Source organism: Pseudoneobacillus rhizolycopersici, from assembly GCF_054786815.1.
In genome coordinates, this window is sequence record NZ_JBTOOE010000006.1 from 1 (window position 1) to 57,671 (window position 57,671).

Sequence of the window (57,671 nt, forward strand, 5' to 3'; positions counted from 1 at the left end):
GATCATCTCCTTAATTGGCAAGTATATCCATTTACACAAAATTTTAGACGCTCTCTGGTTTTGGCATTGAGAGTACTCCTCAACGCCAGTTTGCTGCTTACTCTTGCTGGTTTTGGCGTTGAGAGTAATCTTCAACGCCAGTTTGCTGCTTACTCTTGCTAGTTTTGGCATTGAGAACCGCACTAACCCCAAGCAATCCAGAATAAAACAAAAGAAGGTTCATCCGCTTTATTTTGACAAAGCAGATGAACCTTCTTTTATGTTACTCTTTACAACTCCACTAAATTTAAACACAATAATGCCGCCAACTATTACTAGTACCCCGATCAATTGTTGGGCGGTGAATGGGATTTTTTGCAATCCGAACCAGCCAAAGGAATCAATCAACAAGGCAGAGCCAAGTTGAGAGGCGAGCGCGATGGAAATGGCATAAGTTGGACCTAGCAGTCTGATTCCTTTTACCATAAATGTCACTACACCAATTCCTAAGAGACCACAAACCCAGTGCCATACTTTCATATTTTCCAATGAAAAAAAACTAAAACCATCAAAGATAAGTCCGCAAATTAATGATGCTAATGCCCCTAAACCAAGTACTAGAGTGGTTGTTACCCACGAATTCGTCTTTATATTGACATTGCTGTTGAAAATCGTTTGCAAACTGACTAGTAACCCTCCGACTACTGCCATTAATAAACCGATAACCAACTTTATCTCCCCTAACTACGTTTAACGTTTATTCATATATATTGTGATTGGCCAATCTATGCAAACCTGCTTGGTCTTTTACGATAATAAATCCCTTTCTTCGCTCAACTAATCCTTCACGACTGAACTGTTCAATCACTCTATTTAAGTGTCGGTAGCTAGTGCCAATAAAATTGGCGGTATCTTTAATGTTAATCAACATGGTTGCAGAATCAACACTTATATTAGAGAGAAGGTAGCTTGCTAATCGTACTTCAACAGGATGCATTAAACTTTGCGATAATGAAAGTGTTTTGGTATAGAGCTTTTCAGATAGCATATCCAAAAAGAAATGCAGTAATGGTGGATGCTCATGTCCAAATGCTCTAAGCCAACGATACGAAATGCCAATCATCGTTACCGGTGATACCGCATCGACGGTATTGATAATATCTATATGGCGAATGTACTCAATGTCACCGATTAGTTCCAGTGGTTTTTTAAATGAGAGGATTAGCGTTTTTCCATCCGCTGTGTTAGTGTAAATTTTCACTTTTCCCTTCACTAGTACGTATAAATACTCGGGTAAATCTCCTTGCGAGCAAATGATCTCCCCCTGTTCAAAGTGGTACAAGGATAAATAAGGAAATAGTTGTTCATTAAAAACGGATTCTAACCGATATTCTTGCAGATAATGCTTCAATCGTTCACTGTTATTCTCTATTTTCACATTTGCCCTCCTCCTAAGTTATAACGTTAGGATTACAACTCCTGTTACCATCATAGCAATACCCAGAACTTGAGGTAACTCCATTTTCTGCTTTTTCACTCCAAACCATCCGTTATGATCGATGATAAAAGTTAAGCCCAACTGTGCAATCAATAGGACTGCCATTGTCAAGGTTGCGCCAATTTTTTGAAAGGCAAGAACATTACTAAAGAGGACAATGGCTCCAAACGATCCAGCTGATAAATATAAGGGCTTTATTTCCTTTAACTTTTTCCATGATTGGTCTCTAAAACTCAGAACGATGATGAGCGAAACGATAAAACCAGTAAACTGAGTGATCGTTGCTGCCTGCCATGTTCCGATATCTTTACTAATTTGCGAAACCGCCACACCTTGAAGGGTGATAAATGTCCCAGCCAATAATGCAAATATACTCCCTTTCATCTAACCCTCTCCCATGTAGTATTTATTCTTTCATTTAATGATAAAAGTTGCTTTTGAAAAAGGACATATGTCCCAAATAACAAAAAATAAAAAGCCCTACTCTGCTAGTAGGGCCTATCAGTCTTTACACCGATTCAATCATAGCCATCTTAATATTGTTTATATCAGCTGAACTGCATGGGGTAACGGCATATGTCATATTACATTTTGGACAATTCATAATAACTTTTGTAAAACGAAAAACTTCCCCACACTCACATTCGATTTCGTGCTGAACTAGAGGTGGCTGGTTCTCTTTTCCTTTACTTTTCACATGGTTAATTATGTCTGAAACGGTTTGTTTATTAGAAGCGCATCCGCACATATTGAACCCTCCTGATATTCGTTATGGGTTAAGCCTACCACACTTTTACTTAAATCAATGTGTCAACTTTTCAAACAATTTACCCATGGAAAAATAATTATATTTAGTTCGACTAAAGGAGCCCCAAAGAGACGATACTATAAATTGTTTGACAATCATTCAAGATGAGAAAGGAGAATTCTTATGCCAAGAGGAGCTACTGAAACAAGTACTCTAAAACTAGGTGATCAGGCACCTGATTTCACCTTACCGGCACACGGTGACCGCAAGTTTTCCTTGAGTGAATTTCGCGGATCCAAAAACGTGTTTATTTGCTTTTATCCTTTAGATTGGACTCCAGTTTGAGGAGCGCAAATGCCTTCTTACGAGGATGATTTACCTCGTTTTGAGGAGTTTGATACCCAGGTCGTGGGTATTAGTGTAGATAGCGTTCATAGTCATGATGCGTGGGCAAGATCGATTGGTGGAATTTCTTATCCATTATGTGCTGATTTTTACCCACATGGAGAAGTAGCAGAAAAATACGGGGTTCTACGCAAGAATCCAGATGAACCGGCTTACGGTGCCTCTGAACGTGCCCTTTTTATCGTAGATAAGGAAGGCATCATTCGCTTTATCGATGTTCACCCACTCGGGCAACAGCCTGATAATGAAGAGTTATTTGATGTTTTACGTAAACTATAACTTGGTTCTATTAACAAGTAAGGAGACTGTGTATGGAACTCTCTAGAAAAGCTATCCCATATACACCTGTCAATAAACCATTGCATGAAATGACCATCATGATCGTTTCAACCTCCGGCGTCCATCTCAATAGCCAGGAGCCATATAACACAAACCCGGCTGAAGGCGATGCCACTTTTCGCATCATTCCAGGCGATGTAGATGCAAAGGACTTAACGGTTACCCATGCTGCTCCAAAGGAACATTATAATACCGATGCACCGAAGGAGGACATAAATTGCGTCTTTCCGATTGATCGGTTACGCGAAATGGTCGATGATGGCGATCTTGGTGGGGTTGCCGAAAAACACCTCACCATGATGGGCTACTCCATGCGTTTGAATAAAATCAACAATGAGACCATCCCTGCCCTTGTAAAAGAGGTTGTCCGTTCCAAGGCGGATGCCGTTCTATTAACAGCCGGCTGACCGCTCTGCCATCGCACTGTAGTTACAGTGCAGCGTGGAATTGAAGCACAAGGGATTCCAACTACATTAATCACGTTAGATGTCGAACAATCTAGCTTAATGAGGCCCCCACGTGCGATTCACCCAGTCGGATTCGAATTTGGCCATTCCCTTGGAAAACCGCATGATAAGCAAACGCAAATGCGGGTGTTACAAGCAGCCTTGGCTGAATTAATGGAAAAACAAGAGCCTGGGCACATTCATGAAACCAATTTTCCTAGTTATTAATTCCTTTTGAAAAAACAGCCATGAGCTTACTTACTCATGGCTGTTTTTTGTATTGAGTGCCTTTCTTTTTTGAGGCGGACATTGAATCCGTTATTTTACTAAAAATGGTGCTTTTAGCAACCTTTGAGGACATTGAATCCGTTATTCACTAGATTTTTGGGGAAATCGGCCTCTTTTTCATCAAATAACGGAAAGTATGTCCGTAAACCTATTAAATATGGGATCTTTTTCAAACATAGTGGAACGTATGTCCGGCAACAGTCTTGTCTTTTCAAAAATCGGCTCTACACTTCGCAATAATAGTTACTATAAAACCTTTAAACCGACTGGTGAAACATCCTCTGAGAATGTTGAATGTGATTCTGAATTTGCGAAGAAACCGATGAACTTTGCCACCTTGTCTCCTTTATTTTTGACGGTATGTGGAATGGATGGCGGTATAACGAACAACTCCCCATCGGTTACCTCATAGCAATCCTCCCCTATGACCACTTCTGCTTCCCCATTGATAACAAAAAGTACCTCCTCATGGCTCTCATAGTGCTCGCCAAGCTCACAGCCTGGCTCAAGCTCAAAATATACGACACTCGATTGATTAGTTTGGATACCAGACCATAACGGAAACTTTGGCGAAAATGGTAGATTTACTTTCCACCGCTTGTTGGTATTACTGTCATACCATAAATCTAATAGAGGTAGCTTATTGACATTCGTTTTCATATACGTATTCCCCCTTTTAAAAGTAGCCTGCGTTCCTGTTTACTCGTTTCATTATACTTTTCATATTTGATTCGTATGACACTCTTATAGGTAAATTTTCATCGTTCATTTTTCATATTTAAATGTCTAAATAAAGAAGGAGAATGACTCTATTATGTTGTATTTTGATTAAAAGGGTTTACTCGATATGGTTATTCAGTAAAGGTTACAGTATCAATTTGAAAGAAGGGATAAAGGAATGGCGCGAGTTATAGGTTTCGAACTTAGTAGTCAAGAGCCTGAAAAAGCTGCTGCATTTTATTCTAGCGTTTTTGGATGGAAAATTGCAGAACCACAATGGGGCTATTGGGCTATCACAACTGGGGATCATGATCAGCCTGGCATCAATGGTGGGATCGGAAAGGGGCCGAATGATTTCCCGCATGGAACCCGGATTCAAATAGAAGTAGACTCCATCGATGAGGCTATATCCGAAGCAAAACAGAACGGTGCCATGATTGTGAGAGACAAAATGGAGTTTGATGATTTTTATCTTGCCTATTTGGTCGATCCAACTGGGAATGGGTTCGGACTAATCCAAGTGAAAGATAAGAACTAACGGAATTGTTTCCTAATTTTGGTTAGCCTGATTCATTTTCTATGACAATTTTATTCATCCACGACCAGTTTGTCTCAGAGACGGCGTCTCTGAGACATTTTTTACAATCTCTAAAAAAACTCATACAAACCATCATTAAAGTAATGAAATTCATCCTCCGTTGTCCGATACCGACTATAGCCCTCATAAAATGCTAGAAGGTATTCAGGTTCATCGATGATATCACTAATGGCGAGTGATTCATCGTAGCGCGGATCCCCAACTGTCATTCCAGAAACATCAATGAATAGGAGTACCTCTCCATCAACCACAAGAACATTGTCGGTTGTGCAATCGCCATGAATCATTGTTTGCCGAACTGGATTTGGCTTATTGGCGTTTAATTTATCTAACAGAGTTTGGTTCCCATCCCCCTCGCCTCTACTTAAATAATACTGTGCCTTTTCTAGACGTTCCTCTAGCCAGTCCATTTCATGTTGCAGCACCTTGATTGGAGCCATTTCATGAAACTTTTGCAAAAAATGGCCAAAGCTTTTAATGAGGGAAATTTTTCCAGCTCTTGTCGTTGCATTTTTTAAAGCGGATGTTAAAGTGACGCCCTTCTCAAAAGACATAATCAGATGACTGGCTGTCTCCTCTTCGACGAATCCAAAATAAGTAGGTACCGGAATGTCCTCATTAAGTAGATTTTGAAGAGTCTGGGCTTCTGTTTTCAACCAATGACGATATCGTTCTACATACGAGCTTTTTAGTAGGAATTCTCCGTTTGAATTAGAGAGTTTCCGCACCTTCGATGTACAGCCCTGTTCTGAAAGAGATTCATCCTTATCTATTTCGCCAATGATTGGTTCGATTTTTTCTTTTAATTGCATGTCCATATGTACGCCCCTTCGTATTATTATTCCGCATATCTTTCCATGTGCTGTCTGAATAATTTCCATTCGCCCGCTTCTTTTTTGAAAACTTCCATGGCCAATACAGTTGCTACTTTTATGCCCGATAAATAGAATTCTAGGATGGACGAAATAATAAGTTCAGATGGCGTCCTTAAATTTTGGGTTAAATCGTTATATTGCCAAAATGGGTTCTTCCCCTCATAAGCTTTAAAGGTGGCGATATTGTCTTCCTTATATTCGCTACCTCTATATACTTCATAATCTCGATCCGTGTAATAGCCAAAGTACCCAATAAAATCATCAGAAACCCATTGTTTGATTTGATCAATTTTACCTGAATTGAGGACCTCTCGATATTCTTTAACTGCTAATAAGGCTTCATTTAACAAGTTTTGTACACTCCTTCACTTTTAGTTTAAAATCTCACACCCACAGGATCTGGACAATTGCCCCCTTAGCCTAATAATGCAATCTTAAAAACTCCATTATCTCATCATTCATTTCGGCTAATTGTGTATCAGATGGAAAATGCCCCATTTCATAGGCTAGAAACCCCTTCAAATTCGGGATGATTTCTTTCGTCACCCCATTCAACCTACTCTCAGGAAAAAAGATATCCTTTTTACCGGCGATGACTAGGGTTGGAGCCTTGTAATGTTCCAATTCTCTCTTCTCTGTTCGTTTCGGCATTTCCTGCTCAAGTTTTGTATGTTTGAATACGTCTCCAATGATTCTTCTATCCATCTCTTTCATGCTGTTCTCCGACATGACATTAGCTATTCTGTTAAGATGTTTCTCAGATGAGGTAAAATTAAATAAAATCATAGGCCACAAAATATCTTTGATCATCACTAACTTCGAACCTAGATTTATCCCGGCTGGTGAAACTAATACCGCGCAGTCTATCATTTTGGGCATGAAGGTTGCTAATCTTAAAATAATCCCAGCTCCATAGGATGGACCAATGAACGCACAACTTTTAATCTGAAAATATTGCAATAGCTCGCTAATCCACCTAGCAAAGCTATGATCGCTAGCAGATATTCTGTTTTCATCACTAAACCCAGGATGTCCAATCGTGTCAGGTGCATAGATTCTGTATTTGTCCAATAGAGGCATAAACCACGATAATGTCATCGGATTGATACAATTGCCACCTTGAAAAATAAATACAGGTTTACCGTTCGTTGGCCCTGCTACAAGGACATGAGTTTTACCAAAGGAGGTTTCTACATAAACCCTATCAATCTCGACCTGAAATGTTTTCAGGTACTTTTCGTAGTGATCCTGAATCACTCGTTTACCCTCTTCACTTTTATAAATACTTGCTCTTCCCATATTGCACCTCTTCTTCCGCTTTCTTCCACTACTAGAATACCAGAAATGACTCTACCATTACTAAGGCAAAGTACCTATAATGACAAACATACATTTTTCATGAAATAGTTAAATAACCAGTCCAATGTTTATCCGGGTGAATATGAATATAGGGAATAGGACATGTAGTGATACCTGTCTAGTATCTTACAAAAAAGAAAGGAGTATTTTAGTGAGTTTCACCATTGGATTTACCATATTTGTCTTCATCATGACGATGGTCGTCATTTTTTGGAGACCAGGGGGCTTAAATGAAGCTTGGCCTGCCTCAATAGGTGCAGTGATTATTTTCCTAATGGGCATAGTCTCCCGCGCCGATGTGGCAGATATTATTAGTAAAATTGGAGGTGCATCGATTACCATCATGGCAACAATTGTCATGGCGGTTATTTTGGAAAGTTTCGGATTCTTTCATTGGGCAGCCGCAAGACTCGCCGCCTTTTCGCAAAATTCTGGCTACCGGCTATACTGGTATATCCAGTTGTTATGTTTCTTAATGACCCTTTTATTTAATAATGACGGAAGCATTTTAATTACGACACCCATCTTAATCATTCTTCTGAAAAATCTTCGCCTAAAACCACATGAAATGATTCCTTATTTGCTCAGTGGTGCCTTAATCGCAACGGCATCAAGCGCCCCCATCGGGGTTAGTAACATCGTGAACTTAATCGCCTTGGAAATTGTACACATGACGCTATATATGCACACCGCGATGATGTTTGTACCAGCCACACTTGGACTATTGTTTATGTCTTGGATCATGTTCTTAGTGGTGAAGAAAAAATTACCCAAAACCTTACCGGCTTCCTTAGAGAATATTGAAGAAAACTTTTTCAGCAAACATTTTCACCCATTAAAAGGGTCGATTTCCGTGGATACGAAAAAGAAACGGACCTTATTCATGTTAAAGGTGCTCCTGTTCGTTTTTATCATGAGATGTCTGTTGTTCGTTGCATCCTTCTTCTCTATCCCGATTGAAATGGTGGCGGTACTTGGCTCGGTTGCTATCCTTATCTGGAGATGGTACCACCTAAGAACCAACCCGATCGATATTTTGAAGAAAACACCATGGCATATACTCATTTTTGCTTTTTCGATGTACGTCATCATTTACGGATTGCATAATGCTGGCTTGACACGGATTCTTGTTGAATTTTGTGAGCCGATTGTGAATCAAGGTTTGTTACAGGCAAGTTTTATGATGGGCGGATTGGTGTCAATTCTTTCGAACGTCTTTAACAACCACCCGGCTTTAATGATTGGGACGATTACCTTAACCGAAATGGGTCTAGACCCCATCACGTTAAAAACAATCTATCTCGCAAATATTATCGGCAGTGACATTGGATCATTACTTTTACCGATTGGAACACTCGCCTCGCTAATCTGGATGCATATTTTAAGACAGAACAAAATTAAAGTGAAATGGAAGGATTATTTAAGTGTCTCACTGATCGTTATTCCCATCTCAACGATTGTCACCTTGTTTCTATTATTCTACTGGGTACAGATGGTGTTCTCATAACAATATAATTGGAGGAGAAAAGATTGAACAGTCAAATGAAAAATTTAGTAGGTAAGCAAGTAAATATTAAAATGTTGGGAAAGTTCGCTGTTAACGGGATTTTAAAAGATTTAGGCGATGATATTTTAGTCGTCTACAATGGCCAGCAGTTTCTTTATATCCCTTTGGATCACGTCGATAGAATTCAAATGAATCCGAACAAGGACGAATTTGTGGAGCAACCGCCTGATGTTTCACCTGGCATCAAGATGGACGACATTTCTTTTCAAGGAACAATTAATAATGCAATTGGTATTTACACAGAGATTTCCGTCATTTGCGGCTACTCCTTTCATGGATGGATCACCGATGCTCTTGATGACTATTTCGTCTTTCATTCACCGCTTTACGGACAGATGTATGTATCCAACAAACACATGAAATGGCTCATTCCATTTACCGATGCCACAATCCCTTATTCGTTTTCTACACAGCCATTAAAATCTACTCGTGGGTCATTTCTTGCTAACTTCGGTGACCAAATGAAACGGGAAATTGGTAAATTAGTTATTTTGAACGGTGGTAAGGATACGTTGAAAATGGGCTATTTAAAAAATATAGATCAAGACACGATCGAATTAGTAGTGGCCAACGGGGATACGGTTTATTTGAATTTCCAACATGTTAAGTCCGTTCAATTACCTTAAGTGGGTGATCGCAGATGCTAAATTTATACAAAATGCGGACAAAAAAAGAGCCTTTCGTTCGGGCCGAAAGACTCCAGGGGAATGATGTTGTAAATCAGGTAACGCCTACTATTAGCATATTAAACTAACAAAATAAATGTACCATTTTATTGAAAAATTATGCATTTCTTAGGAAGATGGCGGGGAGACAGGAGCTCTGCGCCATTTCTCGCCTAATTATTATTCATTTTGGTTTAGAGACGAGCTCTCTGTACCATTTCTCACCAATTTATTGCTCATTTTGGTTTAGAGACGAGCTCTCTATACACTTTCTCGCCTATTTATTGTTCATTTTGGTTTAGAGACGAGCTCTCTATACCATTTCTCACCTTAATTATTGTTCATTTTGGTATAGAGACGAGCTCTCTATACACTTTCTCGCCCATTTATTGGTCATTTTGGTTTAGAGACCATTTTTTCCTACCTATCTTGCATGGTCAATGTGATAATATCATTATTAGAGGAGGGACTGCATGAATAGTAAAAAGAAAGTCATCGATCACCTTGGCCGTACTGTTGAGTTTCCATTCCCACCCAGTCGTATCATTTCATTAGCACCTGGAATGACAGATACCCTTTATTCACTACAGCTAGCGAATGAAATCGTCGGAAGAACCCGCTATTGCACTCACCCTAAAGACAAGGTTCAGCAAGCTGAAGCCATCGGAGGAACGAAACAAATTCATCTTGATAAAATTAGAGCCCTGCGGCCAGATCTCATTTTGGCTGAAAAAGAAGAAAACACAAAGGAAATGGTTGAGGTTTTAGAAAAAGAGTTTCCTGTTTACGTTGCAGAAGTTCAATCGGTGCAAGATGCCTATAAAATGATTAGCGACCTAGGTGAACTAACTAACCGTCAAACTGAATCTAAACGGTTACTTGCAGACATACAAGCTGCCTTTCAATCACTCCCAAAAGCCCATGGAAAAAAAGTTGCCTATGTCATTTGGAAGAAACCTTATATGGTTGTCGGGAGTAACACTTACATTCATTCCCTTCTAGAGATGTTAGGGTTTGAAAATGCCTTTTCTTCGTTTGAAGGAAGATATCCTACTGTTACAGAAGTGGATATTAAAAAGGCAAAACTTGATTATTTATTTTTAGCTACCGAGCCATTTCCATTTAAGGATGAACATGTGGTCGAGTTCTCGGACATGATGCCTGATGTAAAAACCATGATCCTTGACGGTGAAATGTTTTGGTATGGGCCGAGAATGATGGAGGCTGTGGGTTATTTTAAAAGTATTTTCATAAATGACCCGAAATAATTAAGATGTTCATATCTTGATTCCACGGTCACGATTTTCTATATCGTGACCGCTCTTAGGTTTCTACGCATCATTTAAGTTTACTAAGCTAAAATTTTTAATGTTCTCATTCGCTACACCCGTTTCGATATAGCTCCTTACCAATTGCCATCTGTCATCGGCAGATTTAGTAAATGTTTGGAAAAAAAGATGTGAAGTGTCTAGGTCTTTACCATCAATTGTCATGGTCGCCGATAAAATAACTAAACACTCATCTGATCGAAGTGGTACAACAGAATGTTCATTTAGAATCCATTGAGCATCATTCTCTCTCACAAACGTAAATCCTTGCTCCCACCCTTGAATGGATTCTTCATACCCAAAGTCCTCTATTTCTCCATTTCTAATTTCTCTGGCTTGGTAATCCCTAGAAATGATTTCCCTTAGTTGGTCGATAGATGACATTCTCCAAATCTCTAAATAGGAATCAAGAAAATTTCGAAATGATTTTGCCATTAAGGTTCCCTCCAAAATTGATAGAAAATGAGATATAACGATCTCGCTTATTATAAAGTACCCTTGAATTTTTCAGGTTTTTTCACATATCCCTCGATAATATATCCACACTCGGTACAAATGAGATATTCTATATCAGAACCAAAGCTCATTTTATTAACCGGGGACATGACAGCGTAACTTCTATGCTGCCCTCTTCCCAATTCTTTTGACCCACACTTTGGACATTCGGTTGCTCTCGCTGTATGGCGCATTTTAATATCCACCTTCCTTATTAAAAAATATTTTCTACATTGTTTTCACAAAGTCCCTTATATGTTATTTCTTCCGATAAATTATATAATCATATTCCTTCCACTCTTCCTTTAAATCATCCCAGGCAACTATTTTCCATGGGTTAAAGAAGGTTTGCCCATTTTTGTTAAAGAAAAGATGATCGCTAATATGGTAAGCAGCATGTTGAATGATCCCATCTGCGTTCTCCCATGTGACCACATCACCAGCAACTAATTCATCATACTCGGTTTTATGATAATGTCTATTCATTAGCCCCTGCTTAAAGGTCTGCGGATGAACCCATTCATTTACCATCCACTCTTGCTCCGATATGGCAAATAACGTCGCAGCTAAACAATTACTGCCGGATTCCGTTGGAAATGTATTCGCATATTTTTTCAAATGTAAAGGCGTGTGTTCAGGCGTCTTGATACCTGTCCAATTATCCCATTGAGAGGCATAATTTATGATGAAAGATTCCTTTATATCAAAGGGTAGTTTCCGCCACATCTCACTTTGAAGAACGAAGTGTTTCTCTTCCACCAAATAATCTTCAGGGACCGAATTCGGTGATATGGAATCAGGCACTGGTAAAATAAGTCCTCTCCCCATCTTGAATTGAATCTCGTTAAGCACCTTTTTCAAATTGGCCGGGAGACTAGTAAACCAATCCGAGCTTGCCACAAGTACATATAAGGCTTCTTTTGATAGATTCCAATATTCAAAACTATTCACTAGTTGAATTTGTGAATAAGATGGATGTTGAAAAAATTCACCTCGTGGGATGATAAGTACATAATTAAAATACTTTTCAAAGGTTTGTAAATCCTTCTCTCCAAGGAAAAAATAGTCCTTCTTAGGTACATAGTTCTTGATCCATTTTTCGATTTGTTCTTTTGAAGGTTGAATTTCCATTTATATCACCACTTCCGTAATAACCACTTATTTGAAATTTTTAAGAATGGTATAAAGGCTGAAACAAAAAAATGATAATCCTACCATCAACATGATAGCACCTAATATGATGTTAGATTGGATGTAGCCTTCAGTCATAAGTAGGAATTCATCCGTATTCATACTTCCACCCATCTTTGCCCCAAGAAATTCATTTGCAGAGGCTTTCCCATTTTCAACACTATTCAAAAGTTTTGAAAAGCCAGCTACTGAAAGAACTAGTGTTAAAAAGACAAAACCATACATCAATTTATTTTTCATGGCAAACCCTCACTCCAAACAACGATTTTATTTTAAGCCATAGTTTTCTTGATATTAAAAGTTATATATCTTGAAATTTCCAGTATTTGATGAAAATCTTAATATTTTCCCGTCCTTTGGAATCCCTTCAAAGAAGGCCCCGATACAACCAGTAGTACATCTATGCCCAGAAATGAAAATGTTTACCTCATCATAAGAGTATTTCGTCTCTAGTTCCTTCATAAAATCAAAAACTCGATTAATGAATGAATAGGGATCTTCCACACTTTTATAAACATTGGAATCTGGGGTCATTCCAGCCATTTTAACTTCGTTTATTTTTAGTCGATCAGCTTCCCCTAAATGGAATACATCAAGCCTTGGATCGACCAACACTTTTTGACCTGTTACGATTTCAGCTGTTTGAATAGCTCTTTCTTGTGGTGAAGAATAGACATAGTCAAACTTGATCCCTTTAAGTCGAGTTCTAAGATCTTGCGCTTGTTCCATTCCACCTTCATTTAGAGGAAGCCCCCATCGCCCTTGCATTCTTCTCTCCTTATTTAAGTCTGTTTGCCCATGCCTTATAACATAAATCATTGAATCGCTTCCTTTATTTTTTCAATAACTGTTTTATAATAGGAAATTTCATGTTGTACAAATTCATCCCGTGTAGCAATACGAGCAATGACTTCCTTTTGGCCATTTTGATTGATTTTAAAACCTTGGATCGTAATCGTTTTTCTTTCACCTAACCAAAGTTCAGCAAATTCATCAAAAACCATTTTTACAATGCCAGACACTTCTTCCTCTTGTAGAGTAAAGTCACCAAGGTGATTGTTACTTTTAAATAAAAATACATTTGCAAATTCCTTATCTATGAAGTTGTCTTTTTCAATTTCATAGGAAATGATCCCAAGGGAAACTAATTCTTCAAATTGAACATCAATCCCTATTTCCTCTTTAATCTCCCTCACACCGTCAAGAACCGTTTCATGAGCTAAAAGGTGCCCAGCAGCGGTTATATCTAATAGATTGGGATAGTCTTTTTTTAGATGACTTCTGAGTTGCAAATAAATAAAGTTGGCTTCCTCTTCCTTCCTGACAAACCAACAATGGAAAGCCTCGTGCCAAAAACCCCTCTTATGTACTTCTTCACGGGTAGCCGTTCCAACCGGATTTCGGTTCTCATCAAAAATCTTTAAAAGTTCTGTGTCCATTCTTATTTCCTCCGCTGGCCGATAATTTGTATTGATTGATGATCTTTGTCCTCCAATCCCGAAAAATAAGGTATCATGAATAAAGTCAATTATTTCTATGCATATCTAATTGAGATTTGCTATTTACCCATAGTGATATATACTTAATTTTACAATAATGGAAATGATATGTCTCATTAACCGCCCCATGAATTGCCATAAATAGAAAAATCCAAGCTATGCAAAGATAAATCTTGCATATATTGGATCTTTAACTATTTATTAAAATCAAATCTGTTCACTCATTAACCAGTCCTTAATCAGTTCTTGAACCATTTCCCTTTTTTCAATTTGAAGCATATGACCCGCCTGATTTAATACCACAAACGAGGCATTCGAAAATTTCTCAAAAAGTGAAAGATGGTCTTTATAACCGCATATTGAGTCTTGTTTTCCTGTTAAAATTAATGCAGGATGCTGTAGATTTTCTGTATCCTTGAGTGGCTCTTCACTAAGGAAATAGCCTTTTTCTCTCCAATTTGAAGCAAGAAAGTTTCGATTGGCTAATATTCTTCCAGGTTGAATTTCTTTTAAAAAGTATTCTAGGTTCTCTTTCGTTTGATAGGTCATCAGCGTCTCAAAGGCTGTTAGGAGATCAGGATCTAATTCTTTCAATTCTTCTTCCTTTTTAATGACAACTTTGACAGGAAGATTCCTATCCTTCTTATGAAGAGCCGTTGCCAGTAAACATATCCCTTTTACGTTGTTAAGTCGTTTATGCATGATTCCTTGTGCTAAATAACCGCCGTAGGAAAAGCCAATCAAAGAAAAGTCTTGGTTTGGAATGATTTGATCAATAAAGTCTAATATATTCATTAGCGCATCATCTGAAGAACTGAAAGTTTTGTCAATCAAACTTTGCCCATGAGCAGGTAAATCAATGTATATTCTTTGAAAACCTTCAAGGCTCGTAAATACTGGTTCAAGCCAAGCCTTCATGGAACGGTGATCGGTCCCCATTGAGTGTAAAATTAGTAGTGGAAAACCACTGCCTTCCACTTCATACGCAATACCACCTTTAGCAACTAAGCATTTCATTCGTTCTTAACTCCTTACTATATTGATACTTTGATAGGAATTCCTTTCAGCTAATGTTTCTAAGGATTGCTTGTAAAGTGGAATTTTAATATGGGTTTCCTTCCGTTTTTCGTTCATTACCCCGTTTGAAATTTCCAGTTATCTTTGCCATTACTAATTGTTCTTCTGTTGTATTTTCAGCAACTTTCATTCTCTTTAAAAATTTCTCTGCTTCTGTTCCTTTTAAAACTTTTACCTGTCTACCATTATAATCCAAAAAGACTGTATTATCTTTTGTCACTCGAAAATGAAAAGGCTCGTCACCTAAACGATTTCTTTTATCGATATTATTCATTATTCTATTATCATCCTTCCCCACATTAAGCATTGGTTACTTCCCTAAAGTAATAGGTTATTTTTTGTTCAATTTATTTATTTTCACTACTAGATAAATATTGAATATGAGTGAACTTATTAAAAAGGAAGTAAGTACATGTTGACCTTGATCTATATATACAAAAAGAACCGGCACTAGAAATACAAGAATGGCATATAAAATTCCATTAAACATATTCATTCCCCCATACATTCCTATCGTTTGGTTAACTCCCACTGCGTAGTAACGCATCCCATAACTATTTGCCTTCATTACTTTTTTATTAATCATACTTCAAATACGAATGGTTATGGAAAAAGTTTCAAATTCCTCCTAACCTAACCTGCCCTTTACCTGATTCAGCACCAAAAAGCCGAGAAAAACAAGTTTTAATGAATAAAAACTCGTATTCTCGGCTTTCTTATTAACCAGCTTAAGCTACAAACGCCTCCATTAGCTTATCTCAACTGTTTCACATTCCATAGAATGAATTTTTAAAAGATTTTATCAATTATTTGATGCAACCTCTTGAAGAATTGAATTCGGCGAAAGAATTTTGAAATCCTACTAATGGTAGATTACTTTTTATTCGATCCACAATCTTTACTGCACAATCAATCATAGAATCGGTATATGTGTTAACTTCCATATCATAAATTTCTTGCTGATGTACAAACTCGAGTTGAGAAACTGCTTGCCCAATTCGGCGATCTCCTCTTGAATGTTCTCTACGGTTAAGCTCCTCCACAGGGCAATGAACTCCCACAAAAAGAATGGGATATGAGTTCAGGGATTCATAAAAATTTTTTAATGTTAAGGGGTCATGTAAAATCTGGTCAAGTATCAAGTTAACACCACGATCTGAGAACATACCCACATTTTTATAATAAAAATACTCTGTTTCAACGGGTATTAGCCGTTGGTTTTCTCTATCTTCCATTTTCTCGATAACTAAATCATAATCATCTATACTAAAAGAAAAATAGTCAGGAAGTAACTTTTCAATTTCTTTTGCTAGCGTTGATTTTCCTGAACTAGATACGCCATTAAGAACAATAATCATTCCTTTTTCCACAAACAACCACTCCAATATATAGCGTAATAAAACCACAATTTATAAGTGTTCAACACCTATCAATAGATTTTCTCCTAACGAAAGTAACCTGCTTTGATAGTTTCAAAATTAACATTAAGAAAAAATGAATAAATATTAGCATATACATTTTACTTCGTTATAAGCTTTGTAAAAATTCCTCAAAATATAATCTCGTTAAAGATTGATCATCCTTTTGTAGCTGACTTTTCACAACGGCCACGATTTTTAATTTTGGAACAATGAAAATGTATTGTCCGTATAATCCACTAGCACAGAAATAATTAATTGGATTTTCAGCCTGAGAGCCCTCGTACGTCCAAAGCTGATAGCCATATCCGTATGAGCCGTTAGCTGTGGATTCAACATGTTTATAAGGGCTACTCGCCTCTATTACCCATTCCGCAGATACTATTGGTTTAGACAAATATTTTCCTTTATTTTGCAGGAGGATTCCCATTTTCATCATATCCTCTAAATTTAATGAAATACTGAATCCACCACCGTGAATTCCTTGAGGGTCAGCTACCCATATAGTTTTATTGATTCCCAAAGGACTAAATAGATACTCTTCGGCAAAAGTGGCAGTTGGCATTCCGGAGACTTTTTTAATAATTGCACTTAACAGGTGGGAATCACCTGAATTATATTGAAAAGTCGAACCCGGTTCATATATGCTCGGTTGTTCTAAAATCGTTTTAACCCAATTTTTAGTTCCTTGAAACTCTATCACTTTTAAACCAGAAGTCATCGTAAGCAAGTGAAAGATCGAAATATCCCTTTTCCATCGTTCATTAGAGTTTAATAATTCGGGAAAGTAGTCGGAAATCGGACTGTGGATATTTTTTATCAACCCTTTATCAACCAATATTCCGATTAGAATGGAAACGATACTTTTCGTTATCGAATAAACCTTGGTTGGCTTTACTTGGACCTTTTTATTCTTCACATACTCAAAAATTCTTTTATTCCCTTGTTCAATAATAAACCCTTCTACTTTTATTCCTCTAAGCTTCTTTTCTAACTTTCCTAAAACATCTACCGTCAAAATTTCCATACCCCTTTTATCATTTCTTTTTTAACAAGTCAAAAACTTAAACCATCCCTCGATTTTTACAAATTCTATTCGTTACTCTTTAAAAGTATCAGCTACTAGATTACTAAATTCCCTTAAGTAGTATAAGTAATGATCCCCACCGTAGTTGTAACGTTTATTATACATTTTTACTACAACTAAGTTATATTCAGGAATGACGAGTAGTGTTGGCCCCGTTACCCCTAAAATTTGATAGGATCCTTTTGGTACCCTTTCTCCAATCTCGCTTAAACCGACAGGTGTTCCTTGCACATACCAAAATATCCCATTTTGTGGTAGTTGGGGATTTTGATAATGAGGGCATTGAACACGGGTAGCTATTTCAATGACTTCCTTTGGAACAATTTGTTTCCCGTTGATGTTTCCTTTATTCAAGTGAAGATTTCCCCATTGGGCAAACTCCCTTGCTGATACATGAAGGTTATTAGATTCGTCTTCAGAACAACCCAAATGATAGGTACCCTCGGTATCTGCATGTATAATTTCAGTTACTAATGCATCATGACCAATGGTTGGCCAAGTTGTTTCCTTGAACCCCAGAGGGGAAAAAATCCTTTCGTGAAGCAACTCAGGGTAGCTTTTATGAAAAAGCCGATTAACTAATCGAGTCATCATTAAAACATTAATGTCCCTATATGCCCATCCTTGTCCTGGTTCAAACTCTCTGAAAATGGCACCATCTGCATTTTCATTTAAGCCATGTGAATGAGTGACTAGATGACGTATCGTAGTATTTCCTAGTAATTGTTCATCCAAATCATCAAAATAATGAATGGCTAGGTCATCGAGACTTTTGATTTTCCCTTCATATAAAGCATACGCCACGGATAAACCAAGATAACTCTTTTCTGCTGAAGCAACATAGAACTGTGAGGACGGCTGGATAGGCGCTGCATCGGCAGAATTCGAATGATGTCCACTATAATGTTCAACCATCACTCTATTATCTTTCATTATGTATAAAGCAGAAGCGCTGCTGTTATTTTTTTCTTTAATATCCTCGACCCAAGTAATTAACCTATCAATTTTGCTCATTTTCTACTCCCTTCTTGACCTAACCTGAATACTCTTGGCTGTTGACATTTAATCATTTTTTAGGTTACCATCATTCTATTTCTAGAATCGCAATTCGTCAATTAATGGAATAATAGGTTAGAAAACCCATATTTTCATTGTAATACCTTTTATTGAATAACAATGTTAAAATATATACCTAAAATATTTTTTACATTCTTTAACATAAGTGGTGATGGCAATTGGACCAGATAAAATTATTACAACAGGTAATTGATTATATAGAGGAACATATTAAAGAAGATATCGAACCTGAAATGCTTGCAAAAATGGTTGGTTACTCCCCTTTCCATTTTTATCGAGTTTTTCAAAAGACGATTGGCTATACCTTAATGGATTATGTTTTAAAAAGAAAACTGCAGTATGCCTTGTATGAATTGGTGAATGGCCGAAAAATACTCGAAATCGCTATGGATTATGGATTTGAAACGCATGCTGGTTTTACCAAAGCTTTTAAAAGATGCTTCGGTAGCCCGCCAAGTCTATATAAAAGGCATTGTCCTACATCACTACCACAAAAACTAGATTTATGGAGCATCCAGCAAAAAAAGGTCGGTGGTATCGTGATGCAACCAATGATTGTGAACCGACCTTCTTTTTGGGTGGCGGGGAAGACGTTTGCTATGGACATGAAAAATGTTTCTTACACAAGGGATGCACCGGCTTTTTGGGATGAGGAAGGATTGGCAGATGGTTCGATAGAAAAGATGCTCTACTCGGTCTTATCCCCTAAAAAGCATGGGGAGTATTGCATCAATATAAGCGTCACAGAAGAACGGTTCACCTATCTATTTGCAGTAGAAGATGATGAAGTTACGCCAATTCCAGCTGACTTAACGAGGTTCCAAATTCCTTCGGCTACTTATGGGATCTTTCGTACACCTCCTGTTGAGGTTGAAAAATTTGCTTCTGCCATTAAAGGTACTTGGAGGTACATTCTTGAGGACTGGTTTCCGGAGTCCTCCTATGAAGTGGATGAAGACGCTAATGATTTTGAGTACTATGACGAACATTGTCACTACTGGGACTTTGATAAAATTTATATGGAAATTTATGTACCCATTAAAGAAAAACAAAGAGGGTGAACGAATCACCCTCTAAAATTAAACACTCACCTTTTCTTTCACAATCTTCTTCTTTAACCAAGGCTGGGATAACCAACGTCGCCATGCGAAAATCCCACGCACCCACTCATCGAATCCTTGTGCCAGCCAAATTCCCAACAGGCCTAATCCAAATAATATTCCGAAAAAATAACTAAATAATACGGCTACTCCCCACATACAAATGATTCCGATGACAACCGGGAATCGCACATCGCCAGTTGATTTTAATGAACCCATTAATACGATATTCATGGCACGACCAGATTCGATAAACACAATCGCCCATAAAACGGGAAGCCCGATTGCGATAATCGCTGGATCGGTCGTAAAGAGATTTAAGATCCGTTCTCCGGTCAATGCAAAGAAAAGTGAAATCACCGTTGAGACAATCATGGATATCTTTAATGTTTTTAAACCTAGCTTAAGTGCGCTGTCATATTGCCTTGCACCGATATAGCGTGCAATTAATATCTGTGCCCCTTGAGCTATGGCCACTGTAAACAGGAAGCAAAGCATCGAGATATTTAAAATATACACCCTTGCGGCTAATGCTGCATCACCGATTAAGGCAACAAAACTCGTAATGACCACCTGTGATAACTGATATGAAATGTTTTCTCCTGCAGAAGGAACTCCTATGGAAAGAAGCCCCTTCACATCACTTTTATTGATAATAAAGATATCTTTAATAGAGAATTTCAATGCAAGTTGTTTATAAACAAAGTAAAATAACGCCACAACGATAAACATGCGAGCCACGATAATGGAATAGGAAACTCCGGCAACTCCTGTTACAGGAATCCCAAACCAGCCCTTAATGGCGATTAGATAACCAATCAAGCTAATGATATTCATCATAAACGTTACAACCATCGTTTCCCTTGTATGACCGTAACTCCGCAACACGGCACTTAGGGCTAACGATATCGATTCTAGGAACAATGACAACCCAGTGATGGTTAAAAAGGTATGGGCAAAATCATAAACCTCTCCGCTCAGTCCATAAAACTTTAGAAACACACCACCAAAAGCAAACAAGACAAAACTCATCACGATTCCAACCCAAAAGTTCACTCCGAAAGCAGAAATACCAAGGCGGCGGGCCTTATCCAATCGGTTGGCACCAAGGTTTTGACCGATTAAAATCGTCGCCCCAATAGCCGTGACGTTAAACACTAAAATGAAAATATTGATAATTTGGTTAGCAATTCCAACCCCCGCAACTGCATTATCCGAGTATCCGCTTAAAATTAACGTCGCCATAATTCCCATACTCATATGTAGCGATATCTCGATAAATAGCGGCCAAGTAATGCTAAACAGAGATTGGTCTTGATATTTATTATTATTTGTACTCAATGTCCTTCTCCTACTTTTGAAAAAATGAATATACCTATTCTAACCCCATTTGATGGAAATTGGTATCATAAAGTTTTTTCAGAAAAAAACGACAAGTGACTGGCACTTGTCATACTGTTTGATAAAATAAATATCTACATAGCGGAACGGTCTACCTTTTTAGTAGAGGAATAGCCCCTATTTCTTAAAATCAAGTTATATAAAAATAACACTGGTGTTAACAGAATCGCACTAACCAAAATAGCTACCTTTAATGTAAATTCTATAGCGACAAAGCCTATGAGCGGACCACCGCCTATTTGCCCAATGGCATCGACCTGCCCTTTTACCGAAAAGAATGTCGCACGCGTTGAGGAATCAGGAATGATTTTGTTGAGCCAGACATTTTCTAAGGGATTCATAATCAAACGTGCTAATTGAATGACAACATAGAAACTTATTAACGTAATGACAGAAGATGATACCGCGAAACCAACCAAAGAAATAATAATAAGACTACTGCCAATCAGTAACGCTACATAAATGGATCTTAGCTGCTGATGAACCGTACTTTTACCTACATAATGAAGAACCGTAAAGGAAGCTAAAACAATGATAAATTGAATGCCTCCTGTTATCATGACTACCGTTCCGTCAGAAGAATCGGGTAATTTAACTTCATTAATAAAGTGGGAAAGCCATAGCCGGTCAAAGCCTTCACTATAAAAACCAAAAAACAAAGCAATCAAGAATAGCAACCTCATGAGGCGATTGATTTTAGCATAATAAACGACCTGTCCTAGATTCTCCTTCATACTCTTCCACGTCGAAATCCTATCTGATTTATTAGCCGGCTTAAAATTCTCCTCCTTCATAAAGAGGATGAGTAAAACGGAGAGTCCCACCATACAGATTCCGCCGATAATAATCGGCAGATTAATCATGAAGTATCCCGTTATAATGCTTAAAGGAATGGCAAAAACCTTTCCAAGATTACCAGCTTTAGAACCATTGATAAAGGCAAAAGACGCCCTTTCTTCCCCAATTTCATCGGCAATCCAAGCTTGATGAGCACCACTGGTAAATGTGTAGCCAATCCCCCACAAGATTTGCGAAAGGATCACAGCTACAAAAAACGGAAACAAACCCTCTATTAAAAAACCTGCTCCGATTAAAAAGAAACCAATGATCACAGATAATTTTCGACTTTTCAAGTCCGACACAATCCCCGTTGGAATTTCAAACAGAAATACGGCGGCTTCTAGAACGGTGCCCACCAAAACTAATTGAAGTGGATCAAGTTTTACCACCTGCACGTGATATAACAAATTCACGGTAAATACGAACGTAAAAAATAATTGCGATAAAAAACATGTGTAAATATAAACCTGATACGGATCCTTTTTCTTTATTAACTCCATCTATTTCCCCCCTCATTATGATTATAAAGAGAGAAATTTCAAGTTTCTTTTCCAAATTTGCGATTGTTGGTGAGATTTATCCACTATGACACCATCTTTTTGACTGATAACAAAACACTCCTCATTAGGAGGAGTGTTTCTGTTAAGCCCCTTTATATTTTTTTCTTACAGGTGTGATGGCAAGGATATTGGAAAGCTTAAACATACGGTATTTTTTTCTCAACAAACAGTAAGCCACAATTTGATCATCTTGGATCTCCTTTAAGCGAATGAATCGTTGTGAAATCGAGCCATCCTTTGAGATGTAAATCAATTCCAAGGGTGTTTGACATTCCAATGCCCTTAGCAAAATACCACGCATTCCGCTCCCTCCTTTATTTATATTATAGAACGTTTGTTTGTATAATATTCATAAAGAAGAGAATTGTTTTTTCACCTTAACCCTCTGTTTAATTGACTGCTTCTAGCTTCGTTTTAATAAGAGCAAAAGCAGCTTTAATGGACTCTTGCGGAACCGTCTCGTACTTGTCACCAAGACTAATTTCCCCATAACAAGATTCCGTATCAATTTCTTTAAGACCACTGATTAACCCGACTCCAGATTCTTTATAAACTTCGATTAGAATTTCTTCCAACGTCTCTTTCGGAATCCCAAAATGAACATGGAACATATTTGTCACTGGCTTTAATGGGACTGTTTTTATCAATGGATGGCACTGATTGTAATAGTCGGCCAGTTCTTTAGCATTTTTGTAATACTGATCCATTTTTGAAATTCGTTGATCAAAATAATAATCAGCGGTCAAAATATATGGATAAAGACTAATCAAGTCCCCACCATGGCGTCTTTTCCAAACCTTAGATTGATCAATAAAATCCCTTTCGCCTGCCAAAATCGCCCCGGCAATCCCACCAATTCCTTTGTAAAAAGAAAGATAGACACTATCGAAAAGAGAGCAAATTTCTGCTGCAGATTTTTGATAGAAAGGTAATGTTTCATATAAACGAGCACCATCTAGATGTAGCTTTATCCCTTTTTCACGGCAAAACTTCGAAATTTCCACAATCGTCTCGTAATGGGGTAATTGGCCACCAATTTCCCGTTGCGGTAGCTCCAACAGCAAACAAGAGACTTCTTGATTGATGGCCAGCACATCCTCTAATTGAATTAAGCGATCTTTTTCTGCCAGTAAGATCGGTTCAATATGGTGTAATTCCTTTAATCCATCCTCTTCATGGATTTCCAGGTGACACAATGGGTGGTAAGCCACCTTCTTAATTCCTTTTCCATCACACCAAATTCTTAAGGCAATTTGCTGGGCCATCGTTCCACTTGGGAAAAATACAGCCGCTTCTTTACCCAAATAATCTGCCATCTTCTGTTCGAAGTCATTTATAATGGTTCCATTTCCATAAAGATCAGCATTGAGATTTCCATCTACATTTTCTAATGCCTCTTTTAAGATTCCTACCTCTCTAACTCCATGGCCAATTACCATGTACCTGGATTGTTTGTAGGCTTCAGCCAAAGTTTGTGGTTCTTTCATGTTAAACTCCCTTTCTTTGTTTCGAATTAATCTACCTCCTTAATTCGCTTCTTCTATTTCAAAATCCTGTTTGCTTTTTATTAGAGTCCACATAAAAAAATCTCTACAAAAGAGCACCTTGTAAATACTTTTATGTTCTAACGGGGCAATTGTGATTCACCGCAGTACTATATCCGTTAATTCTCAGCAACTAAGCTAGAACCATCACTCCCCACAACAAAAAGCACAACTACTTCTCTAGTTGTGCTTTAGTGTATTCATATAAAACCTTTGACCGGTTTATCCCCAAGACACCCAGTCACCACTCTGCTTCATAAAGTTCCTAATCAGTAAAGCGAAGGTTTCAGGTATTTCCAAAGGCAAGTGGTGATAGGCACCTTCCATCTCGTATAGCGGCCCATCAGTTATTTCCGCAAGATCCCTTGCCCCTTCAATTGGCATTACTTGACTTTCTTTTGCTCTCACAAACCATATTGGGCAGCTAATTTGACTAGCCAATTCCCTTGATTCAACATTTTCAATTGCCAACGTTCGTCGATCAAACCTTTCCACCCAGCGACCATCCTCTTGTTCAAGGAAACACTCTTCCGCAACCTGCACCACTCGTTCCATTGGGGCGCTGTGTTGTGGTGGAAGTAACCTATATTTGGCCACTGCTTCCTGTAATGTTTCAAAAATTCGCCCATTCCTCCCAGCAGCTTTATGTAATCCCGCCAATTCCTCTTCTGGGGAATCAATTTTCATATCGGCCACTAATAAAGAAAAAGGAGGTCGAACCCCACGACTCGCCACTTTCAGACCCACATAACCACCCATCGAATGACCAACGATCGCATACGGGCGATCGAACTTACTGGCAAGTTGTTCGATATCCTTTGCGTAATCATCGTAACCGTAAGTACCTCCCCATGGGCTTCTACCATGCCCCCGTAAATCAGGGGCGACCAAATAGTAATCTGTTTCCAAATAAGGTGCTACCCACTCCCACCAGCCGCTGTGGCTAGCTAGCGCATGTAAAAAGATGACCATTGGCTTTTGTGGATCTCCCCAAGTTCGTACGTGCATTTCCATTCTCTTAACCTCCCTATCGTTCTTTTCAAGCACACCTAAAACCCCCATATTTGCCTCCAGTCCACCAAACTAATCCTCCCATCAAGAGAAGTCATATTTCAAGAATATGTTTAGCCCATCATTTCTTTCCTAAAGATTTTCAATATATGAGCAGTAAAAAAAGCTGAAAAATAAACGGTTTAAAACTCGTTTACTTCCAGCTATTGTTTTCTTAAGTAATCGTCTTCGTCTAACAGGATGTTTTCTGGAATGGTTTGAAAAAAATATTGTGTTCCACACATGCAAAAACGAAACGGATCCATTCTTAGCCAATGGTTTTTAGAATCCGATAATGCCCCTTACCAGGAAGATACCCAAGACTTCTATTAATATGCTGCATAGGAGCATTATTTGCTTCTGAATCTGTCGTCATGGTATGGGCCCCTTCTTTTATCGCTGCATTGATAGATATTATTTTTAATGCCTTTGCAATTCCTCTCCCACGATATTCTTTTCGGACACCTGTATAGTTGGTATAAAGCAATCCAGCATTTTCAGTACTAAACAATTGTGTTACTCCTACAAAACGATCACCGTCAACAGCAAGAAAAACCCAATCATATCGGGAAACACCTTCAGGGAAAAACTCTTTTCGCCACTCTCCAAACGGCGGTAGATTACCGTATTGACCGGGATTATCCTGAATTGTTTCGACACATAATTCGTATAGTTTTTGTTCGGATACTTCACCCTGCAATTGGGATAACGGTACAAACCGAATACCTGATTGAGTAACCTGGTCTACAACATTGGCATATTTAGCAGGATCAAATTGAGTCACATTCAATTGTAATTCAAAAATATGTGCGTCTACCGAAAAATGACGATTTTGTACAAAAGGAAGGGATTCATCTATCCAATCAAATACGATAGATGATAAGACAGAAGCTCTATGTTCATTTGCCCATTTTTCTAAAAGGGAAAGAATTTCAGCGCCTACCCCTTGTCCGCGAAAATCAGGATGAACGCAGAATACACTTCCAACCTGACCAGGCTCCACCCAAGGAGCGCGGTAACAAGCACCATACCCAATGATTTGGCCATCTTCTGTTTCAGCGATCACTCGTGTTCTACCAAACCCAACCAAAAGTCCATTTTCATTTATATTTAGATTTGATGTGGTTGGAATTTGCTGATCCTCTGCTTCAAGGGTTTGAGCAGTTGTCGAACCTGGCTCAATCATGTTTAATAAATTGGCAAGTTGTTCATAATCATCTGGAACTTTTATTGTTCGTAGTTTTGCAATATTTGGAGATTCATTAGATTTATGTAATAACATTTGATTATTCCCCCACGATTTATAAAAGATTTTAAAACCTATACAATCAGTCTTTAATTCTACAAAAATAGGAAAATTCCTTTTTTGACCTATTATTTATTAATATAAATCCATTTGTCCAAAGTATGTAATACTAGTAACCCCCTAATTTAACAATTAGAATAACTTGGGTAAAAGATTTTTAATTGAAGATAGACTGAAAAAGTCTCATTATTGCCAGCTTTTTTTCATAATATAATTTGGGGGTGAAAAAAATGCCAAGAATAAATTACCGAAGCTCAGACATTGACTTAATGGCAAGGATGATGAGAGCAGAAGCTGAAGGTGAAGGAAAACAGGGTATGTTGTATGTTGGTAATGTTATTGTTAATCGTGTAAAAGCAGATTGTTCAGATTTTAAAAGTGTTAGAACGGTTAATCAGGTTATCTTTCAAGTACAAGGAGGAAATTACTCCTTTGAAGCTGTTCAAAAAGGGAATATGTTTTATCAACGAGCAAGAGGCGTTGAAAAAAGATTAGCGAAACAGAATTTGGATTATTGGCGACAACATCCAGCAAAATTTGCCCTTTGGTATTTTAACCCATATGCTCCATGCCCTCCAACCTGGTACGATCAACCTTTTTCTGGTCAATTTAAGAATCATTGTTATTATGAACCAGCACCTGGTACTTGTGATAGTGTCTATATCGGACCATAAGCTTACTCATTGAGTAAGCTTTTTTTGCATTCCATCATACCAATAATCCTTTTTAGATCTATTTCTAAGGATAATCATGTTGCTTATTGATACATACTAAAGAGAATTAAAATAAGAATGGAGGAGTTTTATGGAAAAGAATCAACAAGCTACTATGAATACAGGCTCTGTTATGAGGCCAGATTTTGCTGGAACGGATGTTCAAAAAGTAAAGCAAGAAATTCAAAAAGATGTTAGCCAGGGACAAGGTTCCATGACTTCCCGAGAAGCCGGGGCCATGCGTGATTAATTCCGTTGAGTTGAAAGAGTAGCTCCCCAAATTGCAAAACTGTCCAGTTAAACTATTAACTGGACAGAACCCTACCACTTTATCATAATAAACGGGACTTTTTCCCTTTTACTTGCTTTAATGTGGCTACAATCAGAAAACTGACAATGACTAATAACAGCCAAGAACTCACCTTTCCTAGATGGACGAGACTCCATGCTTCCGCTTGGTTTGGATATTGCCAAGCACCAAAGAACGTGGCGATATTTTCAGCAATCCAGATAAAAAATCCAATCAGCACAAAAGAAAGGGCAAGTGGCATTCGATAATGGGTTCCAGCAACTTTGTAGGAGACCCATGATTGCCAAAAGACGATGATAACCAGTCCAGAAAGCCACCAACGGATGTCAATCCAATAATGGTGGGTAAAAAAATTCAAATAAATCGCTGCGGCCAGAGGAACGACCGCCCAAAAAGGTGGCCATTTAACTAACTCAACTTTCAACCTTCGCCAAGCTTGGCATAGATAACTTGCCACACTTGCATACATAAATCCACTATACAAAGGCACTCCAAAAATCTTTGAATATCCTTCCTCCGGATAAGACCAAGAGCCCATGTGCACCTTAAAAAGTTCAAGAGCAAGCCCAATAAGGTGGAACACGGTAATAACCTTCAGTTCATCCCGTGATTCAAGACCAGAGCGCACCATCCACCATTGCATTAAAAGGCAAATGATCAGCAGCCAGTCATATCTTGGTAGAAAGGGAAGGGAAATGAATTTTGTCATAGCCAACGACGCAAAAATAACAACAGGAAACACACATGATAATGCCTGCTCCCAACCAAAGAGAACAAGTTTTTTTAGTGCTCTCATGATTTGCCCCTCTGAATTTTGTCTCCATTTTTGAATGGTTACATTCATAAATACTCCCCTTTTACTCGATTATTCTCCTTGGATATCATCGCTACGGTATTCTAAAATATCACCAGGTTGACAGTCTAAAGCCTTACAAATCGCCTCTAGAGTGGATAACCGAATCGCCTTTGCTTTACCATTTTTTAAAATAGAAAGGTTGGCCATTGTAATTCCAACCCGTTCTGAAAGCTCCGTAACACTCATTTTCCGTTTAGCCAACATCACATCAATATTGATAATAATCGCCATTTAATTCACCTCAGACCGTTAAATCGTTTTCAGATTTAATATCAATTGCCTCTTTTAATAGCCTCTGAAGAACAGCTGCAAAAAAAGCAATCACCATGGAGGCGAAAATCAAGACCAATCCAATTATGATAATACCAGGTGCATCGTCTCTCTCAGCTACGAGATAAAATAGTGGCATCCCTATCGCATAGATGGTACTGATTGTGATTGCACAATATTTTATTTTCTTTAAGGCAATGACAGAAATTTGCGAGAAAGCATTGTTTTTGTCAATATAGCTTAAAAGTTTAAATGCTTGAAACAGGGCAAAGTAAAACGGAATGGCTGCCACATACATATTAATGAAAACGAGATATTGAATAAATGCCATTTCGGGGTACAACTCTGCAGCATATTCCCCTATCTTTGGCACTAAAAAAATACATAAAGCAAGAACAGGGATTCCCATAAGAATAACCGCTAATTTTAAAAAGAGTGTCGATCCTCTCTCCATAAAAAGCACCTCACTAAGTTAAATAATATATTGAATTTAACATAATATTTATCGTTTTTCAATAAATAATTATTTTTTCACTAATTTTCTTCTTGTTATATTTGCCTTGATTTTACTAAAAAGAAAGAGCATTCCTAGATAGGAATGCTCAATGAGATACTAAACTTTAGGTTTCTTTGGCTAGACAAAAGATAAATAGATCATTTGGATTCCAGACGTGCAGGTGATAATCAGCACGGTATCCGCGCAACCACAACACACCGTTAATTTTTCTTAGATAAAAGCCTTTGGGGAAATCTTCATCATCCGTTAAGATCTCCGATGCTATAGTAATAGAGCCTGAAGGAGCTTGGTGTTGGGCAGGATTTCCCGAATGACCTTCTGGCTGATCCAGATACTCCAGCCTTAAGTGAGGTCCCAACTCAAGTGGACACAATTCCAAACCAAGTTCGCTCGCTCTCTGATAAATCTGAACCATTGTTGCTCCTTCTGGAAAGCCAAGGTTGCCCACCGTTAGTTCAACGGTATCCAAACTGTACTTTTTCTCAGAAGTGCTAAATTGTTCATTAGCAAACAGTTTCTCTCCATACTCATTCATCATGATAGAGTATTGTTGCAATTTTTGAATAAGCTGCGATTTCGTAAGTCCGCCAACTTCCACTATTCTCGTAACGATAGGACAATTCGGGTAAACTTTTTCATTATGCATTCGTAGTCACTCCTTACAATATTCGAATAAAAGGTGGTAGTTTACTATTCTACGATCCCCCATCGATTTCCTTGGCTTACAAACGAAAGAAGAGTCGCTTTCATTTGCAGCAACGCTTGTCAAATATCACCAAAAACCTACGGTACTCCCCTTACCTCGGAGATAGATCCTTACGAATCGCTTTTACTCGAACATCCGAAATCAAGAACACACTTCCTAAGATGACTAAAAGGCCAACTAACATCCCGACTGTAATATGTTCTTTTAAAAATAAACTTGCCCAAATCATCCCAAAGACAGGGATTAAAAAAGTGACGCTTAAGGTTTTGGTCGGTCCAACCTTTTCAATTAAATAGAAATATAGTAGATAGGCAATCGCGGTACAAAATATAGCTAACGCGATAACAGCCAAAACGGCGACAGTTGTTATTTTATTCGTTGAATCTGGTAGTTGCGTAAGCGTAAAGGGCAACAGCAAAATGGCTGCACCCATTTGCTGGCCAAATGCCAAGGATAGTGCTGGAACACCTGCAAACGTCTTTTTCGCATAAACACCGGCAATACCATATAAAATCGTCGAAATAATTGCAAGAACCACCGCTAGAATGACCTTATCAGTAAATGGAATCGTACTCCAGCCCACCAAAACAACAACCCCAATAACCCCGATAACCGTTCCAATCCATTTTCGCAAGCTTAAATTCTCTTTCATCCAGACCCACAAAACCAATGCCGTGAATAGTGGTGTTAAAGAATTAAGAATTGCACTCATCGAGGCTGGTAAATAAAGGGCAGCTGTCGCAATTAGTGTGAAAGGAATGGCCGCATTCAGCGCTCCAATCATTAAATACTGTTTCCATTTTTCTCTTAAGTACAATGGAGCTTTTGATATTTGTAGGAAAAACAATAATGCAACTGCGGCGATGGTTACCCGTATCTGAATGGTCAAAAATGGTCCAAAACTGGGAGCGGCCATCCGTATAAACAAAAAGGAGGCCCCCCAAAGTGCCGCAAGCCCAAAAAGAGCTATGATTTCTTTTATTTTCATGATATCCCTCGCTTCTTCCCAAAAAAACCTTACATTTTTACTCTATTATAACAAATCTCGTTATCTTTTATTCTAGTGATGGAAATATAAAATGGCCAAGACAATAATCATTATCTTGACCTTTTTAAACGAACTTTATCTAGAATTTAAACGTTTCTTTTATAAGAGTCGCGACATCCTCTAGTGAGCGATTCGTATTATTAATTTTCATATAGTTTTCTTTCGTGATTTCGCCTTCATTGGAACTTAGACGATATTTATCCATTGAGGCTATCAGGTCCCTTTCAGACCATTCTAGGTTTCGTTTGGTTGGTTTGTGCTCCAAGCGATGTGGACTTTTATTTCGTTCAAGACGTTCTTCCACGTCTGCTTCAAGTTCAACATAGTACACCGTTGCACCGTGCGCCTCAAATAAGGATGCTACTTTTTCAATATAATCCCAATCAGACTTCAAATTGAAAGCCCAAACATAAGTGAAGATTAATCCGGGTAAGTCACTTTTCGCTACTTCTTCGAATATTTCTTGACGAAATAAACCTACTAATCTCTTTCCTTGTGGTGTTCCATAGTCAAAAAATTGGCTAACCAAATCGATGGTCATATGATTGTGGAATAGTTTTAATCCAGTTTGTTTTGCTAGTTCTTGTCCTACAGTCATTTTTCCAACCGCTTGTGGTCCAAATATTAAGACGAACTTCATGTGTTTTCCCCGTTTCTGTTATTGGTTGTCTGTAGAAATTCGTTATGGGGAGTGTAAAATCCTGCCTCTATACGAAACCTATGTCCTAAAAAAAGAAACTTCAACCTTCAAGTAAATCCTATTCCCAGGCACGCTGCTCTAAAAATAATTTCAGCCATTGGGCTGGTCTTTGTTTGGTTAATTGTTTATCCTTCAAATGCGGATTGATGTAATAATGCCAGCCAATGGCTCGATAAACACAGGCCAATTGATCCGTAAGGTTTAACAGTTTTTCTAAATCTGATAATGGGGCAAATTGGGTCCACGGTTCTAAGTAATATGGGCGGAATTCCTTAACCGTTTCATACCATAAAGAATCGGAATCGATTAAATCATAAAGAGCGTTCCAAAATATCCGTGTACTAAAAAAAGGATGACTAACTGCCGCATCTCCCCAGTCAAAAAATACAGCATGATTGTTAACCCATTGAATATTTGCTGCATGTAGGTCCCCATGGTCCAAAGTGTAAGGAACCAACCCTTCCACCAGGTCACATAATTGTATTAATTCTGATTGAAGTGCTAAAATTTTTGCAGTCTCATTTTCATTTAAGCCGGTTACACACATATCGGTAAGATGGTTTTGTATTTCCTTTTTCAATACATTCATTTGGCGGTTAGGTACACCGGTTTCTAGCATGCTATCAACCTGATTTGCTAAGTTTATTTGAAAATCGGCATATTCTTGAAGAGTTTGCTTCCATAACCTTTTATCCCTGATTTGTCTTAGTGGTACTCCTTTTAGTTCTCTCATGATATACCATGGTTCGGTTGGATGAGTCGCCAAAATCTCCACTGTTTTGTCTGGAAATGTTGTATAAAGTAGCTGCGCTAGTTTGCTCTCAAACCTCGAGGCTCCTGCTGTTTGTTTGAAATAGAAATTACCTTGATTTGTGTAGATTTTTTGCACTAAGGATAAATCAGCAACCTTTACTCCTTCGAATGAATCTATTCGTTCAAGATTATTTTTTGAAATGACCTCTTTAATCCAAGTCTGAGCTTGCTTATCAAAATGCATATTCTTCACTCCATTATTTTCGTCCATAAGGTATTCGGCAAAAGCTACTTGAAATTCCTCTTTTATGGTCAATCTTTGGAAAGTGAAGCAATATTGGATAGTAAAGGACATTTTTTGGAAAAGTGCTGGCTAAAATGTCCTTCACAAGCAATCTTCATTAAAACGTCCTATCATCAAATTGCTCTACCCAACGATCAACGTATTCTATAATATTCTTCAGGCTCCCCTCTTCAAACGGCGATTGTAATCGAGCCCTCTCCACAATTTCGACAAGTGATTCGCTGCCACCAACCCGAGAGATGTTTAAAAAATCTTGCCAAGCTTCTTCGCGGTTTTCATTCGAACGTATCCAAAGTTGTACTGCACAATTATGAGCCAAATCATAATCTATAAAGTAAAATGGTGTTTCAAACAAATGAGCGATTTGATAAAAACTTCCACCCATTTCATAAAACTCATTTCCATCGTAGTCCTTTTCCGGCATATAGATTCTCTCAATCTCCCGCCATTTTGCTTTTCGCTCTTCTGGTGTAGCTGAAATATTTTCATAGAGATAGTGCTGGAATTCATCAATGGCATTGACCCAAGGCATGAGAATAAACGCCTCCGTCAAATGACTAAACTTGTATTTTTCAGCATCCTCCCCAAAGAAACTTTCCATCCAAGGCCAGGCAAACCTTTCCATTGAAAACGAGAAGATTTCCGTGGCATCAAAGGTCGGGGCAATGTATTCCGGAATCGGTGTATTTCGGCTCATATAAAATTGAAAAGCATGGCCGGCTTCATGGGTGAGCACTCGAACATCATTCGGAGCCCCGACAAAATTAGCGAAAATAAACGGAGCTTTCTCGGTACCAATAAACGTAGCAAACGCTCCACCCCTTTTTCCCTTTTTACTCAATAAATCCATGTTTTCAAGTCGGAGCATATATTCGAAAAATTCCTTTGTTTCCGGCGAAAGTTCTGAAAACATCGTTGTGGCCTGGGTGATAATCTCATTCTCATCCCCCACGAGCCTTGGTGCACCTGTTTTAAAATGAAAACGCTCATCATAAAACTTCAGTTTATCGACCCCAATTCTTTGCCGTTGCTTTTCGCGCAGTTTTGAGATAAATGGAACACCGAATTGCTTTACCTGTTCCCGATAAACCGCTACTTCTTTCGCAGAATAATTTGTTCGGCTTAATCGATCATAACCGAGTTGGGTGAATGTCTTATAGCCTAGTTTTTTGGCAATCTCGGTTCTTACCTTAATCAATTTGTCAAAAATATCAGCTATTTCCCCCTCATGAGCAGCATAAAAAGAAACCATTTTTTCGAATGCTTGTTTACGTTCATGCCGGTCGCTTGAAATGGTAAAACGATTTAACCCAAATAAGGGGACTTTAGAACCATGGAACTCGATTTCAGCAGATCCTAGCAAGTGAAAGTAACGTCCGATTAATTCTTTTTCCAGTTTTAGTTCTTCAGAAATCTCTTCTGAGAAAGTTTTCACTTTTAACTCGGCAATTTTAAAAATCTGGGATCCCCAACAAGTTTCAAGTTGGTTCCGATAAGTAGCCGTTATCATTTCCTGGTAAAATTCCTTCTCCAATCCTTTATAGATTGGGCTAATTTTTCCAAAAAAATCTTGTTCTTCTTTATACAGTTCATTATTTAAATCAATCATATGGCGTACATATACTAGTTGCTCAGCACCCTGAAATTCCATTCTTAATTGATTGATCGCAAGAAAAGTCTCATTTTGAACCTCAAAGCTTTCAGCGTTTTGGAATTTTCTTAATAAACCTTCGAACTTTTGTTTGAATTCCTCCATGTTTGGTCTAACATAATCTAATTGATTTGCTAATTTCATTTTACATCTCTCTCCTTTTATTACTTTTAAGAGTAACTTCTTTACTCTTAAATGTATATTAATTACTTTAAATAGTAATATAAATTACTTTTAAACACAATACCTAATTTAGAAAAACTTTCCTTTCTTTTTTATGTAAGTGGTGATGTAAGTTTTTCATCTGTCACTGCATTTAACTTACTGAAATTTTGCATCTTCGGTAAGCTTTTCAACTTCTTCAGTAAAACCCACCGAACCTCCCCCTAAAGCCATCTCATTAAGCCCCTTAAAATACAAAAAAGGACATCCCATTGTAACTGGATGCGCTCGTGATTTAATTATTTAGAACTACCACTTCAAACTCCTTTATGAATGGAATTTCAGTCATTACCTTCAATATGGTATATTTTTATTAAAAAGGAGCTAATCAAATGGGTATTCAATATACTGCAATCCATCCCGAAAATTTTAGGCAAGTGCTTCATTTATATGAATCGCTAAATTGGAATTCACTTGGGCTTACGATTGACGATTTAGAACGGATGTGCAAACAAAGTTGGTTTGTTATTTACGCCTACGATGAGGATCGATTAGTCGGAATGGGCCGAATTGTTTCCGATGGTATTATCACCGGAGTTCTTTGTGGGGTGGGCGTAGATCCAAGCTATCAATCTAGAGGAATTGGTAAAGAAATAGTCATTAGACTCGCAGATCATTGTGAAAAAAACAAGGTCATACCACAATTGATGTGTGTAGAAACCCTTGAGCCCTACTACCAAAAGTTAGGTTTCGAGAAATTTACTATTGGGATGGTGAAAAGAATCAATCGATAAAAGGAAAAGGTCACGAATAGCTTCTACTCGTGACCGCTACCACCATTTACAATCATTCCCCTACAAACTCATCGCCGTAATTAAAATCGAGTGATTTTATCATGGCGGCGGTTAATCCAGCTAGTGCCCTATGGGCATAACTGCCACTCGAAACATCGTCTGTTAAAAGGCTATCAATAATAATCGGGTTCGTTGTACCGAGACCATACACCACGGCTAAATGCTTTTCGATCGTATTAATCGTTGCCTGATCGCCACACCAAGCAAGTTCATACAGAAAAATGGTTTTATCCCCAGCTAAACTACCACCGTTTGTATTTGCACCATTACCATTAAAATCTCTAAACTTGTCGGGCATATAGCCTTTTCGAGAAAGCACCGTAAGTAACCCTTGCTTTATCAAGTTCGCTTCTTTCAGAAACATCGAATTGGGGTTCACTAATTCAAAGGTAGTCCCGGTCGCCATTTGTGCCAACCCCCTTGCTACCCAAGAGGCATATCCAGTGGAAATTAATCCGCCATCTTCTCTTGCGCCACCAATGTTATTCAAATGGCCAATTTTGGAATTGCCACTTTCGCTCATCTCGATCGCTAATTTTCCTAATGTAACAATTTTTGCACGATGTTCATATTGGTTAGGATTCACCTCTGATAACAAAGCACCATATAATCCTAAGGCACCACCAATGATGCTATAGACATTTAACGAATTAGCGAAACGCTTGATTCCATTGGATGCTAAAATATGCCTCTTGTCTTTCGCAAGCTGTTCATAGGTCAAGGTTCCACTTCCTGGACCGAATAGATTGGCGCTCCAAGTTGTTATGCCATTCTGATAGGATTCCACCACGCTATTTAATAAAGCGGGTAAATAACGATTCACTGTTGATGCGGAACCAAGGTATCCATTACTTTCCAAAGCTACCATGTTAAATTTTTGGACAAAAATAAAGGCAATTAAATATTGGGCTGTAAATGGAGCGAACATTTTCCTGTAAAATGTTTCTTGACTAAGCTGTTCTTCTATTTGTAAGAGTGCTGTATTAAGATTTTCTAATACCATATCGGCAAAATAAGCCTCACCTTTAAGCCTTGCTTGATTTTCTAAAATTGATAGAAATTGAATATCAGTGGCTAAGCGCCAAGCCGTATCTTTTTCTTCTACTGTCGCAGATAATGTTGTATTATGACTAGGATTTCTTATTTGAGTAACGATGTGACTACGACTGACAAAAACTTCAGTAAAGGCCAGCTTTGCCGCTTCATACGATGAAATTGTTGTCATCTTGATCACCTAAATTCTTTTTAGGTTAGTATATGTGTAAAAGTTGGACTTCGTTTCCTATGAATATTCTTTTTTGTGTCTTATCCGAATATAAAGACTTATAGAAAGGAGAATGTGCAATGGTTTTTAATGAGATGGAGCTATTGAACACAAGAAATAGATTAAAAGAGGAAATATCTACCTTATCTTTCGAGGAATTTAACTGGAAACCTGGACAAGATACATGGAGTATCGCCCAAGTGTGCCATCATCTTTTTCTTGTTGAATCCGTTTTTTCTGATGCAATCGCTTATAGTCTTAAGCGAAACAATAGCTCAAAATCAGAGCAAAAAAAGATGACGAATATACTAGACCGATCGAAGAAAATTGTGGCTCCTGAGATTGTTCATCCTAAAAGTGAGTCGTTTACAGTTCAACAAATAGATGACCTATTAACCCAATCACGAAACAAGCTCCTAACAATCATCCATACTCTTAAAGACCCAACGGTCCTACTTGAGCATTCGGCCAAACATCCGTTATATGGACCCTTACCATTAAATCAATGGATTGACCTCATTTCTTTACATGAACAAAGACATATCGAACAAATGGAGGAAATCAAAACCCGATTTGGGAATCAATAACAAAAATAGACCTGTCCCATTAAGACAGGTCTTGTTCTATATTCATAAAACAGACTCAATTTGCAGCATAGCGGATAACACGTAGATGAAGGCATCGCCCATGGGAGAGGATTTTAAGTGTTTGTCAAAATAGTAATGTAAATGATTCGCGATATCTTGCATCGCCTTTAAATCAAAATGATAAAGATCGACAGCAGGGAAAAACAATCCACCTCCAAGGGGAATAAGTGTTCCAAAAGCAATACCACCTTTTTCAACTGAGCTTCCCATTGGTTGGCATACCATTACCTCCACGGTTTCTTCTGCTAAAATATCAATAGCGATGAAGTATTTATCACTGTATTTATAGCCAATATAATAAAATTTTGGGGTGATTTTTTCACATTCTCTAAGCCAAGAAATATATAACGGCGTCTTGCTCAGACTATGTGCGTTTTCGGCAATAAAATTTTCAAAAGCGCTCTTTTCACTTTGATGAGATTCATAGAATACACGCCACCAAAATAAGTTAGAAATTAGACTCTGCCATTTTTCTTTTCTTACCCCATGGTCTGAAGCAAATTCCTCCGAAACTGAAAGTGTTTCATGAAAATAAAGATCCCATACATACTTAGCGAAATCATTAAAAACTTCATTGACCATTTCATGTCTTAATTCATCTGAAACTAGGTAATCAAGTCGAAACATTTTGGCACTTGAGGAGGATTGGATTAACTCTACTACTTTTTCATCCGTTTCTCTCATCAACAAAATCAGTCCCTTCGCTCATATAGACTCCCTTTTACGGTATCATATTTCGTTTAGGGAAAGAGATGGTTTACATGGCACTTTCTTACGATATTGTTACAATTTGGTACAAGGATAGTTGTAAGTACTTACCTTGTTGACCAGTTTACTGCTTTCGACCTAAAATCGATCGACAAGAACTTGTCTTGGAGACCAGTTTACTGCTTCCGACCTAAAATCGGTCGACAAGAACCTGTTTTGAAGACCGATTTGCTGCTCCTAACCTAAAATCGGTCTCCAAGAACTTGTCCTGGAGCCCAGTTTACTGCTTTCGACCTAAAATCGGTCGACAAGAACCTGTTTTGAAGACCGATTTGCTGCTCCTAACCTAAAATCGGTCTCCAAGAACTTGTCCTGGAGCCCAGTTTACTGCTTTCGACCTAAAATCGGTCGACAAGAACCTGTTTTGAAGACCGATTTGTTGCTCCTAACCTAAAATCGGCCTCCAACATCTTCTATGAATAGACATATCAGTACTTTTTGATCGAGCTTCCAATGTAATCACCATCTTGTAGTAATTTTTATAATATTTATAATTAATTACGGGAACCTTTTTCCATTATTTCCGTATTAAAGGGTATATTTCCAATTATGAACGCGAGGTGTAAATAATGTTTAGTGTCCTTCCAGCCGTCATGGCCTTATCTATTCCAATTATTGCCATTTTAACAACCCATTTCCAAAAACAAGCAAAGTTGAGACAGAAATTCCTTGCCGATGAAATAGAATTGGAAAAATTAAAATACCAAAACTACTTAATCGAAACGGAAAAAATGAAATTAGAGCTCGAAAAGATGAAAGAAGAAGTTCCGAAAATCGATATTAAACCATAAAATAAACTCCCAATAGACCATTGGGAGTTTCGCATTTTAAACGGCTGGAGCCTCTTCGGAAAATTGACTATTATACAATTCGGCGTAAAATCCATTTTGAGCCAATAACTCTTGGTGAGTTCCCTGTTCGATAACGGAGCCGTGATTCATCACTAATATAAGGTCGGCATGTTTTATCGTTGAAAGTCGATGGGCGATCACAAAGCTCGTTCGCCCCTTCATTAGTGTGCTCATCGCCTTTTGAATATACACTTCCGTCCGCGTATCAACACTACTTGTTGCTTCATCTAAAATTAATATAGCCGGATTTGCTAGAATTGCTCTGGCAATCGTTAATAATTGACGTTGTCCCTGGGAGATGTTCGATGCCTCTTCGTTTAAAATCGTATCGTATCCTTCTGGCAAAGTGCGAATAAAGTGATCGGCATTAGCCGCTTTTGCTGCTTCGATAATGTCTTCTTCTGTTGCACCTAGACGTCCATATTCTATATTATCTCGAATGGTTCCATTAAACAGCCATGTATCCTGTAAAACCATGCCAAAGGTTTCCCTTAAGGCAGAGCGCGGCATCTCTCGAGTGTCGACTCCATCAATTTTAATCGCCCCATCACGTATCTCATAAAATCGCATCAGTAGATTAATTAGAGTTGTTTTTCCGGCTCCAGTTGGCCCAACGATAGCGACCGTTTGCCCCGGTTTTACATCAATATTCATATCCTCAATTAATAGAGAATCCTCTTTATAGCCAAAATCTACGTGTTCAAAGGTAACATGACCCTTCACCGTCGGTAAAACTTTCACATTCTCTACTTCCGGTACTTCCTCCGGTTCATCTAACAGTTCAAAAACACGTTCAGCTGCAGCAATCGTTGCCTGGACAATATTGGCAATATTGGCTGTTTGCGCGATTGGTTGGGAAAACTGGCGTGAATATTGAATGAAGGCTTGAATGTCACCAATTTTAATATAGCCTTTTGTTACAAAAATCCCGCCGACGATACAGATGAGTACATAGCCTAGGTTGCTTACGAATGACATTAGCGGCATTATGGTCCCGGAAATAAACTGTGCTCGCCAACCGGCATCATATAGCTTTTCGTTGACCTCATCAAATTCTTGCATTGCCTTTTGTTCGTGTCCGAACGCCTTAATCACTTGATGCCCGGTGTACATTTCTTCGATGTGACCGTTGAGTTCACCAAGTGATTTCTGCTGACTGGCAAAATGTTTTTGCGATTTTTTCATGATGGGACCTAAAACAAAAACCGATAATCCAGTTGCGGCTACCGTGATGATGGTAAGCGTTGGACTGATCGTAAGCATCATAATAATAATCCCGATAATCGTCACAATCGATGTTATAAATTGAGTGATGCTTTGCTGTAAGGTATTCCCAATCGTATCGATATCATTGGTCACCCTACTTAACGTGTCACCATGTGGTTGTTCATCGTAATATTTCAATGGTAATCTTGCTAACTTTTGGTTTACCTGGGTGCGCAAATCGTAAACCATTTTTTGGGATACATCGGCCATGATGTATTGCTGTAAGTAGCTGAACAAAGAACTTAACAGATAAAGACCGATTAACAGGAGAACGGTTCTAGAAACATAATCAAAATCAATTCCTGCCCCCGGAACGCCTTGAATTTTCATCATGATACCTTCGAAAACCTTTGTCGTAATATTCCCCATTAATTTTGGTCCGAGAATCATGAAAACTGTACTAAGAATGGCAGTTAAAAACACGGCTAAAAGATGATATTTTCTTGGCCGCAAATAAGTAAGTAATCTGCGAAGAGTACCTTTAAAATCCTTCGCCTTGACACCGTGAACCATCATTCCAGGAGGTCCGAATCCTGGCCCATGTCCCATACCTCCGCCCTTTGGTGGTTGCCGTTTCTTCTCACTCATGCAATTTCCTCCTCTGACAATTGCGAATGGACAATTTCTTGATAAACCTCGCATGTTTCCATTAGTTGATTATGGGTGCCGATGCCAACAATTTTTCCTTCATCAAGAACAATGATTTGATCAGCATCGAGAACCGTACTTACGCGTTGGGCGACAATCAGTACTGTGGCATCTAACGTCTCTGTTTTCAAGGCTGCTCGGAGCATGGCGTCTGTCTTATAATCTAGCGCCGAAAAGCTATCATCAAACATATAAATATCCGGTTTGCGAACTAAAGCACGCGCAATAGCTAAACGTTGCTTCTGTCCACCTGATAAATTCGTCCCCCCTTGTGAAATCTCTGAATGGTATCTTTCCTCCATTTTTTCGATATAATCTGACGCCTGGGCAATCTGGGCTGCTTGGACCACCTCTTCATCGGTAGCGTCCTCTTTACCAAAACGAATGTTTTCTTTGATTGTTCCCGAGAAAAGTACTGATTTCTGTGGAACAAGGCCAATTTTTGAACGTAATTCCTGCTGTGTCATTTGCTGGATATCAACACCATTGACGCGGATAACGCCAGAATCGATATCGTAAAAACGCGGGATTAAATTGACGAGCGTCGTTTTCCCGGAACCAGTACCGCCGATGATAGCCGTTACTTGCCCTGGGACGGCTTTAAAGCTGATGTCCATTAATGCAGGCATTTCTGCACCTGGATAGCTAAATGTGACATGATCAAATTCAACGTATCCCTTCGTGCTGGATACTTCAGTTGTTTCAAAAGAATCAACAATACTAGGCTCCATATCAAGTACTTCATTAATTCTTGTTGCCGATGCTGCCGCACGAGGAACCATTACAAACATCATTGTCGCCATAATAAGGGCAAACATGATTTGCGTTACATACTGAATGAAGGCCATCAAATCTCCCACCTGCATGCTACCTTCATTAATCCGAAGCGATCCAAACCAGATAATCGCAATACTTGTCAAGTTGAACAACAGCATCATGATGGGCATCATTAACGCCATTATTTTATTCACCTTAATCGAAACATCCATTAAATCGTAATTGGCCCGTTCAAACCGTTGTTGTTCGTAGGTATCCCGATTGAATGCACGAACGACCCGAACCCCGATTAAGCTCTCACGAAGAACTAGGTTTAACTTGTCGATCTTTTTTTGAATCGATTTAAATAGAGGTAATGCTTTTTTCATAACGATAAAAATGGTCAGTATTAATATCGGTGTAATCGTGACAATAACTAAGGATAATTTAGCATCCTTAGAAACAGCCATGATCGTGCCCCCAATGAACATGATCGGTGCGCTTAACACCATTCTTAAAAGCATCATGACAACTTGCTGAACTTGGGTAATATCGTTCGTTGTCCGTGTGATTAAGGAAGCAGTCCCTAATTTATCAAATTCAGGCAGTGAAAACTTCTCTACTCTTGAAAATACTCGTTTTCGTATGTCACGTCCAAATCCCATGGACGCTTTTGCCGAGAAATAGCTGGCAAAAATGGAACATACTGCGCCTATGGCAGAAATGAGTAACATCAAGGCACCAATTTTCAAAATATAATGGGTATCCCCTTGAATTACTCCAATGTCAATAATGTCCGACATTAAGGTTGGCAAGTATAAATCTGACATGGATTGTATAAAAACGAAAGCAAGCACAGCCAGGATTAATACATTGAATGGTTTCAAATAGCGAAATAGTTTTAGCATTAGATTCCCCTCAAACTTTCTTCTGACATTAGATCTAATAGCTGTTGATGAATTTCAATTAGGTTTGCGATAGATTCTTCCGGCATTTTGTTTAAAATATGACTCATTTTCTGGTAAATTCCGTCCGGGTCATCATGGATGTCCTTTACTTTTTGTTCCCCCTCTTTTGTGAGTTGCAATAGTACTTCTCGCCGGTTTTCTTCAGGGATGACCCTGTCTAAAAATCCAGCAGTAACAAGCCCATCGACATTCGTACTTAACGTACTTTTCGGTAATTGGATTCTTTCACCAATTTGTTTTTGGGCAATCATTGGGTTGTGACTAACCATTTGCAAAATCCAAAATTGGGGCATATTCATTTTATTTTTGGCTAAACTGGTCTGTATCCACTTACCAAACTGGCCTTGAATTTTTCGAAACGACCGAAGAACCTGGGTTGCTTGGTCTCCTGATGGATGATTCAATTTTTTCACCTCGATTGGGCTCAATTCTGATTAGTCCCCTTTTGAACTGTTCAAAATTGAACAATTTATAATCAAATTTTATACAGGTTAAGTTAAGGAGTCAAGTACGGAATTAATGATAGATTTTTTTCTTATAAAACCTACAAACACTTTGAGCCAACTTCGGTATGTTTTTTCATATTTTTCTAGAAAATCTTCCGAACTTTATCATCTTCGGTATGTTTTTCCTCTTTTCTCTTGAAAACCTACCGAACTTCGTCATCTTCGGTAAGTTTTTCCTCTTTTCCCTCTAAAACCTACCGAACTTCGTCATCTTCGGTATGTTTTTCCTCTTTTCCCTCTAAAACCTACCGAACTTCGTCATCTTCGGTATGTTTTTCCTCTTTTCTCTTGAAAACCTACCGAACTTCGTCATCTTCGGTAAGTTTTTCTTCTTTTCTTTCTAAAACCTACCGAACTTCGCAATCTTCGGTATGTTTTTCCTCTTTTCCCTTTAAAACCTACCGAACTTCGTCATCTTCGGTAAGTCATTCCCCATCCTATAAAAAACTACTGCATCAGTTTTTAACCCAAAGAAAAAGAGCCTCTCTGATATAGAAGCTCGTTAATTTTTAGATAAGCAATCCTAATTATAGAATTCCAAATTTATAGATGCTTTTCCTACTATACTCTTGATTCTGTTCTAAAATGTATGAGGGAAAATGGGGATAATGAATCGCATCCGGAAGGCTTTGGGTTTCTAAGCAAATACCGAGATGTTTTCGGAAATGACCATTGGAATTCAATTGATTCCCAGAATAGACCACCACACCCACTTCATTTGTTTCAATGGTTAGTGTGCGTCCGCTTTCACCATCCTTTAAAACGATCTCATTATTCTTTCGATTACTCAACAAGAATGGATGGTCATACCCTCCACCTACCAATTTTAATTGGGGGTGATCCGACTCTATACCTGTTCGAATTAGGCGTTCTGTTGAAAAATCAAACGGAGTGCCACTGACATTCAACATTTCACCAGTAGGAAGAAACTCATTACTTAACTCCAAAAACGTTTCACTGTCTATTTTTAATGAATGGTTCAGGATATCTCTTTTTAGGTTTCCACTTAAATTTAAATAAGAATGATTTGTCATGGATAATATTGTTTTTTTATCTGATCTCCCAGCGTATCGAATCGACAATTCATTTTGATTGTTTAGCGAATAGGTAACGGTAATGGCTAAATTACCCGGATAGCCTTCTTCCCCATCTTTGCTTAAATAGGAAAAACTAACGCCGACTTCCTGATCATTTTCAAAGGTCTTCGCATTCCAAATCACTTTGTTAAACCCCCTATCACCACCATGAAGATGATGCTTACCATTTTTCACTAGATGATAGGATTTGCCGTCAAGGTCAAACCTTCCATCCTTAATCCTGCCTGCCACACGTCCAATAATAGCCCCCAAGTAATAAGGATCTTTAGCATATTCTTCCAAAGTGTCATAACCAAGGACAATATTTTCATAGATTCCATCACGATCTGGGGCTAAGATTTTGGTAATGATACAACCGTAATTGGAACAGTGGATTTCTATTCCTTTATCATTCAGTAGTGAATAGGAGTAGATTGTCTTGTGATTGAGTTTACCATATTCATCCTTTAACACTTTCATTTTTGTTCTGCCTCCCCTTACAAAAAGGAGGGGCTGTTTTTAGTCTCTCCTCGTTGCACTTTCTCTCTCAATTAAGTTGGTACTAATGGTCACTTTTTTACAGACCTTTCGCTTCGTGTCGATTTTTTCCAGTAGTAAATCAACCGCTGTTTCTCCCATGATTTCCGTGTAAAGCTTAATCGTCGTTAAAGGCGGTACCATGTACTGTGCCGAGCTTACGTCATTAAAGCCTACAATACTTAATTCATCGGGTATTGTCATTCCGAGTTCATGGGCAGCTTTATAACAGCCGATGGCAATCGAATCATTTCCAACAAATATTGCCGTCGGGCGATTTTCACTAGAGCTTAACATTTCCTTTAGAAGGACATAGCCGTCCTTTGGGTTATAGCCCCCAATTTTAACAAATTCCTCGTGAAAAATTCCCTTTTCTTGCAAACATTCCTCAAAAACTTCTTGTCTTAAATCTTTTAGTCGATTTCCATGCAAATCTGTCTCAATGCCGCCAATAAACCCGATTTTTTGATGTCCTAAATCGATTAGATAATTAAGTGCTTTTTTAGTGGCTGATGTAAAATCAATGACAACCGAATCAAAGTAAGAATCATCCGGGTTCGAATCAATAAATACACAAGGTTTGTTATACCCTTTGATTAATTCAATATCATCCTTTTTAAACGATCCTAAACAAATGATCCCATTTATCTTTTCCAACGTTTTTTTGGGTTCATCTCTCGTTAATTTCAGTGCTTCAATCCCATTTTCCTTGAGCTTTTTTTCTAGTGCCACACGGATTGAAAGGTAATAGGTATCGACTAATTCTTCCTCTAGTGAATAGGAGTAGTACAAGCCGATCCTCATCTTTGTTTTTAATTTTTTTTTGGCCGTGAAGACGTATTCCAATTCCTCCGCCGCTTCAAATATCCGCTGCCTTGTTTCAGGAGTGACATTCAAGGTTTCGTCATGATTTAATACTCTCGATACCGTTGTCATCGAGACGTTCGCTAACTCTGCAATATCTTTAATCGTTGCCATTGTTTCAACCTACTTACCCAGTTTTTATGTGATGTGATTTTTTAAAGGCTTTTTCGCTAAAAAAGATAATTTTGTTTCCGAAGTCATGATCGCTACTAAGATTAGACATGCACCAACAACCATTTTCACTGTCAATGGTTCGTCTAAAAGAATGACTGAGAACACCATTCCCCAAAACGCTTCGGTCGAAAGAATAATCGCTGCATTCGTTTCGGTCGTAAATTTTTGGGAAACCGTTTGCAGTAAAAAGGCGATTGTAGTGGAGAAAACGCCTAAATAAAGTAATGCGTTCGTTCCTTCCATTTCCATGGAAAAATTACCTTCTCCTCTAAATAATACCACAATAAAACCTAAAACAGTTGCCGTAATCATTTGAATTAACGTTAATAAAACCGGGTCCTCATCCTTAACAAATTTCGCTGTATAAAAAACATGAAAGGCAAAGGCAATCGCACAAAATAATGTCAATAGATCGCCGAAATTCATATATCCTGACAATTTTAACGAAATAATCCCAACTCCAGTAATCGCTAGAATTGCTCCTAAACACTCAAACCGGTCGACCTTCTTTTTATAAACAAAAAAAGCAATGAAAGGTACAATGACTACATTTACCGCCGTCAGGAATGCATTTTTCGAAGGGGTCGTAAATTGTAGACCCACCGTCTGCAGCGCAAAGGCAATGTAGAGAAACAGTCCGACAATCGCACCTTTGATGATGACACTTTTATTGATTTTTGAAAGCTTTTTATGAAAAAAGATACTTAACAGGATGACTCCGATTAAAAATCTCCCTGCCAATATTTGATAAGGTGTGTAATGATTCAAAGATATCGCGCTTGCGACAAATCCACTTCCCCAAATAATGGCTGTAATAATTAAACCCATTTCACCACGAAATTTTTTCATTTAAGGCTCTAACCTCTTATCTTCATGGAGTAATAAAAATACGCTGGAGGTCCAAGTAAAGGAGGTGTCAACCAACCCTTTTCCGGTTAAAGGATCAAAGTTTTCCGCCATCCCGCCCACAAGAGTTAACTCAAGGAACTTATCTCTTAATCTTTTGGCGGATTCCCTAAAACCATAGGTACTTAATGCGTCAATAAACAGATACGTGACGGGTGCCCAGATTGGACCGAGCCAATAACCGTTTTCCTTATAATATTGACTCGTTAAACTTTCTGTTGCAAGGCCATATCTCGTCTCAAAGCCTGATTCTAAATCCGATACTAGGTTCACCATCACTTTTGGCTCTAAGCGATATCCGATGATAACGGGCAAACGCAGAATAAGGCTTGTACGGGTTTCGATTTTTTCCGCCCTTTTCCCGACCCGACCAAAGAAACCTTTTTCATCGTAGAGTCGATCCATTAATTGAAGAAATAGCGCATCCCCTTTCTCTTTAAAAATAATCGCTTCCTGCGCTTCCCCAAGTTCTGTAGCGAAGTTCGATAAAATATCACAGGTTCGAATTAAAAAGCTGGCCAAATCAGGTGACTCTACTGGCATCCCGAAATGAAATAACGAAGCATTATCCCAGCCGGAATCATTTCCATGCTTATAATGTGGTAACCGCTCCGGATAGGTTCGGTAATTTTCAAAGTATTGAAGTACATGTTTAGTTGATTCGTAAACCTTTCTTAGCCTTGATGGCTCTCTAAAATACTCATGCTGCTCCATCAATTTTTCGTAGATAAGCGAAAATATCGGTGGTTTGATACAATTAAACGATGTAAACTTATCGTTAACAAAGTCAGGATAAGCCCCTGATTCATCCTGTGCATCGATAAAAACCTCTAATTGAGCATAGGCAAGTTCCGGGTAATGTTTCCCTAAGTTCAAAGCATTAAAGCAATTATCCCAAGACCAAATATTGTACATCCATAGTTTCGACATATACATCGCATACTGTTTTAATATACCGAAAGGATGAACAACACTGGACCATGTAATGTAGGAGGCACGTTCAACGGATGGAAGATAGGCATCATGTTCATGGTGAAATTTCGCCAACCATTCTGCATACACTCGTTCGATTTGTTTTTTTCCGTCAAGAAATGCTAGATAGTTCTTTTTCCGATAAACCGTTCGATAGCTTTCCATAACGAAATGACCGTTATTCATTCTTATATCGATATAATCATTGCCAATGATCTTCCATGGGGCATCAACCCTCATTTCCCCTTCAAGTTGGATAATCATGAGCTTTAATTCCTTTGGATAAATGTGATATTCATACATCCCATCTTCGATTTCCATAATCGAATCGTATTTGACCTTCTTATCTGTTAACCTTAGTTCAAGACCTCTTACTTCGATATGAAGTTCATCTTCTTCAGGTAAAATAAACTCTACATATTCAGAAGGATTATCTTTGATGAGAAAAGTCAATGATGTCTCCGTTGCATGAACCTCTACATCTTGACTTTGACCATCCTTAAGAAATTCCAGCTTGAATAGCTGCGACGGTGCTTCATCACCGCCATGGACATCGCGAATATAAACATCATTAGAGTCCTTCTCCATCGATAGACAAAAGTAGGAACCAAACCTTGAAAACGGTATTTCTCGTATATCTAAGTTCATCACCATTTCCCCTTCTATAAAACTTAAGCAAAAAGCAGGGATGTCCCTGCCCTTGCTGAACTTATCTCAGTCTAAAAATTTTACTTTCCTCTATAAGCTGCTCTCTGCTTATTTTCCTGATTTCAAATTGGATTTCAAAATCTTCCACCGTAACACGATAAGGCGGTAGCTGTTCCTCCCCACAACTGTTACTGCCAACTCCACTTTGGCGGTAGTCTATCTTCAAGACATGGTATGGTGATTTTTTAATTTTACCGCGATGCTTCGCCTTTTCAAGGTCACTAGATTCATAGTCATGGATTGTAAAATCTCTGCTCTCTTTAAAATTGATAAGAAACGTATCGTCGCCATTTGAAACGGACAAGAATGAGGTATCGCATCTAGAGCCATTTTCCTGTGGATACACATAATCCGTATGCATTTCTTCCACATTCTTTCGGTACAACCCCATTAGTTGGCTCCTTTTACTATCAGGATAGCTTTCTGATGGCCCACGGCCATACCAAGTGACTTCATTAAATTCCTTGTTCAGATGCATGTGGATTCCGATTCTAGGTAGTAGCTTTGGAATTTCTTTTCCTCTCAAAACTTTTTTTCCAGTCAGCCGAAGATTTAAAATCCCATCGCAGGAAACTCGATAGCTGTAAACGAGATGAAATCCCCACCCCTGATTGAGAGATGAAAAATATTTTTCGATCTCAACATCAATAAAATCATCCTCCATTTGATAATGGAAAGAGATTAGCTGCTCATTGCCATTTTTTAAGAAATATTTATTAATCCAATCGTCCTTTTTATACATATCGTTATCGATAATCGCTCGCCAAAGCGTAAGTTCGGGACCATTTTGAATGAATTCTTCTCCAGCGACTCTGTGGGACAACAAACGTCCTTTGATTTTCGAAAAGACGGTTTTAAAATTCTGGTTTTCCAGTACGAGCTGGAATGAATCTTCGCGAACCTCCATACCTAATGGACATCTCACCCTGTCGACCTGCTTTTCACGCTTTGTTCCTTCAAGGAGAAACCCTTCACTCGTAATCTCGAGGCCTTTCTCCCCATAACTGGTCTCGTTCGGCTCTTGATAGCGAATATATAAATGTACATCATCATAATTTGACACTTTTTCCATATTTACCGGTAAGTCCATGACAAGTTCCTCCTGGGCATGAACAGATGGTAACTCGAGAGTTTGTTCTTCTATTAAACGGTCATAAGAAACAAGCTTAATGGTTAACAAAATTCCTTCGAGATTTCGAAAATCATAGCGGTTTTTCACTAGAATCCGCAACTGATCGCCTTCAACTAACTCTGTAACAATTGGCTCTATGACCTTTTTATACTCTATCAACCCTGGTGATGGCGTGCGATCCGGATAAACAAGTCCGTCGATACAGAAATTACCGTTCGTCGGGAAGTCACCAAAATCACCGCCATATAAATAGCGAACATTTCCGTCCTCATCAGTATGCTCAATCCCATGATCACACCATTCCCAAATAAAACCGCCTTGTAAACGTGAATACTTCCTCATCACTTCTTGATACTCTGATAAGCCACCAGGGCCATTTCCCATCGCATGACCGTATTCACAAAGAATATGCGGTTTCTTCCCTTCCGCATCTTTCCCGATTTCCTCGAGAGCTAGTAATCGAGTGTACATGGTTGAAAAGACATCACTGAACGAGGCAGTTCGATCTCCTTCATAATGCACGATTCTTGTGGAATCAAGCTCTTTTATCGCCTGATACATGGCCCCAAAATTTCTACCAGCCCCTGATTCATTTCCTAATGACCACATAATCACGGATGGATGATTACGGTCTCGTTTGACCATTCGAACCGCACGGTCAACATATTGCTTTTCCCAAAGCTCGTTATCACTAATCCAATTATAATTGCCGGTGTTTTCAAAGCCATGGCATTCCAAATCTGCCTCGTCTATCACATAAAGTCCATACTCATCACATAAATCATAAAACACATCATTATTCGGGTAATGGGCTGTTCTCACGGCATTAATATTATGTTTTTTCATTAATTTAATGTCTTCCAGCATGTCATCATAAGTCACAGTTCGACCGGTTTTTGGATGGGAATCATGGCGATTAACCCCGTTAAAGAAAATTCTTCGCCCATTCACTCTAATCTCGTTGTCGATTATTTCTACCGAACGGAACCCAAATCGGATTGGAACGATTTCTGTTTGGCCATTTGAAAGACTATATTCCAGGGCTAATACATAAAGATTAGGAGCCTCAGCCGTCCATAGCAAAGGATTTTTTATTTTCCTTGTTAACCTGAACTTTCCATCAACAACTTCTATGTGAAAGCTTTCCACTTCTTTCCCTATGTGAAGAAGCTTTGCACTGATGTCCTTTGTTTTATTAGTAAAAAAATGACCCGCAATTTTTAAATCAAAATGTTGATAATTTTCATCAGGTTCAGTTTCAATATAGATATCTTGAAGAGTGTCTTTTTGGACTCGGTATAATTCAACAGAACGAAAAATTCCAGAAAGCCACCACATATCCTGATCTTCTAAATAGGTACCATCGGAAAATTGGTAGACCCGAACAGTAATTCGGTTGACCCCACTTTTAACAAACGCTGTAATATCAAATTCAGAAGGCAACCTTGAAATTTTACTAAATCCTGCATGCTGGCCATTTACATATAAATCATAGGCTGAATCAACGCCATTAAATTTGATCATCACCATTTCATCCGGACTAACTTCGTCAAGATGCAAATCCTTGAAATAAATCCCAGTAGGATTCTCATCAGGTACAAACGGTGGATTAATGGCAAATGGATAAAGTACATCGGTATAATGCATGTTCCCATATCCTTGCAACTGCCAACAGGATGGCACTTTAATGGTTTCCAAACGGCTAATTTCAAAATCCGCTTGTTGAAAACCTTCTGGTGAATACTCTGGAGCATCAAGGAATAGGAATTTCCATGCTCCATCCAGTAATAAATTTCCGCTGCTTTGATTTTTGTTTAATGATAGCGCCGTCGCTAATTCACGATAGCGGTAGAAATCCGTATGGGCTTCTAGTCTATTAATTCCAGTTAGATGGATATCTTCCCATCTTTTCATTTCTCGTTGCATGATATTTTCCTCCGAATTACTTAATTGAACCACTGATTCCTTCTACGATGTACTTTTGCGCAAGGGCAAAAACAATGAATAAAAAATTAAATTTCGTTACACCAACTTTTCCCTCACCTCGAAATCCTTTGGTACATTCTAAAAAAATTGTCTGCGCCTAAATCAAGTTCACCTCAATTTTATTAATATTTTTAGTAAAAGTGTACAAATTTTTATAAACTTTTACTAAATTTTAATCAACTCAACTTGAGGGTTTTATATAGTTTCAGCTTCTATTTACATACCTAATGTTCTATTTTTAGTAAAATAAAAAAAATCAAGCAGTACTCGGGAATTTCTACCCTTTACTGCTTGACATGATTACTCATTTAACGTATCTATAAATCTCTTAAATGCATTCATTCCTACTTTATTTCTTTTAAATACACCTGCATCCCCTAGCACCTTTAAAAACTTTTGACCAACCTCTTGACGAACAATGTGCTCAACATTCTCAGCACTTACAAGTCCATCATATTGCTTAGCTAACTTTACTGCCCATTGTAAATGATAATCGGCGACTTGATGGGGTTGGTTGAGTAAAAACTTTTCAACTTCTTGTAACTCATGTTTTAACCGGGCAGGAAGTACCGCTAACCCCATTGCTTCAATTAATCCGATGTTCTCCTTTTTAATATGTTGCACATCCTGATGTGGATGAAAGATTCCTAAAGGATGCGTCGCATCAGTTCGATTATTTCTTAATACTAAATCTAATTCATAGAGTTCATTTCGTCTTCTGGCAATCGGTGTAATGGTGTTATGGGGGATACGATTTGAGAAAGCCAAAATTTGAACGGAAGAGTCATGGTAATGTCTCCATTTTTCTAAAATATGTGAGGATGCCTCCATTAATCGTTCCTTTTCTCGATGTTTGATCCGGATCACAGACATTGGCCATTTTAGGATGGTTGCCTCGATGTCAGGAAACGCTCGTAAAGTAACTTGAAATTCCTCCTCAGCCTTAGCCATAGCAAACTCATAATTTCCCGCTTGGTAATGGTCATGGGAAAGAATCGAACCCCCAACAATCGGAAGGTCAGCATTGGAACCGATAAAATAATGGGGGAATTTTTCAACAAACGCCAACAGGTTGGCAAAGGTTTGCTGGTCGATTCTCATTCTCCGATGCTCTTCCGATAATAGAATACTATGCTCAGGATAATAGAGATAAGGAGAAAATTGAAATAGCCAATTCCCCCCATTGATATCCATACGAATCATTCGGTGATTGGAACGAGCTGGGTGCTCTGGTCTCCCTTGATAGCCTTCATTCTCTATACACAGCAAGCACTTAGGGTAGTTTAAGCTTTTCATTGCCCTCTCTTTTTCTATCTGTTTAGGATCCTTTTCGGGTTTGGCAAGATTGATGGTAATATCTAACGCACCATATTCGGTATGCACCTGATATTGAATATTTTTGCTTAATGCCTTTGTCTGGATATAATTGCTGTTTTGGCTCAGCAGGTAAAAAAAGTCTGTCGCCATTTTAGGACTTTGCTGATATTTTTCATAAAACGTTTTATTCACTTCGCTCGGTTTAGAAAGAAAGCAATTCATGATTTTACTCACAAAGATTTCTTTTAAATAGGATTCATCTGGAATAATATTATTTTTAGCCGCATAGGTGACGATTTCCTCTAAAATATCAGGAATCGTCCTGTTTGCCATGTTCTCTTGATTAGTAGCTGGATAATCCTCCAAATCCAAGAGCGATAAAACCTGATTCCGTGCATATATTTCATCGTCTTTTTCGATTAAGTTAACATCAATAGCTTTATTAAGCAGCTGCCCGACCATTCCAAAAATCATCATTTTGCCACATCCTAACATTTTTTTGCCCCATCACCAATACTTGCTATATACATCGTTGTTTCATAACCAATTTTCCCCTTGTATTGGGCTCCAACATTTTTAATAAACTGATCCACTTTGTCATTTTCAACAATAGCAATCGCACAGCCACCAAATCCTGCACCCGTCATTCTCGCTCCAATAACCCCTTCCTGTTGCCAGGCAGCCTCTACTAAGGTATCCAATTCATGACCCGTCACTTCGTAATCATCTCTTAGTGAAATGTGAGATTGATTCATTAATTGACCAAATTGTTTGAGGTCTCCCGCTTCCAAAGACTTTAGAGCTGCTAAAGTTCGACGGTTTTCATAGACGGCATGCTTGGCCCGTTTTTTAATCGTTTCACTTGATAGGACATCTTGATATTTTAGAAATGCGTTTTCTGTTAAATTCCCTAATGATTGAATGGCAACCATTTTTTGCAGTTCCGAAAGGGCTTGTTCGCATTCTCGTCTTCGTTCATTATATTTAGAATCGGCTAGTTCACGCCGTTTATTTGAATTCATGATAATAATCTTGTGATTCATTAAATTTATAGGCGCATATTGGTACTCTAGCGTCTGACAATCTAACAAAATACCATATCCAGCCTTCCCCATCCCAATTGCAAATTGATCCATTATCCCAGAGTTAACACCAATAAATTCATTTTCCACCTTTTTACCAAGTTTTACGAGGGTAAGGCGGTCGATTCCTAATTTAAAAAGGTCCTCAAGCATTACACCTGTCACTAGCTCAATCGACGCTGATGAAGATAACCCTGCTCCATTTGGAATATTTCCGTAGAATAAAACATCAACACCAGATTCGATATCGTAACCAGCTTCAATCAGAAATTTAAGCATACCTTTCGGGTAATTGGCCCAGTCATGTTCCTTTTGGTAAGAAAGGTCATCAAGACGAAATTTAATCATCCCTTTTTCAGGAAAATTCATCGAATATACTCGAATGAGACGGTCAAGTCGTTTATGCGCCAAGGCATAGGTTCCAAAGGTAATCGCACAAGGAAACACATGCCCACCATTGTAATCTGTATGTTCTCCAATTAAATTAATCCTCCCTGGTGCAAAAAAAGTTTCAAAAACCGGCTGTTGAAACTGTTTTTTAAATTCAACTTCTAAAAAAGATACCATAGTAGCCTCCGAAGGGTAGTATTTTAGTAAATCAACTAAATAATCCTGCAATAATTTTAGTAAAATATGACTCTATTTTACTAAAAAATTCACAAAAAAAATAGACCAAGGAATTACTCCTTAGCCTATTTAAAATTATAACTCAAACTTCGCCAGTTGCTCTCCCCACGGAGCAACCTCTGTTTCAATAAATCCTGCCTTTTTATACGCATACTTGGCCCCTAAATTCTCAGGTTGATAGCCAATCATAATGCATGGGATATTTGTGTCGTTCATCTTTTTAATATCTTCAATCACCAGTTGAATACCCTCTGTACCAAATCCCTTACCTTGATGCTCTTGATCAATCATGCAGCGATAAATCCAGTAGTTATTGTCATCGGGGTCAATCCCATACATCGCAAAACCTACCATTTGATCATCAGAGTAAATTCCTTTTGCATAAAAATTATCAAGAAACTGTACTTCTGCGATGGAATATAAATTAGAGGCCATAAACGATCTTTGCTCTTCTTTGACGCTAAGATCAATCGCATCCTCCCAGTTATATTTATCAATTGGTTTAAGGGTTAATCTATTCAAATGAACCAGCTCCATTTCACAAAAAATAACTTCACAAATAAAATTCGACAAAATATCCATTTTTCCTTCATTTCACATAGCAATAAAAAACGTCTTAAAAAATACTTAAAATATTCACAATTGGTGGTTTTTAAAAGTGTAGAATGGGGATGAATCTAATTTTGTAAGGATGTGTTTGGGATGATTGAGCTTAAGGCACGAACAGAATCGGATGAATTACTTTTTCTAAGGTACTCTAATTCGCGAACTCAGCTGACCGCTGATGAGGTAAGTTACTTACACCACCTGGAAAAAGGGTTCGCAGGAGAAAAAAGGTTTGACGAATTAGCGAAAGGATTGACTAAGGAATGGCTGTTTGTCAATGATTTATTAATGAATAGTTCAAAATCTACATTCCAAACTGATGCGATTGGCATCCCCAATGACAGAATTCATGTGTTTGAGGTGAAAAATAACGAGGATGACTATTATTACGATAATGGCGAAATGCGAACGATAAAGAATGATATCCTCATTAATAACCCTTTTGATCAAGTGAAAAGGATTGATTCCTTACTACGACGATTACTCCACGACCTAGGGTTGAATTACTCAGTAGAAACTCACCTAATTTTTGTTAACCCAGAATTCACGTTACTTCAAGCCCCAAAGGACCTTTCGATTATCTATCCAACTCAGATACCGAGATTTTTTAGAATGCTGAACTCCTTGTCATGTAAGACAAAGGACAAGCACTACCATCTAGCTGAAAAATTAATGTCACTTCATATCGAGCATTCACCCTATGTACGTCGATTTGATTATCCTTATCATGCGTATATGTAGGGAGTGGTTTGTTGGCGCTGCAGAGAACTGCATACTAGAATCAAGGTTGAAAGAACCATAATTTGCGATAACTGTGGATATGAAGAGGCAGTTGTATCGGCGGTGTTAAGAATGATTGCCGAGTTTCATTTTCTGTTTCCGGAACGGAAGATTACAACTGCGGAGATTTATGAGTGGTGTGCGATTATTTCGCGGAAAACGATTTTGGGGGTGCTACGGAGGAATTTTGAGTTGAAGGGAAAAGCAAATAATTCATATTATGAATATATTAAAAAATAAATTGGTCATTCCCAAACTCCCATTGCACGTATGAGTTTGGGAATCACTTTACCGAAGTCATTCCCAAATCCCTCTTTAGCGTCCAGGTTTGGGAATCTCTTTACCGAAGTCATTCCCAATTTCCTCTTAAGCGACCAGGTTTGGGTATCACTTTACCGAAGTCATTCCCAAATCCCTCTTTAGTGTCCAGGTTTGGGAATCACTTTACCAATGTCATTTCCAAATTCCTCTTAAGAGCGCAGGTTTGGGAATCTCTTTACCGAAGTCATTCCCAAATCCCTCTTAAGAGCGCAGGTTTGGGAATCACTTTACCGAAGTCATTCCTAACCTCTTCTTAAGATTCCCTGTTTGGGAATGACTTTACCACAAAGTCCTCCCCAAACCACAAACCCAAAAACTCCACCCAAACCACAAGACCAAGTATTATTCACCTATAATAAAACACCCACTATCCGCCCGATCCAACAAAAAGTCTTCTGGTGACCGTCCATACAGATACAGCCGATGCATTGGTCTCGTCATCGCCACATACAGCAGCTTAACATCTAACTCCTCATCCGAAAATGGCTCCTCCAACGCGACAACCAAAACAGCATCAAACTCCAGCCCTTTCGATAAATACGAAGGTAAGACGACCACATTTCCCTTTTTCATGTCCTCTTTTTCCGCTAAATACTGTAATGGAAGCTTGCTATTTTCAAGCACATTTAGAATACGTTGGCATTCGCGATCAGTTCTACCGATAATGGCAATTGAATTCAGCCCCTGCTCCTGAAGCGACAAGATGTCCGCCTCAAGGGCCTCCTGAACTGCCACCAACTCACCAGGGTCAATACCGACAAAACGAGGCTTTTCCCCGTGTCGAATTACCGGTTCCACCTTAGGAAGATCCTTTCCCATCACAGCCAAAATCTCGTTTGCGAGATTCATTATTTCAACTGTTGTCCGATAGCTTTTCTGCAACGCTTTATAATTGGCTGACGGAAAAACTTCGCTTACCAACGGCTCCCAACTATCTAACCCCCGATAGGAATGGATTCCTTGTGCTAAATCGCCGACAATTGTAAATAGATCTGTTTCGAATCCAGCTTTCAAAGCGGCAAATTGGAAGTAGCTGTAATCTTGTGCCTCATCAATAAAGACACTTCTCATTTTATGCTCTTCCTCAATCCCTTCAAGCCTTGCTTTTAAATAGAACAGCGCCGCTAAATCCTCCAGTTCGTAGACGCCTTTTGCAAAAATCTTCCCGCAATACCTGCTCAACACCTTACAATCCTTCTCCGAAAGGCCAAGTCCATATTTTCTTAAAAGCTCTTCCGAGGTCATCAACGCCTTGTATAATGTAAAAATATCCTTTTTCACAAATGGCTTCATATAATTTTTAACGGCCACTTTTGACTCTTGTTGGATATTTTTCATTCGTTCTTCCTTTAGATCCATAATGGAGACAACTCGTTGCTTTCGCTTATCTTCCTCCATTTTCGTAGTGAACAAGGCCTTGTCTAAAGCCGCTTCATATTTGGTAGCAATTTTCGAAAGCATGATCTTCTTTTTAATTCGTAAATCATTCATCAACAGGTTTTTGATTTTGTCGATTCGTTTATAGATTGGTAAGTATGTATATTCGGTTAAAAAGAGTTTCCTAAGCTTTTTGCCCTTCAACAGTAGCGATTTTTCAACGATAAA

General features: G+C 38.4%; 61 protein-coding genes (1 of these 61 running past the window's edge). 14 read left to right on the forward strand and 47 right to left on the reverse strand.

All coding sequences use genetic code 11. The features are described 5' to 3' along the window. Positions 1 to 228: 228 nt before the first annotated feature. The 4 genes from ACX9YW_RS08235 to ACX9YW_RS08250 form a co-directional block, all read right to left on the reverse strand. Positions 229 to 708 (reverse strand): DMT family transporter, encoded by a 480-nt coding sequence (locus ACX9YW_RS08235; RefSeq protein WP_460344662.1) that lies wholly within the window; start codon positions 706 to 708, stop codon positions 229 to 231. 28 nt (positions 709 to 736) lie between these two features. Continuing rightward, entirely contained in the window at positions 737 to 1,417 is a 681-nt protein-coding gene (locus ACX9YW_RS08240; RefSeq protein WP_460344665.1) for a Crp/Fnr family transcriptional regulator, read from the reverse strand. A gap of 18 nt (positions 1,418 to 1,435) precedes the next feature. Continuing rightward, a complete protein-coding gene (locus tag ACX9YW_RS08245) occupies positions 1,436 to 1,861 on the reverse strand; it encodes a DMT family transporter (RefSeq protein ID WP_460344668.1) in 426 nt (141 codons plus the stop codon). Between the two features lie 124 nt (positions 1,862 to 1,985). Beyond that, the gene (locus ACX9YW_RS08250; RefSeq protein ID WP_460344671.1) at positions 1,986 to 2,225 is read right to left on the reverse strand and encodes a hypothetical protein; all 240 of its coding nucleotides are present in this window, start codon (positions 2,223 to 2,225) and stop codon (positions 1,986 to 1,988) included. A 183-nt stretch (positions 2,226 to 2,408) separates the two neighbouring features. Between ACX9YW_RS08250 and ACX9YW_RS08255 the strand changes: the two genes are divergently transcribed. From ACX9YW_RS08255 to ACX9YW_RS08265, 3 genes are read left to right on the forward strand one after another with little or no spacing between them, the layout of a single operon-like run. Next, on the forward strand, positions 2,409 to 2,909 hold the full coding sequence (locus ACX9YW_RS08255) for a redoxin domain-containing protein (protein WP_460344674.1): 501 nt from the start codon (positions 2,409 to 2,411) through the stop codon (positions 2,907 to 2,909). A 32-nt stretch (positions 2,910 to 2,941) separates the two neighbouring features. Next, positions 2,942 to 3,376: a glycine/sarcosine/betaine reductase selenoprotein B family protein gene (locus tag ACX9YW_RS08260; RefSeq protein ID WP_460344677.1), complete on the forward strand. Its 435-nt coding sequence runs from the start codon at positions 2,942 to 2,944 to the stop codon at positions 3,374 to 3,376. Positions 3,377 to 3,403: 27 nt separating this feature from the next. Continuing rightward, the gene (locus tag ACX9YW_RS08265; protein WP_460344680.1) at positions 3,404 to 3,643 is read left to right on the forward strand and encodes a hypothetical protein; all 240 of its coding nucleotides are present in this window, start codon (positions 3,404 to 3,406) and stop codon (positions 3,641 to 3,643) included. Positions 3,644 to 3,949: 306 nt separating this feature from the next. Here ACX9YW_RS08265 and ACX9YW_RS08270 read toward each other — a convergent pair whose 3' ends face one another. Next, positions 3,950 to 4,363, reverse strand: coding sequence for a cupin domain-containing protein (locus ACX9YW_RS08270; RefSeq protein WP_460344683.1), 414 nt, complete (start codon positions 4,361 to 4,363; stop codon positions 3,950 to 3,952). 238 nt (positions 4,364 to 4,601) lie between these two features. Between ACX9YW_RS08270 and ACX9YW_RS08275 the strand changes: the two genes are divergently transcribed. Continuing rightward, on the forward strand, positions 4,602 to 4,961 hold the full coding sequence (locus ACX9YW_RS08275) for a VOC family protein (RefSeq protein WP_460344685.1): 360 nt from the start codon (positions 4,602 to 4,604) through the stop codon (positions 4,959 to 4,961). Positions 4,962 to 5,071: 110 nt separating this feature from the next. On the opposite strand, the gene ACX9YW_RS08280 is transcribed toward ACX9YW_RS08275, so the two are convergent. From ACX9YW_RS08280 to ACX9YW_RS08290, 3 genes are all read right to left on the reverse strand, one after another. Further along, entirely contained in the window at positions 5,072 to 5,839 is a 768-nt protein-coding gene (locus ACX9YW_RS08280) for a phosphotransferase family protein (protein WP_460344687.1), read from the reverse strand. Between the two features lie 20 nt (positions 5,840 to 5,859). Then, positions 5,860 to 6,246 carry a DUF4440 domain-containing protein gene (locus tag ACX9YW_RS08285; protein WP_460344690.1) on the reverse strand — a complete coding sequence of 129 codons (387 nt, stop codon included), beginning with the start codon at positions 6,244 to 6,246 and terminating at the stop codon, positions 5,860 to 5,862. A 70-nt stretch (positions 6,247 to 6,316) separates the two neighbouring features. Then, the gene (locus ACX9YW_RS08290; protein WP_460344693.1) at positions 6,317 to 7,195 is read right to left on the reverse strand and encodes an alpha/beta fold hydrolase; all 879 of its coding nucleotides are present in this window, start codon (positions 7,193 to 7,195) and stop codon (positions 6,317 to 6,319) included. A 211-nt stretch (positions 7,196 to 7,406) separates the two neighbouring features. Here ACX9YW_RS08290 and ACX9YW_RS08295 point away from each other — a divergent pair, with 211 nt between their 5' ends. From ACX9YW_RS08295 to ACX9YW_RS08305, 3 genes are all read left to right on the forward strand, one after another. Next, positions 7,407 to 8,762, forward strand: coding sequence for an arsenic transporter (locus tag ACX9YW_RS08295; protein WP_460344696.1), 1,356 nt, complete (start codon positions 7,407 to 7,409; stop codon positions 8,760 to 8,762). 23 nt (positions 8,763 to 8,785) lie between these two features. After that, on the forward strand, positions 8,786 to 9,448 hold the full coding sequence (locus ACX9YW_RS08300) for a YwrJ family protein (protein ID WP_460344699.1): 663 nt from the start codon (positions 8,786 to 8,788) through the stop codon (positions 9,446 to 9,448). A 512-nt stretch (positions 9,449 to 9,960) separates the two neighbouring features. Next, complete coding sequence (locus tag ACX9YW_RS08305; protein WP_460344702.1) at positions 9,961 to 10,755, forward strand: ABC transporter substrate-binding protein; 795 nt, start codon at positions 9,961 to 9,963, stop codon at positions 10,753 to 10,755. 63 nt (positions 10,756 to 10,818) lie between these two features. On the opposite strand, the gene ACX9YW_RS08310 is transcribed toward ACX9YW_RS08305, so the two are convergent. The 11 genes from ACX9YW_RS08310 to ACX9YW_RS08360 form a co-directional block, all read right to left on the reverse strand. Further along, positions 10,819 to 11,250 (reverse strand): flavoprotein, encoded by a 432-nt coding sequence (locus ACX9YW_RS08310; protein WP_460344705.1) that lies wholly within the window; start codon positions 11,248 to 11,250, stop codon positions 10,819 to 10,821. A gap of 50 nt (positions 11,251 to 11,300) precedes the next feature. After that, the gene (locus tag ACX9YW_RS08315) at positions 11,301 to 11,504 is read right to left on the reverse strand and encodes a transcription initiation factor TFIIIB (RefSeq protein ID WP_460344708.1); all 204 of its coding nucleotides are present in this window, start codon (positions 11,502 to 11,504) and stop codon (positions 11,301 to 11,303) included. Between the two features lie 64 nt (positions 11,505 to 11,568). After that, complete coding sequence (locus ACX9YW_RS08320) at positions 11,569 to 12,441, reverse strand: hypothetical protein (protein ID WP_460344711.1); 873 nt, start codon at positions 12,439 to 12,441, stop codon at positions 11,569 to 11,571. A 27-nt stretch (positions 12,442 to 12,468) separates the two neighbouring features. Next, complete coding sequence (locus tag ACX9YW_RS08325; protein ID WP_460344714.1) at positions 12,469 to 12,741, reverse strand: hypothetical protein; 273 nt, start codon at positions 12,739 to 12,741, stop codon at positions 12,469 to 12,471. A 54-nt stretch (positions 12,742 to 12,795) separates the two neighbouring features. Then, positions 12,796 to 13,320, reverse strand: a complete 525-nt coding sequence (locus ACX9YW_RS08330) for a histidine phosphatase family protein (RefSeq protein ID WP_460344717.1) — start codon at positions 13,318 to 13,320, stop codon at positions 12,796 to 12,798. Continuing rightward, on the reverse strand, positions 13,317 to 13,940 hold the full coding sequence (locus ACX9YW_RS08335) for an NUDIX hydrolase (RefSeq protein WP_460344720.1): 624 nt from the start codon (positions 13,938 to 13,940) through the stop codon (positions 13,317 to 13,319). Before ACX9YW_RS08335 ends, ACX9YW_RS08330 begins: the two co-directional genes overlap by 4 nt. Positions 13,941 to 14,207: 267 nt before the next feature. Further along, on the reverse strand, positions 14,208 to 15,017 hold the full coding sequence (locus ACX9YW_RS08340) for an alpha/beta fold hydrolase (RefSeq protein WP_460344723.1): 810 nt from the start codon (positions 15,015 to 15,017) through the stop codon (positions 14,208 to 14,210). Between the two features lie 85 nt (positions 15,018 to 15,102). Then, on the reverse strand, positions 15,103 to 15,351 hold the full coding sequence (locus tag ACX9YW_RS08345) for a hypothetical protein (protein ID WP_460344726.1): 249 nt from the start codon (positions 15,349 to 15,351) through the stop codon (positions 15,103 to 15,105). A gap of 532 nt (positions 15,352 to 15,883) precedes the next feature. Next, positions 15,884 to 16,447 carry a chloramphenicol phosphotransferase CPT family protein gene (locus ACX9YW_RS08350; RefSeq protein WP_460344729.1) on the reverse strand — a complete coding sequence of 188 codons (564 nt, stop codon included), beginning with the start codon at positions 16,445 to 16,447 and terminating at the stop codon, positions 15,884 to 15,886. A 157-nt stretch (positions 16,448 to 16,604) separates the two neighbouring features. Further along, a complete protein-coding gene (locus tag ACX9YW_RS08355; RefSeq protein ID WP_460344732.1) occupies positions 16,605 to 17,513 on the reverse strand; it encodes a serine hydrolase domain-containing protein in 909 nt (302 codons plus the stop codon). A gap of 81 nt (positions 17,514 to 17,594) precedes the next feature. Next, positions 17,595 to 18,596: a serine hydrolase domain-containing protein gene (locus ACX9YW_RS08360; protein ID WP_460344735.1), complete on the reverse strand. Its 1,002-nt coding sequence runs from the start codon at positions 18,594 to 18,596 to the stop codon at positions 17,595 to 17,597. 221 nt (positions 18,597 to 18,817) lie between these two features. Between ACX9YW_RS08360 and ACX9YW_RS08365 the strand changes: the two genes are divergently transcribed. Continuing rightward, positions 18,818 to 19,720, forward strand: a complete 903-nt coding sequence (locus ACX9YW_RS08365) for an AraC family transcriptional regulator (protein ID WP_460344738.1) — start codon at positions 18,818 to 18,820, stop codon at positions 19,718 to 19,720. Between the two features lie 18 nt (positions 19,721 to 19,738). Here the strand turns inward: ACX9YW_RS08365 and ACX9YW_RS08370 are convergent, their stop codons facing one another. The 6 genes from ACX9YW_RS08370 to ACX9YW_RS08395 all read right to left on the reverse strand — a co-directional run bounded on the left by ACX9YW_RS08370 (position 19,739) and on the right by ACX9YW_RS08395 (position 26,436). Next, positions 19,739 to 21,100, reverse strand: a complete 1,362-nt coding sequence (locus ACX9YW_RS08370) for an MATE family efflux transporter (RefSeq protein ID WP_460344741.1) — start codon at positions 21,098 to 21,100, stop codon at positions 19,739 to 19,741. A gap of 134 nt (positions 21,101 to 21,234) precedes the next feature. Next, complete coding sequence (locus ACX9YW_RS08375) at positions 21,235 to 22,500, reverse strand: MFS transporter (RefSeq protein WP_460344744.1); 1,266 nt, start codon at positions 22,498 to 22,500, stop codon at positions 21,235 to 21,237. A 142-nt stretch (positions 22,501 to 22,642) separates the two neighbouring features. Then, entirely contained in the window at positions 22,643 to 22,861 is a 219-nt protein-coding gene (locus ACX9YW_RS08380; RefSeq protein ID WP_460344747.1) for a hypothetical protein, read from the reverse strand. Between the two features lie 88 nt (positions 22,862 to 22,949). After that, the gene (locus tag ACX9YW_RS08385; protein WP_460344750.1) at positions 22,950 to 24,047 is read right to left on the reverse strand and encodes a threonine aldolase family protein; all 1,098 of its coding nucleotides are present in this window, start codon (positions 24,045 to 24,047) and stop codon (positions 22,950 to 22,952) included. Between the two features lie 279 nt (positions 24,048 to 24,326). After that, positions 24,327 to 25,118 carry an alpha/beta fold hydrolase gene (locus tag ACX9YW_RS08390; protein WP_460344753.1) on the reverse strand — a complete coding sequence of 264 codons (792 nt, stop codon included), beginning with the start codon at positions 25,116 to 25,118 and terminating at the stop codon, positions 24,327 to 24,329. Between the two features lie 304 nt (positions 25,119 to 25,422). Beyond that, positions 25,423 to 26,436 carry a GNAT family N-acetyltransferase gene (locus ACX9YW_RS08395; protein WP_460344756.1) on the reverse strand — a complete coding sequence of 338 codons (1,014 nt, stop codon included), beginning with the start codon at positions 26,434 to 26,436 and terminating at the stop codon, positions 25,423 to 25,425. Between the two features lie 254 nt (positions 26,437 to 26,690). Here ACX9YW_RS08395 and ACX9YW_RS08400 point away from each other — a divergent pair, with 254 nt between their 5' ends. Together ACX9YW_RS08400 and ACX9YW_RS08405 are read left to right on the forward strand one after the other, a co-directional pair. Beyond that, positions 26,691 to 27,134 carry a cell wall hydrolase gene (locus tag ACX9YW_RS08400; RefSeq protein ID WP_460344759.1) on the forward strand — a complete coding sequence of 148 codons (444 nt, stop codon included), beginning with the start codon at positions 26,691 to 26,693 and terminating at the stop codon, positions 27,132 to 27,134. 130 nt (positions 27,135 to 27,264) lie between these two features. Further along, entirely contained in the window at positions 27,265 to 27,423 is a 159-nt protein-coding gene (locus ACX9YW_RS08405) for a hypothetical protein (protein WP_460344762.1), read from the forward strand. A gap of 82 nt (positions 27,424 to 27,505) precedes the next feature. Here ACX9YW_RS08405 and ACX9YW_RS08410 read toward each other — a convergent pair whose 3' ends face one another. The 8 genes from ACX9YW_RS08410 to ACX9YW_RS08445 all read right to left on the reverse strand — a co-directional run bounded on the left by ACX9YW_RS08410 (position 27,506) and on the right by ACX9YW_RS08445 (position 34,432). Continuing rightward, a complete protein-coding gene (locus tag ACX9YW_RS08410; protein WP_460345215.1) occupies positions 27,506 to 28,279 on the reverse strand; it encodes a DUF817 domain-containing protein in 774 nt (257 codons plus the stop codon). A 69-nt stretch (positions 28,280 to 28,348) separates the two neighbouring features. Next, positions 28,349 to 28,570 carry a helix-turn-helix domain-containing protein gene (locus tag ACX9YW_RS08415; protein ID WP_460344764.1) on the reverse strand — a complete coding sequence of 74 codons (222 nt, stop codon included), beginning with the start codon at positions 28,568 to 28,570 and terminating at the stop codon, positions 28,349 to 28,351. 10 nt (positions 28,571 to 28,580) lie between these two features. Next, positions 28,581 to 29,063, reverse strand: coding sequence for a DUF2975 domain-containing protein (locus ACX9YW_RS08420; RefSeq protein ID WP_460344766.1), 483 nt, complete (start codon positions 29,061 to 29,063; stop codon positions 28,581 to 28,583). A 166-nt stretch (positions 29,064 to 29,229) separates the two neighbouring features. Next, positions 29,230 to 29,772: a helicase gene (locus ACX9YW_RS08425; RefSeq protein ID WP_460344769.1), complete on the reverse strand. Its 543-nt coding sequence runs from the start codon at positions 29,770 to 29,772 to the stop codon at positions 29,230 to 29,232. Positions 29,773 to 29,923: 151 nt separating this feature from the next. After that, positions 29,924 to 30,820 (reverse strand): DMT family transporter, encoded by an 897-nt coding sequence (locus ACX9YW_RS08430; RefSeq protein WP_460344772.1) that lies wholly within the window; start codon positions 30,818 to 30,820, stop codon positions 29,924 to 29,926. 139 nt (positions 30,821 to 30,959) lie between these two features. Further along, complete coding sequence (locus ACX9YW_RS08435) at positions 30,960 to 31,520, reverse strand: AAA family ATPase (protein WP_460344775.1); 561 nt, start codon at positions 31,518 to 31,520, stop codon at positions 30,960 to 30,962. A 118-nt stretch (positions 31,521 to 31,638) separates the two neighbouring features. Further along, positions 31,639 to 32,577, reverse strand: a complete 939-nt coding sequence (locus ACX9YW_RS08440; protein ID WP_460344778.1) for a phosphotransferase — start codon at positions 32,575 to 32,577, stop codon at positions 31,639 to 31,641. A 157-nt stretch (positions 32,578 to 32,734) separates the two neighbouring features. Continuing rightward, positions 32,735 to 34,432, reverse strand: coding sequence for a M3 family oligoendopeptidase (locus tag ACX9YW_RS08445; protein ID WP_460344781.1), 1,698 nt, complete (start codon positions 34,430 to 34,432; stop codon positions 32,735 to 32,737). A gap of 410 nt (positions 34,433 to 34,842) precedes the next feature. Between ACX9YW_RS08445 and ACX9YW_RS08450 the strand changes: the two genes are divergently transcribed. Further along, complete coding sequence (locus ACX9YW_RS08450) at positions 34,843 to 35,244, forward strand: GNAT family N-acetyltransferase (RefSeq protein ID WP_460344783.1); 402 nt, start codon at positions 34,843 to 34,845, stop codon at positions 35,242 to 35,244. Positions 35,245 to 35,296: 52 nt separating this feature from the next. Here the strand turns inward: ACX9YW_RS08450 and ACX9YW_RS08455 are convergent, their stop codons facing one another. Next, positions 35,297 to 36,529 carry a hypothetical protein gene (locus tag ACX9YW_RS08455; RefSeq protein WP_460344786.1) on the reverse strand — a complete coding sequence of 411 codons (1,233 nt, stop codon included), beginning with the start codon at positions 36,527 to 36,529 and terminating at the stop codon, positions 35,297 to 35,299. Between the two features lie 119 nt (positions 36,530 to 36,648). Between ACX9YW_RS08455 and ACX9YW_RS08460 the strand changes: the two genes are divergently transcribed. Beyond that, positions 36,649 to 37,155 (forward strand): DinB family protein, encoded by a 507-nt coding sequence (locus ACX9YW_RS08460; RefSeq protein ID WP_460344789.1) that lies wholly within the window; start codon positions 36,649 to 36,651, stop codon positions 37,153 to 37,155. Between the two features lie 42 nt (positions 37,156 to 37,197). Here ACX9YW_RS08460 and ACX9YW_RS08465 read toward each other — a convergent pair whose 3' ends face one another. Then, positions 37,198 to 37,902: a hypothetical protein gene (locus ACX9YW_RS08465; RefSeq protein WP_460344792.1), complete on the reverse strand. Its 705-nt coding sequence runs from the start codon at positions 37,900 to 37,902 to the stop codon at positions 37,198 to 37,200. Positions 37,903 to 38,552: 650 nt separating this feature from the next. On the opposite strand from ACX9YW_RS08465, the gene ACX9YW_RS08470 reads away from it, so the two are divergent. Further along, entirely contained in the window at positions 38,553 to 38,774 is a 222-nt protein-coding gene (locus ACX9YW_RS08470; RefSeq protein ID WP_460344795.1) for a hypothetical protein, read from the forward strand. A gap of 36 nt (positions 38,775 to 38,810) precedes the next feature. On the opposite strand, the gene ACX9YW_RS08475 is transcribed toward ACX9YW_RS08470, so the two are convergent. From ACX9YW_RS08475 to ACX9YW_RS08525, 11 genes are all read right to left on the reverse strand, one after another. After that, a complete protein-coding gene (locus ACX9YW_RS08475; RefSeq protein WP_460344798.1) occupies positions 38,811 to 40,688 on the reverse strand; it encodes an ABC transporter ATP-binding protein in 1,878 nt (625 codons plus the stop codon). After that, entirely contained in the window at positions 40,685 to 42,412 is a 1,728-nt protein-coding gene (locus tag ACX9YW_RS08480; RefSeq protein ID WP_460344801.1) for an ABC transporter ATP-binding protein, read from the reverse strand. Before ACX9YW_RS08480 ends, ACX9YW_RS08475 begins: the two co-directional genes overlap by 4 nt. Beyond that, on the reverse strand, positions 42,412 to 42,900 hold the full coding sequence (locus ACX9YW_RS08485) for a MarR family winged helix-turn-helix transcriptional regulator (RefSeq protein WP_460344804.1): 489 nt from the start codon (positions 42,898 to 42,900) through the stop codon (positions 42,412 to 42,414). The genes ACX9YW_RS08480 and ACX9YW_RS08485 overlap by 1 nt, the downstream gene beginning before the upstream one ends. A gap of 605 nt (positions 42,901 to 43,505) precedes the next feature. Then, entirely contained in the window at positions 43,506 to 44,534 is a 1,029-nt protein-coding gene (locus ACX9YW_RS08490) for an aldose epimerase family protein (protein WP_460344807.1), read from the reverse strand. A gap of 39 nt (positions 44,535 to 44,573) precedes the next feature. Beyond that, positions 44,574 to 45,569, reverse strand: a complete 996-nt coding sequence (locus ACX9YW_RS08495) for a LacI family DNA-binding transcriptional regulator (RefSeq protein ID WP_460344810.1) — start codon at positions 45,567 to 45,569, stop codon at positions 44,574 to 44,576. A 24-nt stretch (positions 45,570 to 45,593) separates the two neighbouring features. Beyond that, positions 45,594 to 46,478 carry a DMT family transporter gene (locus ACX9YW_RS08500; protein WP_460344813.1) on the reverse strand — a complete coding sequence of 295 codons (885 nt, stop codon included), beginning with the start codon at positions 46,476 to 46,478 and terminating at the stop codon, positions 45,594 to 45,596. After that, a complete protein-coding gene (locus tag ACX9YW_RS08505; RefSeq protein WP_460344816.1) occupies positions 46,479 to 48,155 on the reverse strand; it encodes an amylo-alpha-1,6-glucosidase in 1,677 nt (558 codons plus the stop codon). A 61-nt stretch (positions 48,156 to 48,216) separates the two neighbouring features. Beyond that, on the reverse strand, positions 48,217 to 51,273 hold the full coding sequence (locus ACX9YW_RS08510) for a glycoside hydrolase family 2 TIM barrel-domain containing protein (protein ID WP_460344819.1): 3,057 nt from the start codon (positions 51,271 to 51,273) through the stop codon (positions 48,217 to 48,219). A gap of 360 nt (positions 51,274 to 51,633) precedes the next feature. Beyond that, positions 51,634 to 53,124 (reverse strand): UDP-glucose--hexose-1-phosphate uridylyltransferase, encoded by a 1,491-nt coding sequence (galT, locus tag ACX9YW_RS08515; RefSeq protein ID WP_460345217.1) that lies wholly within the window; start codon positions 53,122 to 53,124, stop codon positions 51,634 to 51,636. Positions 53,125 to 53,138: 14 nt separating this feature from the next. After that, positions 53,139 to 54,299 carry a galactokinase gene (locus ACX9YW_RS08520; RefSeq protein WP_460344822.1) on the reverse strand — a complete coding sequence of 387 codons (1,161 nt, stop codon included), beginning with the start codon at positions 54,297 to 54,299 and terminating at the stop codon, positions 53,139 to 53,141. 135 nt (positions 54,300 to 54,434) lie between these two features. Beyond that, the gene (locus ACX9YW_RS08525) at positions 54,435 to 54,881 is read right to left on the reverse strand and encodes a GNAT family N-acetyltransferase (protein WP_460344825.1); all 447 of its coding nucleotides are present in this window, start codon (positions 54,879 to 54,881) and stop codon (positions 54,435 to 54,437) included. A 180-nt stretch (positions 54,882 to 55,061) separates the two neighbouring features. Here ACX9YW_RS08525 and ACX9YW_RS08530 point away from each other — a divergent pair, with 180 nt between their 5' ends. Then, the gene (locus ACX9YW_RS08530) at positions 55,062 to 55,706 is read left to right on the forward strand and encodes a nuclease-related domain-containing protein (RefSeq protein ID WP_460344828.1); all 645 of its coding nucleotides are present in this window, start codon (positions 55,062 to 55,064) and stop codon (positions 55,704 to 55,706) included. 702 nt (positions 55,707 to 56,408) lie between these two features. On the opposite strand, the gene helD is transcribed toward ACX9YW_RS08530, so the two are convergent. Next, a protein-coding gene (gene helD / locus ACX9YW_RS08535) for an RNA polymerase recycling motor HelD (protein WP_460344831.1) crosses the window boundary here: on the reverse strand, positions 56,409 to 57,671 show its 3' portion. 1,059 nt of this gene lie beyond the right edge of the window; only the last 1,263 of its 2,322 coding nucleotides appear in the window; its start codon lies beyond the right edge, outside the window; it ends in the stop codon at positions 56,409 to 56,411.

Bases quoted from the DNA above. Each gene is read 5' to 3' on its own strand.
- ACX9YW_RS08245 (WP_460344668.1), bottom strand. From the start codon at position 1,861: ATGAAAGGGAGTATATTTGCATTATTGGCTGGGACATTTATCACCCTT.
- ACX9YW_RS08250 (WP_460344671.1), bottom strand. From the start codon at position 2,225: ATGTGCGGATGCGCTTCTAATAAACAAACCGTTTCAGACATAATTAAC.
- ACX9YW_RS08260 (WP_460344677.1), top strand. From the start codon at position 2,942: ATGGAACTCTCTAGAAAAGCTATCCCATATACACCTGTCAATAAACCA.
- ACX9YW_RS08270 (WP_460344683.1), bottom strand. From the start codon at position 4,363: ATGAAAACGAATGTCAATAAGCTACCTCTATTAGATTTATGGTATGAC.
- ACX9YW_RS08275 (WP_460344685.1), top strand. From the start codon at position 4,602: ATGGCGCGAGTTATAGGTTTCGAACTTAGTAGTCAAGAGCCTGAAAAA.
- ACX9YW_RS08280 (WP_460344687.1), bottom strand. From the start codon at position 5,839: ATGGACATGCAATTAAAAGAAAAAATCGAACCAATCATTGGCGAAATA.
- ACX9YW_RS08290 (WP_460344693.1), bottom strand. From the start codon at position 7,195: ATGGGAAGAGCAAGTATTTATAAAAGTGAAGAGGGTAAACGAGTGATT.
- ACX9YW_RS08305 (WP_460344702.1), top strand. From the start codon at position 9,961: ATGAATAGTAAAAAGAAAGTCATCGATCACCTTGGCCGTACTGTTGAG.
- ACX9YW_RS08310 (WP_460344705.1), bottom strand. From the start codon at position 11,250: ATGGCAAAATCATTTCGAAATTTTCTTGATTCCTATTTAGAGATTTGG.
- ACX9YW_RS08315 (WP_460344708.1), bottom strand. From the start codon at position 11,504: ATGCGCCATACAGCGAGAGCAACCGAATGTCCAAAGTGTGGGTCAAAA.
- ACX9YW_RS08320 (WP_460344711.1), bottom strand. From the start codon at position 12,441: ATGGAAATTCAACCTTCAAAAGAACAAATCGAAAAATGGATCAAGAAC.
- ACX9YW_RS08325 (WP_460344714.1), bottom strand. From the start codon at position 12,741: ATGAAAAATAAATTGATGTATGGTTTTGTCTTTTTAACACTAGTTCTT.
- ACX9YW_RS08330 (WP_460344717.1), bottom strand. From the start codon at position 13,320: ATGATTTATGTTATAAGGCATGGGCAAACAGACTTAAATAAGGAGAGA.
- ACX9YW_RS08335 (WP_460344720.1), bottom strand. From the start codon at position 13,940: ATGGACACAGAACTTTTAAAGATTTTTGATGAGAACCGAAATCCGGTT.
- ACX9YW_RS08340 (WP_460344723.1), bottom strand. From the start codon at position 15,017: ATGAAATGCTTAGTTGCTAAAGGTGGTATTGCGTATGAAGTGGAAGGC.
- ACX9YW_RS08345 (WP_460344726.1), bottom strand. From the start codon at position 15,351: ATGAATAATATCGATAAAAGAAATCGTTTAGGTGACGAGCCTTTTCAT.
- ACX9YW_RS08360 (WP_460344735.1), bottom strand. From the start codon at position 18,596: ATGAGCAAAATTGATAGGTTAATTACTTGGGTCGAGGATATTAAAGAA.
- ACX9YW_RS08375 (WP_460344744.1), bottom strand. From the start codon at position 22,500: ATGGAGTTAATAAAGAAAAAGGATCCGTATCAGGTTTATATTTACACA.
- ACX9YW_RS08380 (WP_460344747.1), bottom strand. From the start codon at position 22,861: ATGCGTGGTATTTTGCTAAGGGCATTGGAATGTCAAACACCCTTGGAA.
- ACX9YW_RS08385 (WP_460344750.1), bottom strand. From the start codon at position 24,047: ATGAAAGAACCACAAACTTTGGCTGAAGCCTACAAACAATCCAGGTAC.
- ACX9YW_RS08390 (WP_460344753.1), bottom strand. From the start codon at position 25,118: ATGGAAATGCACGTACGAACTTGGGGAGATCCACAAAAGCCAATGGTC.
- ACX9YW_RS08395 (WP_460344756.1), bottom strand. From the start codon at position 26,436: ATGTTATTACATAAATCTAATGAATCTCCAAATATTGCAAAACTACGA.
- ACX9YW_RS08400 (WP_460344759.1), top strand. From the start codon at position 26,691: ATGCCAAGAATAAATTACCGAAGCTCAGACATTGACTTAATGGCAAGG.
- ACX9YW_RS08405 (WP_460344762.1), top strand. From the start codon at position 27,265: ATGGAAAAGAATCAACAAGCTACTATGAATACAGGCTCTGTTATGAGG.
- ACX9YW_RS08410 (WP_460345215.1), bottom strand. From the start codon at position 28,279: ATGAGAGCACTAAAAAAACTTGTTCTCTTTGGTTGGGAGCAGGCATTA.
- ACX9YW_RS08415 (WP_460344764.1), bottom strand. From the start codon at position 28,570: ATGGCGATTATTATCAATATTGATGTGATGTTGGCTAAACGGAAAATG.
- ACX9YW_RS08420 (WP_460344766.1), bottom strand. From the start codon at position 29,063: ATGGAGAGAGGATCGACACTCTTTTTAAAATTAGCGGTTATTCTTATG.
- ACX9YW_RS08425 (WP_460344769.1), bottom strand. From the start codon at position 29,772: ATGCATAATGAAAAAGTTTACCCGAATTGTCCTATCGTTACGAGAATA.
- ACX9YW_RS08430 (WP_460344772.1), bottom strand. From the start codon at position 30,820: ATGAAAATAAAAGAAATCATAGCTCTTTTTGGGCTTGCGGCACTTTGG.
- ACX9YW_RS08435 (WP_460344775.1), bottom strand. From the start codon at position 31,520: ATGAAGTTCGTCTTAATATTTGGACCACAAGCGGTTGGAAAAATGACT.
- ACX9YW_RS08440 (WP_460344778.1), bottom strand. From the start codon at position 32,577: ATGCATTTTGATAAGCAAGCTCAGACTTGGATTAAAGAGGTCATTTCA.
- ACX9YW_RS08445 (WP_460344781.1), bottom strand. From the start codon at position 34,432: ATGAAATTAGCAAATCAATTAGATTATGTTAGACCAAACATGGAGGAA.
- ACX9YW_RS08450 (WP_460344783.1), top strand. From the start codon at position 34,843: ATGGGTATTCAATATACTGCAATCCATCCCGAAAATTTTAGGCAAGTG.
- ACX9YW_RS08455 (WP_460344786.1), bottom strand. From the start codon at position 36,529: ATGACAACAATTTCATCGTATGAAGCGGCAAAGCTGGCCTTTACTGAA.
- ACX9YW_RS08460 (WP_460344789.1), top strand. From the start codon at position 36,649: ATGGTTTTTAATGAGATGGAGCTATTGAACACAAGAAATAGATTAAAA.
- ACX9YW_RS08470 (WP_460344795.1), top strand. From the start codon at position 38,553: ATGTTTAGTGTCCTTCCAGCCGTCATGGCCTTATCTATTCCAATTATT.
- ACX9YW_RS08475 (WP_460344798.1), bottom strand. From the start codon at position 40,688: ATGAGTGAGAAGAAACGGCAACCACCAAAGGGCGGAGGTATGGGACAT.
- ACX9YW_RS08480 (WP_460344801.1), bottom strand. From the start codon at position 42,412: ATGCTAAAACTATTTCGCTATTTGAAACCATTCAATGTATTAATCCTG.
- ACX9YW_RS08490 (WP_460344807.1), bottom strand. From the start codon at position 44,534: ATGAAAGTGTTAAAGGATGAATATGGTAAACTCAATCACAAGACAATC.
- ACX9YW_RS08495 (WP_460344810.1), bottom strand. From the start codon at position 45,569: ATGGCAACGATTAAAGATATTGCAGAGTTAGCGAACGTCTCGATGACA.
- ACX9YW_RS08500 (WP_460344813.1), bottom strand. From the start codon at position 46,478: ATGAAAAAATTTCGTGGTGAAATGGGTTTAATTATTACAGCCATTATT.
- ACX9YW_RS08505 (WP_460344816.1), bottom strand. From the start codon at position 48,155: ATGAACTTAGATATACGAGAAATACCGTTTTCAAGGTTTGGTTCCTAC.
- ACX9YW_RS08510 (WP_460344819.1), bottom strand. From the start codon at position 51,273: ATGCAACGAGAAATGAAAAGATGGGAAGATATCCATCTAACTGGAATT.
- galT (WP_460345217.1), bottom strand. From the start codon at position 53,124: ATGATTTTTGGAATGGTCGGGCAGCTGCTTAATAAAGCTATTGATGTT.
- ACX9YW_RS08520 (WP_460344822.1), bottom strand. From the start codon at position 54,299: ATGGTATCTTTTTTAGAAGTTGAATTTAAAAAACAGTTTCAACAGCCG.
- ACX9YW_RS08530 (WP_460344828.1), top strand. From the start codon at position 55,062: ATGATTGAGCTTAAGGCACGAACAGAATCGGATGAATTACTTTTTCTA.